Annotated in this window: 37 protein-coding genes and 1 pseudogene; 22 read left to right on the forward strand and 16 right to left on the reverse strand. The window is 31.2% G+C overall.

Features of this window, described 5'->3' with window-relative positions; all coding sequences use genetic code 11:
• Positions 1 to 250: 250 nt before the first annotated feature.
• On the forward strand, positions 251 to 994 hold the full coding sequence (locus IR213_RS12590; RefSeq protein ID WP_194312662.1) for an LOG family protein: 744 nt from the start codon (positions 251 to 253) through the stop codon (positions 992 to 994).
• Positions 995 to 1079: 85 nt separating this feature from the next.
• Positions 1080 to 1652 carry a DNA polymerase ligase N-terminal domain-containing protein gene (locus IR213_RS12595; protein WP_194312663.1) on the forward strand — a complete coding sequence of 191 codons (573 nt, stop codon included), beginning with the start codon at positions 1080 to 1082 and terminating at the stop codon, positions 1650 to 1652.
• Positions 1653 to 1655: 3 nt separating this feature from the next.
• Here IR213_RS12595 and IR213_RS12600 read toward each other — a convergent pair whose 3' ends face one another.
• On the reverse strand, positions 1656 to 2438 hold the full coding sequence (locus tag IR213_RS12600; protein WP_194312664.1) for an RMD1 family protein: 783 nt from the start codon (positions 2436 to 2438) through the stop codon (positions 1656 to 1658).
• 159 nt (positions 2439 to 2597) lie between these two features.
• Between IR213_RS12600 and IR213_RS12605 the strand changes: the two genes are divergently transcribed.
• Positions 2598 to 4574 (forward strand): alpha-ketoacid dehydrogenase subunit alpha/beta, encoded by a 1977-nt coding sequence (locus IR213_RS12605; RefSeq protein WP_194312665.1) that lies wholly within the window; start codon positions 2598 to 2600, stop codon positions 4572 to 4574.
• Between the two features lie 280 nt (positions 4575 to 4854).
• On the opposite strand, the gene IR213_RS12610 is transcribed toward IR213_RS12605, so the two are convergent.
• The 10 genes from IR213_RS12610 to IR213_RS12655 all read right to left on the reverse strand — a co-directional run bounded on the left by IR213_RS12610 (position 4855) and on the right by IR213_RS12655 (position 15590).
• Positions 4855 to 7548, reverse strand: a complete 2694-nt coding sequence (locus IR213_RS12610) for a DEAD/DEAH box helicase (protein WP_194312666.1) — start codon at positions 7546 to 7548, stop codon at positions 4855 to 4857.
• A gap of 38 nt (positions 7549 to 7586) precedes the next feature.
• Complete coding sequence (locus tag IR213_RS12615; protein ID WP_194312667.1) at positions 7587 to 7943, reverse strand: four helix bundle protein; 357 nt, start codon at positions 7941 to 7943, stop codon at positions 7587 to 7589.
• Between the two features lie 23 nt (positions 7944 to 7966).
• Positions 7967 to 8959 carry a virulence RhuM family protein gene (locus IR213_RS12620; RefSeq protein WP_194312668.1) on the reverse strand — a complete coding sequence of 331 codons (993 nt, stop codon included), beginning with the start codon at positions 8957 to 8959 and terminating at the stop codon, positions 7967 to 7969.
• Positions 8960 to 8989: 30 nt separating this feature from the next.
• The gene (locus tag IR213_RS12625; protein WP_194312669.1) at positions 8990 to 9346 is read right to left on the reverse strand and encodes a four helix bundle protein; all 357 of its coding nucleotides are present in this window, start codon (positions 9344 to 9346) and stop codon (positions 8990 to 8992) included.
• 205 nt (positions 9347 to 9551) lie between these two features.
• Entirely contained in the window at positions 9552 to 11258 is a 1707-nt protein-coding gene (locus IR213_RS12630) for a site-specific DNA-methyltransferase (protein ID WP_194312670.1), read from the reverse strand.
• 220 nt (positions 11259 to 11478) lie between these two features.
• Positions 11479 to 12549: an ACR3 family arsenite efflux transporter gene (arsB, locus tag IR213_RS12635; RefSeq protein WP_194312671.1), complete on the reverse strand. Its 1071-nt coding sequence runs from the start codon at positions 12547 to 12549 to the stop codon at positions 11479 to 11481.
• Positions 12550 to 12551: 2 nt separating this feature from the next.
• Entirely contained in the window at positions 12552 to 13184 is a 633-nt protein-coding gene (locus IR213_RS12640; protein ID WP_194312672.1) for an arsenate-mycothiol transferase ArsC, read from the reverse strand.
• Between the two features lie 128 nt (positions 13185 to 13312).
• Positions 13313 to 13783, reverse strand: a complete 471-nt coding sequence (locus tag IR213_RS12645; RefSeq protein WP_194312673.1) for a DUF6428 family protein — start codon at positions 13781 to 13783, stop codon at positions 13313 to 13315.
• A 19-nt stretch (positions 13784 to 13802) separates the two neighbouring features.
• Positions 13803 to 14135, reverse strand: a complete 333-nt coding sequence (locus tag IR213_RS12650; RefSeq protein WP_194312674.1) for an ArsR/SmtB family transcription factor — start codon at positions 14133 to 14135, stop codon at positions 13803 to 13805.
• Positions 14136 to 14765: 630 nt separating this feature from the next.
• Positions 14766 to 15590, reverse strand: a complete 825-nt coding sequence (locus tag IR213_RS12655) for an AraC family transcriptional regulator (RefSeq protein ID WP_194312675.1) — start codon at positions 15588 to 15590, stop codon at positions 14766 to 14768.
• Positions 15591 to 15743: 153 nt separating this feature from the next.
• On the opposite strand from IR213_RS12655, the gene IR213_RS12660 reads away from it, so the two are divergent.
• A complete protein-coding gene (locus IR213_RS12660; RefSeq protein WP_194312676.1) occupies positions 15744 to 16691 on the forward strand; it encodes an NADP-dependent oxidoreductase in 948 nt (315 codons plus the stop codon).
• An 85-nt stretch (positions 16692 to 16776) separates the two neighbouring features.
• On the opposite strand, the gene IR213_RS12665 is transcribed toward IR213_RS12660, so the two are convergent.
• The 4 genes from IR213_RS12665 to IR213_RS12680 all read right to left on the reverse strand — a co-directional run bounded on the left by IR213_RS12665 (position 16777) and on the right by IR213_RS12680 (position 19344).
• Positions 16777 to 17358 (reverse strand): TetR/AcrR family transcriptional regulator, encoded by a 582-nt coding sequence (locus IR213_RS12665; protein ID WP_194312677.1) that lies wholly within the window; start codon positions 17356 to 17358, stop codon positions 16777 to 16779.
• An 11-nt stretch (positions 17359 to 17369) separates the two neighbouring features.
• Entirely contained in the window at positions 17370 to 17927 is a 558-nt protein-coding gene (locus IR213_RS12670; RefSeq protein ID WP_194312698.1) for a thioredoxin family protein, read from the reverse strand.
• A gap of 225 nt (positions 17928 to 18152) precedes the next feature.
• A complete protein-coding gene (locus IR213_RS12675) occupies positions 18153 to 18704 on the reverse strand; it encodes a carboxymuconolactone decarboxylase family protein (RefSeq protein ID WP_194312678.1) in 552 nt (183 codons plus the stop codon).
• A gap of 100 nt (positions 18705 to 18804) precedes the next feature.
• Positions 18805 to 19344, reverse strand: a complete 540-nt coding sequence (locus tag IR213_RS12680; RefSeq protein WP_194312679.1) for a carboxymuconolactone decarboxylase family protein — start codon at positions 19342 to 19344, stop codon at positions 18805 to 18807.
• A 524-nt stretch (positions 19345 to 19868) separates the two neighbouring features.
• Between IR213_RS12680 and IR213_RS12685 the strand changes: the two genes are divergently transcribed.
• The 18 genes from IR213_RS12685 to IR213_RS12775 all read left to right on the forward strand — a co-directional run bounded on the left by IR213_RS12685 (position 19869) and on the right by IR213_RS12775 (position 42012).
• The gene (locus IR213_RS12685; RefSeq protein ID WP_194312680.1) at positions 19869 to 20474 is read left to right on the forward strand and encodes a thioredoxin family protein; all 606 of its coding nucleotides are present in this window, start codon (positions 19869 to 19871) and stop codon (positions 20472 to 20474) included.
• Between the two features lie 65 nt (positions 20475 to 20539).
• Positions 20540 to 21412: a helix-turn-helix domain-containing protein gene (locus IR213_RS12690; RefSeq protein ID WP_194312681.1), complete on the forward strand. Its 873-nt coding sequence runs from the start codon at positions 20540 to 20542 to the stop codon at positions 21410 to 21412.
• Positions 21413 to 21660: 248 nt separating this feature from the next.
• Positions 21661 to 25302 (forward strand): metallophosphoesterase, encoded by a 3642-nt coding sequence (locus IR213_RS12695; RefSeq protein WP_194312682.1) that lies wholly within the window; start codon positions 21661 to 21663, stop codon positions 25300 to 25302.
• A gap of 79 nt (positions 25303 to 25381) precedes the next feature.
• Positions 25382 to 25600: a hypothetical protein gene (locus tag IR213_RS12700; RefSeq protein ID WP_194312683.1), complete on the forward strand. Its 219-nt coding sequence runs from the start codon at positions 25382 to 25384 to the stop codon at positions 25598 to 25600.
• Between the two features lie 4 nt (positions 25601 to 25604).
• Entirely contained in the window at positions 25605 to 27611 is a 2007-nt protein-coding gene (gene ppk1 / locus IR213_RS12705) for a polyphosphate kinase 1 (RefSeq protein WP_194312684.1), read from the forward strand.
• Complete coding sequence (locus tag IR213_RS12710) at positions 27612 to 28448, forward strand: SdiA-regulated domain-containing protein (protein ID WP_194312685.1); 837 nt, start codon at positions 27612 to 27614, stop codon at positions 28446 to 28448.
• On the forward strand, positions 28445 to 29449 hold the full coding sequence (locus IR213_RS12715) for a DUF6268 family outer membrane beta-barrel protein (RefSeq protein WP_194312686.1): 1005 nt from the start codon (positions 28445 to 28447) through the stop codon (positions 29447 to 29449). Before IR213_RS12710 ends, IR213_RS12715 begins: the two co-directional genes overlap by 4 nt.
• Before the next feature lie 3 nt (positions 29450 to 29452).
• Positions 29453 to 30511 (forward strand): DUF2652 domain-containing protein, encoded by a 1059-nt coding sequence (locus tag IR213_RS12720; protein ID WP_194312687.1) that lies wholly within the window; start codon positions 29453 to 29455, stop codon positions 30509 to 30511.
• A 17-nt stretch (positions 30512 to 30528) separates the two neighbouring features.
• The gene (locus IR213_RS12725) at positions 30529 to 31698 is read left to right on the forward strand and encodes a Pycsar system effector family protein (protein WP_194312688.1); all 1170 of its coding nucleotides are present in this window, start codon (positions 30529 to 30531) and stop codon (positions 31696 to 31698) included.
• Positions 31699 to 31704: 6 nt separating this feature from the next.
• A complete protein-coding gene (locus IR213_RS12730; RefSeq protein ID WP_194312689.1) occupies positions 31705 to 32460 on the forward strand; it encodes an alpha/beta hydrolase family protein in 756 nt (251 codons plus the stop codon).
• A gap of 401 nt (positions 32461 to 32861) precedes the next feature.
• The gene (locus tag IR213_RS12735; RefSeq protein ID WP_194312690.1) at positions 32862 to 33698 is read left to right on the forward strand and encodes a helix-turn-helix domain-containing protein; all 837 of its coding nucleotides are present in this window, start codon (positions 32862 to 32864) and stop codon (positions 33696 to 33698) included.
• 711 nt (positions 33699 to 34409) lie between these two features.
• Positions 34410 to 36863, forward strand: coding sequence for an outer membrane beta-barrel family protein (locus IR213_RS12745; protein ID WP_194312691.1), 2454 nt, complete (start codon positions 34410 to 34412; stop codon positions 36861 to 36863).
• A gap of 265 nt (positions 36864 to 37128) precedes the next feature.
• Positions 37129 to 38409: a gliding motility protein GldB-related protein gene (locus tag IR213_RS12750; RefSeq protein ID WP_194312692.1), complete on the forward strand. Its 1281-nt coding sequence runs from the start codon at positions 37129 to 37131 to the stop codon at positions 38407 to 38409.
• Positions 38410 to 39075: 666 nt separating this feature from the next.
• The gene (locus tag IR213_RS12755) at positions 39076 to 40347 is read left to right on the forward strand and encodes a tyrosine-type recombinase/integrase (RefSeq protein WP_194312693.1); all 1272 of its coding nucleotides are present in this window, start codon (positions 39076 to 39078) and stop codon (positions 40345 to 40347) included.
• Positions 40348 to 40463: 116 nt separating this feature from the next.
• Positions 40464 to 40868, forward strand: coding sequence for a hypothetical protein (locus tag IR213_RS12760; RefSeq protein WP_194312694.1), 405 nt, complete (start codon positions 40464 to 40466; stop codon positions 40866 to 40868).
• 7 nt (positions 40869 to 40875) lie between these two features.
• Positions 40876 to 41154, forward strand: a complete 279-nt coding sequence (locus IR213_RS12765) for a hypothetical protein (RefSeq protein WP_194312695.1) — start codon at positions 40876 to 40878, stop codon at positions 41152 to 41154.
• A 61-nt stretch (positions 41155 to 41215) separates the two neighbouring features.
• The gene (locus IR213_RS12770; RefSeq protein ID WP_194312696.1) at positions 41216 to 41566 is read left to right on the forward strand and encodes a hypothetical protein; all 351 of its coding nucleotides are present in this window, start codon (positions 41216 to 41218) and stop codon (positions 41564 to 41566) included.
• Positions 41567 to 41568: 2 nt separating this feature from the next.
• Positions 41569 to 42012 (forward strand): hypothetical protein, encoded by a 444-nt coding sequence (locus IR213_RS12775; RefSeq protein ID WP_194312697.1) that lies wholly within the window; start codon positions 41569 to 41571, stop codon positions 42010 to 42012.
• Here IR213_RS12775 and IR213_RS12780 read toward each other — a convergent pair.
• Positions 42009 to 42108 (reverse strand): annotated as a pseudogene (locus tag IR213_RS12780) (IS982 family transposase); the annotation flags it as partial. The gene IR213_RS12775 and the pseudogene IR213_RS12780 sit on opposite strands and share 4 nt — an antisense overlap.

Genomic DNA, 42108 nt, shown 5'->3' on the forward strand with positions numbered 1-42108 from the left:
TCAATATCTTTGGAACTCATAAATTTTGTTTTTTGTCACTCAAAATATATGAAAAAAAGGGCTTACTTTTAAAAGTAGCCCTTTCTGTTTAAAAATATTAATCGGTTAGTAGTGATTATTTATATCGAAAAATCATGTGTAATCCAGCGTGCCATCATTGATTATTTAAAAAATTTCAAATAAATCTTTTACAATAAATTAAATCTCGATTTATTGACAGAAAAAACAATTTTGTATCTTTATGGTAGATATGAAAAAAACTCCACATTACAGACTTTCTAAAGACGAATCGGCATTCGTTCAAGGCCCTTTGTCGCGTTTTAAGGAATTGGTTTTTACTTTCAAGGTGCAATACAACTTCATCAAAGCTTTTCGTAAAATGCACTTTATCGGGCCTTGTGTGACGGTTTTTGGTTCAGCGCGGTTTGGTCCGGAAATGGATCATTATCAGGATGCAGAGAGAATAGGTGCAGCAATGGCAAAACTGGGTTTCACTATAATGACAGGCGGCGGCCCAGGAATTATGGAAGCTGCCAATAAAGGGGCTTATGAAGCCGGCGGTTATTCCGTTGGTTGTAATATTGTGCTGCCCGTGGAGCAAAAACCAAATCCTTATCTTCACAAATGGATTTATATTCCCTACTTTTTTGTGCGAAAAGTAATTCTTGTGAAATATTCGTTCGCTTTTATTGTTATGCCAGGAGGAATGGGAACTTTGGACGAATTGTTTGAAGCTTTGACTTTAATTCAAACCAAAATGATTGATGGATTTCCCGTTGTTATTTTTGACAAAGAATACCATAAAGATTTATGCGAACACATCGAAATGATGATACAACACGAAACCATTAGTCCTGAAGATATGGAGCTTTTGTTTGTGACTGATTCTGTTCCAGATTTGGTTTCGCATATCAAGAAACACGCTATCAAAAAGTTTGGCTTAAAAAAGAAAGTTTACAAAGCCAAATGGTGGTTTGCAGAAAGCAGGAGATGAGGAAATTATATTTCATAGCATTCTTACAGAAAAATAATTTTAAAATCGTAACTTTAATCTTGTTTAATTGTAATTCCTATTTGCAATGGATTTAAGTAAATACAAACAAAAAAGAGATTTTGATTCTACCACCGAACCCAAAGGTGAAATAGAAAAATCGAAAGACGAACTAATTTTTGTAGTACAAAAACATGCTGCTACCCATTTACATTATGATTTTCGTCTTGAAATGGATGGACTTTTAAAAAGTTGGGCCATCCCAAAAGGGCCTTCAATGAATCCCGAAGAAAAACGACTGGCGATTATGGTTGAAGATCATCCAATTGATTACAAGGATTTTGAAGGAACTATTCCGGAAGGGAATTATGGAGCGGGAACGGTTATTGTTTGGGATACCGGAACCTATACTTTAGTTGACAAACAACATACAGAAACCGTTGAAAACCAATTAAAATCCGGTTTACAAGGCGGGCATCTTAGTTTTATTCTAAACGGAGAGAAGTTGAAAGGAGAATTCGCACTTGTACGTTTAAAAGTCCTGAAAAAAAATGCGTGGCTTTTAATAAAAAAAGACGATCAATATGCGAGTGAAACTGATGTTTTAAAAAAGAATAAATCGGTTTTATCAAATTTGACTTTGGAAGAAATGGAAAAATAATCTTTAATGAAAGAATAAAGCTATTACAATTTCAATAAGAATTAAAATGATAATAATCCATTCTAGGCGATTGCTTTCCCGAACGTTTAATACATCGGTAAAAAGAGTAAGATTATTTTCGACAATTTGCAGACGATAATCCAGATCCTTAAAACGGGGATTGATATCAAAATTAGCCTTAAGATTGCGATTCAGCAGATTGAGTTCTTCATTATCCCAAACTAAATTAGGATCGTCCAGAATATACAAATTGTCAACAATACTGTTTTTAACATTCAAAACTTTGCCTATATATTTAAGCAGGTTAGTTTTTGAAATACTTAGTTTTCCGCGATTTTCCAGCTCCAGAATATAATGTTTTGAAGACGTTATAATATCGTCTGTCAAAACCTCATAATATTCAAGCGCAACAGATTGGCCAATATTTAACATCACGATTCGCAATAAAGAAGAGTCAATTTGGGGAACGGTGACATAATCGTTTTTCACTAAAACTTTAGGTAATTTTTCATCGATAACAATTTGGTATTCCTCGCACAAATCTAAATTAACCAATGTTGTTGCATAATTTTTTACAAATTGTATGAATTCACTTTTGGCTAGGGCATCATAATTGGCAAAAACTACCACACCATAATCAAAAACGTATAAATAGCGGTTGTTTTCTGTAAGTGCATAAAATACTTCGGAAGTGGATCCCGAAAACACTTCGGAACGAAACTCGGAACGAAATTTTTTGATGTTAAAGGATTCGGCTATTTGTAAAGCTTCAATTTGGATTTCCATGAAAGACTGTTTTTACAAATTTAAGGAATAATGTGATTTATTTAATCAAAGTGTGATTTCATTTTTTTTTGTCACTTTATTCGATTAAAAAAATATAACAATTTAAAGCTAAACTGTTATTTTTTCATACTTTTGAAGCACAACAAAAAAGCTACTTCAATGACTTTTGACAGAAAAAATCTTACCAACGAACAATTATTAGATTTATACAAAAGATTGGTAAAACCACGATTAATCGAAGAAAAAATGTTGATTCTTATCCGTCAAGGAAAAGTTACCAAATGGTTTTCCGGAATAGGTCAGGAAGCTATTTCTGTGGGAGTTACGGCTGTTTTGGATAATGATGAATACATTTTACCAATGCACCGAAACTTGGGTGTTTTCACAGGAAGAGATATTCCTTTGTACCGACTTTTTTCGCAATGGCAAGGCAAAGCCAATGGGTTTACCAAAGGACGTGACCGCAGTTTTCATTTTGGAACACAGCAATATAAAATTATTGGAATGATTTCGCATTTGGGTCCGCAATTGGGTGTTGCCGACGGAATTGCTTTGGCGAACAAACTGCAGCATAACGGGAAAATAACTGCCGTTTTCACTGGCGAAGGAGCAACGAGCGAAGGTGATTTTCACGAAGCCTTGAATATTGCCGCCGTTTGGGAATTGCCTGTAATGTTCATCATCGAAAACAATGGTTATGGATTATCTACTCCAACAGACGAACAATTTCGTTGCGAAAACCTAGCCGATAAAGGCATTGGTTACGGAATGGAGAGCCATATTATCGATGGAAATAATATTCTTGAAGTCTATAACAAATTATCGGAATTGAAAACTTCAATGATTTTGAATCCGCGTCCTGTTTTATTGGAATTTAAAACCTTTAGAATGCGCGGACACGAAGAGGCGAGTGGCACCAAATATGTTCCTTCAGCCTTAATGGATACTTGGGCCATTAAAGATCCGGTGGAGAATTACAGGAAATTTTTATCGGATAACGGAATTCTTTCAGATGATTTTGACACAAATTTGCGAAGTGAAATCAAGACAGAAATTGATGAAAGTCTGGCTCTAGCCAATGCTGAACCAGAGATTGAAGCTACTTATGAAGGAGAATTATATGATGTTTATAAACCTTTTGAATATCAAGCAGTTAATCCTTCTGAAGAAATAAAAAATATTCGTTTTATAGATGCTATTTCCAGCAGTTTAAGACAATCAATGGAGCGGTATGAAAACTTGGTAATGATGGGTCAGGACATCGCCGAATATGGAGGCGCTTTTAAGATAACGGATGGATTTGTGGCACAGTTTGGTAAAGAACGTGTTCGCAACACACCAATTTGTGAAAGTGCAGTCGTTTCGGCAGGAATGGGCTTGTCTATCAACGGATATAAAGCAATTGTCGAAATGCAATTTGCTGATTTTGTTTCGACTGGATTCAATCCAATAGTCAATTTATTGGCAAAAAATCATTACCGTTGGCAGGAAAAAGCCGATGTCGTGGTTCGAATGCCTTGCGGTGGCGGAACTCAAGCAGGCCCTTTTCATTCGCAAACCAATGAAGCCTGGTTTACCAAAACTCCAGGGTTGAAAGTGGTTTATCCCGCATTTCCTTATGATGCCAAAGGATTGTTGAATGAATCCATCAATGATCCCAATCCGGTGTTATTTTTTGAACATAAACAATTGTATCGCATTGTTTACCAAGATGTTCCAACTGATTATTACACGATTCCTTTAGGGAAAGCCGCTTTGTTGAAAGAGGGAAATCAGGTTACGATTATTGCCTTTGGCGCTGCGGTGCATTGGGCTTTGGAAACTTTAGCCAAGAATACTGAAATATCGGCTGATTTATTGGATTTAAGAACCTTGCAACCTTTGGATACAGATGCCATTTATGCTTCTGTAAAGAAGACGGGGAGAGCGATTATTTATCAGGAAGATTCTTTGTTTGGTGGTGTTGCCAGTGATATTTCTGCCCTGATTATGGAAAATTGTTTCAAATTTCTCGATGCTCCGGTAAAACGTGTTGCGAGTTTAGACAGCCCGATTCCGTTTACAAAAGCCCTGGAAGATCAGTATTTGCCGAAAGGAAGATTTGAGGCAGCGTTAAAGGATTTGTTGAATCATTAAAGGTTTTATTCAAGAATTATTGTATTATAAATGAGCTATAACCCGTTGGGATGGGTGAAATTAATAAAAATTTCAATAAATCGATTCAATAAGAAATTAAACCACATAGAACAATAGAAAAAAAATATAGATTTATTTGTAAATCAACACAGAATCTATGTGGTTAAAAAATCGAATTACACCCAATGAGTTGATGTATAGCAATATAACTTCTATTCTCATTTTAGCAGCTGTTTAATTAAACTTATTATCTACTTCAAATTATTATTTCAACCATAAATTACAAAGCTCCAATAATATCTAAAAAATTTTTGGCAGTATAGCAACCCTCTACATTTTTACTTTCATAAACCATAAAGTATTTGTAGTTCTCTCCTGATTTTTCAGCCCATTTTTTTCCTAAAACATTCTTTGCTTTACTTTCATCATTATCTAGAAAATCGCCTTTGGTTTCCACTAAAATGATGTTTTGTTTTTGTGTATAAAGAATGAAATCCGGGTAATGATTGTTGCTAAAACCGTTTAAGTAAAATCCTTTGTCTTTGGTTACTGAATTCCTGTGCCAAAACAAAACATTTTCCTGTGCAGCAATATCCATTATTAAACGTTGCTCAAAATTATTCATATCTCCTTCACGTTCGTAAAGTGATTTGTCAATTTTTGCTCCTTCTTTGGTGTGAATTAATGTTTCCTTGAACTTGAAAGTTGGTTTCACAATGATTTTATTGGTATCCAATAATCTACTGAATTCTTCTTTGGCGTGTTGGTTTGACAATTCTAAAATCTTGGATTTTATTTTGTAAACATAATTATATTCATTGTTTACCGCATCAATTATCTCTTCTGTAGAGAATTCACTAAAGATACGCTCGATGTATTTCTTGATTTCTTGTTCGGCAATTGGTGTCATATTGCCAATTTTACCCACCATAATACTAGCGATGTCTTTGACTTGCTTTTCTTTTGGTTTGGCAACAATGGTATCAATTAATATTTTTTTGGCTTGCACACTAAATTTAGAAATTATGGCATCTTTTCGAACTTCATCGTAATCGACTTTTACAATTTCGGCACTAACACTGTTAAAATCAATATCAATATCTTTTGAAGACAATTTAAATGTGCTTAATAACTGATCTCTATTCAAGAAAACTTCGCCTTGACTTAACTCATCAAAAACTAATTCCCGACTTAACACATCGGTTTCTAATTTTTTATAAAATTGTGGTAACTCAATATTTTCTGCTACTTGATGAAAGTGATCTACGATTTTGTAACGCTTTGGTTCTTTTCCCATTTCTCTTAAAAGGTATTCGGTACTATCTCCTGTATCTTGGGTTAATCTTGTCTCAAAAACAGCTCCTTGTTCAATTGCTTTTTGCGTAATTTGATTTATAGTTGAATTTGCTACTGGAACAAATTCTGTTGCCGTAGGATCAAATTCAATTGCGCCAACATTGATATTTGTAATGTCATTATCATCAAATTGTCCGTTGGTTTTGTCTTCTTCTGACGAACCAAATAAATCTCTGTTTAAAGCTTCTTTGTCTGATATTGGTGCAGCAGTATTTTCACTGACAATTTCTTCGGCATAATAATCTTTGTTACTAAAACCTGCATCTTGTAATCCTCTGACAATATTGTCTAATGTTTCGTTAAATTTGGCGGAAGCCGTTAAAACAAAAGATAAATTCAATAATGGTTCTTTGTGCTTTAATACATAAGGCTGACGTAAAACTCTACCTAAAATTTGTTCCACTTCGACTGCCGATGATTTGTCTGCCAATGATGCCAAAATATAGGCAAATGGACAATCCCAACCTTCTTTTAAAGCATTGATGGTTATGATGTATCGAACAGGACATTTTTCGTCCATTAAATCAATTCCTTTTAATTCGTCTAAACCACTTACTTTGATTTTGATTTGTTCTTCGGGAATTTTTAACTCGATCAGTTTTTCTTTAATCTTGATGTAGGTTGTATTGTCGCTTCCTTTGATGTTGGATTGCGCCTGGAATAAAATAATGGGTCTTATTTTTTTTCCACCCTCTAAACTTTCTTGTATTGCCAGTTGTTCTAACTGTCTTTGTAAATGTAATGCACTATTGATTACTTCTTCTTTTCGGCTATGGTTGTAAACAATAACGGGTAGTTTTACCATGTGCTCTTTTTTCAGTTCAATAGCATTGACATAACTTACAATATTGCTATTCTTTTTAGGTGTAGCGGTTAAATCTAACACAAATGACGGATTCAAATTTTGAAGCATTTCTACACTCAAATCACTTTCGGCATTATGGCTTTCATCGACAATAACCAACGGATTTAGGCTTCTTATAATATTGATTAAAGCACTTTCGTCTGTGTCCGGCAGAACCAAATTTTGCTCCACAACGGTATCTCTAAAAGCTTCTAATGAACCGTTTTGTTGGTATATTTTTCGGTCGTCTTTTTTCTTGGAATTTATTCGTAAACTGCTAAAATTGAAAACAAAAATGTTTAATTGTTCTGAAACTGATGTTGGGTTAAAATTAGCTCCTTGCAACAAACTTTCTTTTTCGTACACTTCAACACTATGATTGAATAAGGTGTTTAATTTTTGACGATACGGATGGGATGAATCCGATAGACTAGAGGCGGTTTGTTGTAATAAATTGCTCCAAGGCACTAGCCAAACAACTGCTTTTGGGCGGCTACTGTCATAAGTGCTGAAAATAGAATGTATGGCGTTGCAGGCAATAAATGTTTTTCCTCCGGCTGTTGGTACTTTTATGGCAATGTGCGGGGTGTTGAGAATGTTGTCTTTGTAGGGCACCATTCCGCTGTATGTTCCGTCAAGTTTTAATTCGTAAGGACCAACTTTGTCTTCCCAATAGTGTTTGAAAGCTGTTGCGGGTTTAGAATACTTTTGCAAGTATTCTAAAAATAATTCTAAATCTGTGATTACTTGTTGCTGGTAGGATTTTAACTCCATTTTTTTTTAATTATGAATTATGAATTATGAATTATGAATTATGAATTATTTTGTTTGGTGCTTATTATAATACTTTTTAGAATTTTCAAAAGTTCAGTAGCATCTGAATGTATCGATAAAAATTCAACTTCATTTATATAAAAGGTTTCTTTTAATAATTCTAACCAATATAGTGTTTCATCGCATTCTTTTTGAGAAATAGACAATTTATGAATAAAATCGGCTTTGCTTTGCCCATTTATAGCTTCTCGTACATTAGCACCTATCGAAGTGCCAGATCGCAAGAGTTGTTTACTCAATACATATTCCTTTTTTTCAAGAACAATGTATTGATACAACTTCACAATTCTAATAGCAAACAAAAAGCTTTTGTTTTTAATAATACTTTCACTCATAACTCATAACTAATAATTCATAATTATTCCCCTTTTTCCAATCCCTTGACCACTTTATCAAAATCGGAAATAATCTTCTGTGTTTTGTTAAAGGTGTCGTATTCTTTTATGGCTTTTTTATCAGCCTGTATTTTAGAAATTACGCCTTTTCCTTGTAAAATTTTATAATCGTTAAAAGAAAGGAACTTGTTTACACTTGTCGCCAGTTGCTCCATTGTAAAGGTATTTTGTCTTTCTATCAATCCTTCGATATAATCGAAATAACTTGTTATGCTGCGCTCTAATTGCCGTATCTCTTTTTCCTCCAAATAATTTTTGGCAATAATTACATCTTGTTTTAAAACTCGACCTTCCGGTCCGTTTTTCCAAGAGGTCAATCCCATTTTTTCTTTTTTGCTATTGGCCGTTTTAAATATGATTTCGGCTGCTGTTTTGCCTGTTATTGCGAAATGAAATTTGTTTTGTACAATGGCGTAGAAGTTTTTTGATATTTCAGAATTCTTGTCATAATCTATACAACACTCTGCAAAAATATCGGTTACTTGCTGGTATATTCTTCTTTCGCTGGCACGAATGGAACGTACTCTTTGTAATAACTCCTTGAAATAATCTTTGCCAAAAAGTGTTTGACCTTGTTTTAGTCTATCATCGTCCAGCACAAATCCTTTTACAATATATTCTTTCAAGGCTTGGGTTGCCCATATCCTAAACTGTGTCGCTTTGGTAGAATTTACTCTATATCCCACCGATATAATAGCATCAAGATTGTAATATTTTTGAGTTCTTGATACTAATCTTTCGCCTTCTTTTTGAACTTGTAAAATTTCTTTACAAGTTGCCTCTTGGACTAATTCGCCCGATTCAAAAATGTTTTTTAAATGAACCGTTATATTTTGAGGTGTGCTATCAAATAATAACCCCATCGATTTTTGAGTAACCCAAACCGATTCATTTTCTAACAAAACATCAATCCTAACGGCTCCGCTTGGTGCTGTGTATAATATAAATTCTGTCATAGTTTTGAGTTATGAATTATGAATTATGAATTATGAATTATTTTGTTTGGTGCTTATTATAATACTTTTTAGAATTTTCAAAAGTTCAGTAGCATCTGAATGTATCGATAAAAATTCAACTTCATTTATATAAAAGGTTTCTTTTAATAATTCTAACCAATATAGTGTTTCATCGCATTTCTTCTGCGAAATAGATAATTTATGAATAAAATCGGCTTTGCTTTGTCCATTTATAGCTTCTCGAACATTAGCACCTATCGAAGTGCCAGATCGCAAGAGTTGTTTACTCAATACATATTCCTTTTTTTCAAGAACAATGTATTGATACAACTTCACAATTCGAATAGCAAACAAGAAACTTTTCTTTTTAATAATACTCTCACTCATAACTCATAACTCAAAATTCATAACTCAAACCTCATAACTCATAACTCATAACTCAAACCTCATAACTCATAACTCATAACTCATAACTCATAACTCATAATTCAAAACTCATAACCCATAACTCATAACTCAAACCTCATAACTCATAACTCATAACTCATAACTCATAATTCAAAACTCATAACTCAAACCTCATAACTCAAAACTAAAATCGTGTTATATCTCTTGGTATTTTTTTGAAAATGATGTGATGTTTCAGCATAAAGTCTTTTTCGAGTAAGCAATTGTCTGCATAAATAATATACTGACTTGCTTTGTGTTTTATTTTTGCCATAAAATCATAATCTACCGTAGTTACGGCATCTTTGGTGTAATAAAAATAATAATCGGTTTGGTCTTTTGTGCCTATGTGATAGTTTTCTTCTACAAGTGAGGGCTTTGTTGGACTGTATGATGTTCTTGTTTCGGAATACCAAATGTATTTTAAAATATTTTCTAAACCCACAGCTTCATTAAGAACATCTTCTTCGAGAAACAAAGGTTCTCCAAGTTGGTAATAATTAAAACTTCCTCCAGTACCTTCGGTTTTTAAACCAGTTATTGAAGTTTCTGAATTACCATAACCCATTACAACTCTTTTTACTCTTTCGGCAGTAATCGTATCAGCATAATCCTCCATTTCTATTAGAATGTATTTTCTATTACCACCATCTTGTTTGTTCAAGTTTAAAACTGCGTGAGCTGTTGTACCAGAGCCAGCAAAGCTGTCAAGAATAATTGAGTTTTTATCGGTAGAAACTGTAAATATAAATTTTAAAAGCTCGGATGGTTTTGGAAAATCAAAGGTTTTTGAATAAAAAATTTCCTTCAATTCATTAGTGCCCTGTGTATTTAAATAATCTTCAATTAAAGCTTCTGGATATTTGTTAACTACATCAGATGCTCTTTCTTTCATATACACTCTTCCTTTATCAAAATATACTTGATTATTATTAAAACGTTCTATGAACGTGCCATCTCCCCAACGCCATCTCCCCAACGCCATATCCCTTTTTCTAGGACGATAGCAAATAAATCCTAACGATAAAAGCTCTTTGTTTTCCTCTTCATAAACAATTTCATTTTCAAGATTATAATCAAAAAGTAGTTTTATTTGATTGTCAGCTTTTCTATGATAAATAGAATATCCCATTTTTGAGCGTTGTGGTAATGTATCGCCACCTCCCTGCATTTCTAATGCTCTTATACTATAAAAACCAATTTCATCTTTTAAGTTGAACTTTTTATTATTCTTAATTTGATATGGCAAAAATTCAAAATCGTTTTTTTTATAAGGAAGTATGTAATCTGCTGTTGTAATAACTTTACTGTTACCCATATCATTTTTTGAACCACTACTTTGTTTTCTGCTTATCAGTCCCAAATAATTTCTTGCTCCAAAAATCTCATCACAAATCAACTTCAAATTTGCCTGTTCATTATCGTCGATACTTATAAAAATGACACCATCGTTTGAAAGTAGTTTATGCAATAATTTTAATCTTGGATACATCATACACAACCATTTGTCGTGTCGCGTTAAATCTTCCCCATCTTTACCTACTACTTCGCCCAACCATTTTTTAATTTTTGGATGGTTTACGTTGTCGTTGTATACCCAACTTTCGTTGCCCGTGTTGTACGGTGGATCAATGTAGATGCATTTTATTTTGCCTTCATATTCGGGCAATAAACTTTTTAAGGCTTCGAGGTTGTCGCCGTGAATAATCTTGTTGCCGCTGTTAAGTGTCGCATCCAACTCATAATTCATAACTCCTAATTCATAATTATATAAAGGCTCCAGTATTTTATAAGGTACATCTTGATGATGGTTGATTACTTTTTCTTTTCCGATCCAGTTTAATGTTGGCATTGTACAATAGCATTTTTATTATGTTGGGTAAAAATAGGATATTATTGTCAAATATGCGGTATGAATTTGAAGTTGAAAAATAATAATGCCCGTTAGTTCAAATTAGATCAACAATCCCGATATAATAGTGATAAGTGTCATCTTGCCAAATTGTGAATGCAGAGAAATTATACTTTTGTTTTCTTCTTTTTTAGTTTAAACAGTAATGAATTTATTGTTGTTAGGCTTCTGTAGTAAAGTATTTTTTTCTGAACCAAAAAGCCACATTTACCAAGGCTATTAAAGCCGGGACTTCTACTAATGGCCCAATAACGCCTGCAAACGCCTGTCCGCTATTGATACCAAAAACTCCGATGGCAACGGCAATCGCCAATTCGAAATTGTTTCCCGTTGCCGTGAATGCTATTGCAGTAGATTTTGAATAATCGGCACCAAAATATTTTCCAATAAAGAAACTAATCACAAACATTATCGTAAAATAAATTACTAGCGGAATGGCAATACGCACAACATCCATTGGAATTTGTACAATTAATTCTCCTTTAAGACTGAACATTAAAATAATGGTAAACAGCAATGCTATTAATGTTATTGGTGAAATAAAAGGCACGTATTTGGTTTCAAACCATTTGGCACCTTTGAACGCAATAAGCGCATAACGGCTTATGATTCCGAGTGCAAAAGGAATTCCTAAATAAATACCCACACTTTCGGCAATTTGTCCGATGCTGATGTTGACCTCAAAACCGGTATAGCCAAAATAAGGGGGCAAAATAGTAACGAAAACATAGGCATAAACGCTGTATAACAATACCTGAAAAATACTGTTTAATGCAATTAATCCTGCTGCATATTCGCGGTTTCCGTTGGCTAAATCATTCCAAACAACCACCATTGCGATACAGCGTGCTAACCCAATTAGGATAACACCAATCATATATTCCGGATACCCTTTTAATAATAACAATGCCAAAGCGAACATTAATATTGGTCCCACAATCCAGTTTAGAAATAATGAAGCACCCAATACTTTTGTATTTTTAAACACTTCGCGCATTTGTTCGTATTTTACTTTAGCCAGTGGCGGATACATCATCAAGATTAATCCGATAGCGAGAGGAATATTAGTAGTTCCGCTAGAAAAGGAATTGATAAACCCACTACTGGACGGAATAAAATAGCCCACAGAAACTCCGATTGCCATTGCAAGAAATATCCAAAGGGTCAAGAAGCGATCCAGGAAACCTAATTTTTTTCGTTCTGCTACTGGTGCGCAATTATTTGCTGACATATTTATTTTTTTATTTGTGAGAAAACATAAAACATTTCGGTTGCAATTTGCAAACTTCTTTCTTCGTATTTTTCAGCTTGTTGAGGTGTGTTGTCAAATGCTTTTGGATCTTCAAAAGTAATTGGAATACGTTTTTCTGCACCGGCAATAAAAGGACAACCTTGGTCAGCTGAGGAGCAAGTAAGAATCGCTGCAAACTCGCTTTGCGGATTAAAATCGTCATCGTAGGTTTTTGAGAAACCAATAATAGGATGTTCGTTACTGGCGTATTTTATAGTGTAGATAGGATTACTTCCTTCGGCAATGGTTTTAATTTGAAAGCCTTGTTTTGCCAATGTTTTGGCTGCCATAGGGAACATAGCCGTTGCTTCGGTTCCTCCGGAATAACAGAATACATTTTTTATGCCATAATGAGCTGCGGCAGTTTGTGCCCAAACTTGTGACAAGTGGCTTCTTCTTGAATTGTGGGTACAAATCAAGTTGAGCCTTATTTCTTGTAGACTACTTGCTTTACTTTGAATATATTCAACTAAAGGTTGTAAAACGATTTTACGTTCTTCAGAAATACTTTCGAAGTTTAAAGTAGTAATTACATTTTCAATTTCTGAGAATAGGGTTGATTGTGTTGTTATCATTTTTTATATGTTTTTTTGTGTTGGTGCTAATATCCGTTGGTGTTATTATTTTTGGTTTTACTTGCTAAATCAATGTTAATGACGTGTTTAGAGTTAGTAATGCCGTTTTCTTAAGGCTTTCTTTTTTTTTAGCAACAGCTTCCTCCGGGAGTGCAACAGCTAGGTTCGTTATTCATATCTGACAATCTCACTTTTTGTTTTTCTGCAGGGATGCCACATTGATCCTGTGCCAAACAAGCGGTTTGTTTGTTTAGCAAAACAAAATCATTTCCATTGAAATCCAAATCGTATTTACCAATAGTTTGTGCTTGGTATTCTACTTCAATTTCGAAATCTCCGATGCCTAATACTTTTTCAGACAATTCGATGATGTTGTTTAGTTTTTGAGGTTTAAGGCGGTGTTCAAAATCATTGGCATTCCATAATTGGAAATTTACTACAGTTTCTTTTCGAACCGTTCCACCACAATCGATAAAATTTTTGGTAATTAAACCTACTTCGGTTACGTGAAAATGCTCAGGAACAGCAGTTCCGTCAGGCAAAATGAAGTTTACGGCTTCTACCGTTTTCAGTATGCTTTTTACTTGCGATAGTTTCATATTATTTTTATTTAAAAATTTAACAACAGTCGTTTTTCTTCTTCTCCAAATATTTTGTGATGTCTAGGAAAAAACCTTTTATTTTTTCGAAGCCCGATTCGTTGATGCAATAGCAAATTGTGGCTCCTTCGAAATTTCCCTTGATTAAACCCGCATTCTTCAATTCTTTTAAGTGTTGCGAAACGGTAGGTTGTGCCAATGGCAATTCGTTGACAATATCGCCGCAAATACAGGTGTCAACCTTTAGCAGGAATTCAATAATAGCGATGCGTGCCGGATGTCCGAGTGCTTTGGCTAAAATAGCAAGCTCATTTTGTTGGTCAGTAAAGCTGTCTGTTTTTGATGCTCCCATAGTGTTATGTATATATTGCAATATTACGATTATTTGGATCGCTAAAAAAGCATTATTCTAAAAATTAACAATTATTTAAAATAAATATTCTGGAAATGCAAAGTTAGTAATCACAGAAAGTTTAGAAATAATCTTATTTTAATTTATGAAACAAGTCCGCAAAATTTATGAACTGAAGAAAAGGCTTAAAGATGCCGAGTTAGAACGAGATATATAAAAAAAACAATCGGCATTTTTTCCAAAAGCGATCGATGATTTATGGTTTCATTAAAAACAATGAAAAACTATTCCCCATTAAAAAAATGTGCAAAGTTCTACACGTGAGCAGTGGAAGTTATTACCGATAGAAAAAAAAATAATTGCCGCAAGACAGCAAAGAAAAATTGCCACAAAAGAACAGATAACATTGATTAATTTTGAATCAAGGCAACGATATGGAAGTCCTAGTATAACATTAGGACTTCAGAGTTTTGGTTTTAAAATTTCAAGACCCGAGCGATAGCGAGCAGGCGAAGCAAACTACTCTTCTAGCATTGAAAATGGCAGTTAAAAAACCGAAAAATCGAGAGAAATTTGATTTGCCACTCTGACAGGGGTGTTCAATATATAAGCCAAAAGTTTGCAATAATATTAAGTCGAAAAAATTTTTCCTTTTCTAACATCGGCAAGGCTACGGTAGTGAATTTTTCGCATCATTCTATTGAGATGGCTGCTATCCGTAAAACCTAAATCGTGAGCAATTTCTTTAAAGGATTGGTCTGTGTAAAGTGCTTTAGATTCAGCAATTTTGAGTTTTGATTTTATTACATAGTCCTGAAAAGATTCATTTGCGTTTCGTTTGAAATATTCACTAAAATAAGAGGAAGCTATATTAAATTTATCCGAGAGAAATTTGACTGTTATTTTTTCATCTTCCAAAAGATTGAACTGAATGTAGTTTAATAATTTTCCAAATTTAGAATCAACTGTACCGGAATCATTTGGAAATTCTTTAACAATACTCCGTGCAATAATTTCTAACATTGAAAATAGGGAACTTTGTATTATTGAATTCGAATGTCTATCTTCTTTTTGATGTTCATTATGCACTATTCTCCCCAATAATTGTAATGTTTTAGAATCATTTGAATTTTTTACTATTTCACCTGGAAATCTATTGTAATTTCCTATGATAAAATGCAATCGATTAAACCATAAGCTATAATCGATAGCGCTACTATTACTTTTGGAAAAATAATTTGTCGTAAATCGGATGAATAAAAACTTGGTTTTTTTCTTTATTTCATAGCTATGACAATTAGTGGAAGGTAAAAGAAATATACTGTCTTTCTTATATGGATACTGAAATCCATTAACACATTGTTCCCCCTGCCCATCAATAACAAATACCAATTCGAAAAAGTTATTTTTTCTTCTTCTTTCTTCCCAAACCTCTAGTTCTTGGTAAGATATCATAAATGAGTCTTGTAAATTTTCCATGATACAAAGATAGATATATTTTTTAAAAAACGCTTATTCCTTTTTAAATACTAGTTTTTCCTTTTTTAGTTATAATTTTTAAAATGCCTTTTACCATAATTTTGCATAATTAATTTAATATAAAAATTTATGAAAGCAATAGAAATTAAAAAAGCTGGAGGTGTTGAAAATTTAGTAAACATTCAAATCGAAACTCCTACAGTTTCTGACGGGGAAGTCTTAATTAAAGTTAAAGCGATTAGTATTAATCCTGTAGATTATAAGGCCAGAGAAAGCGATGGTATGCTAAATGCTGTTTTAGGTCCTAAAAAACCATGGATTTTAGGCTGGGATATTTCAGGAACTGTAGAAGCTTTAGGCAAGAATGTAACAGACTATAAAATTGGAGATTCTGTTTTTGGAATGATTAATTTTCCAGGTCACGGAAAAGGGTATGCTGAATATGTTGCAGCTCCCGCGACTCATATTACTAAAAAACCGGATAATGTATCAGATGAAGAAGCTGCTGCTGCTACATTAGCGGCACTTACAGCATGGCAAGCTTTAGTTACCAATGCAAAAATTAAAAAAGGGGATCGTATATTAATCCACGGGGCTGCAGGAGGAGTTGGACATTATGCCGTTCAATTTGCTAAACATTTAGGCGCTTATGTGATCGGTACGGCCTCAGCTAAGAATAAGGATTTTGTATTGGGGTTAGGAGCTGATGAATTTATTGATTATCAGACTCAAAGTTTTGAAAATGAAGTTTCTGATCTTGATTTTGTGTTTGATTTATTTGGGGACGCTATTTTTGATAGATCAGTTCAAACTGTTAAAAATGGTGGGCAAATTATTGCACTATTGGACAACTTAACAGAAGAACAAATTGCCTATTCAAAATCTTTAGGGATAACTAGTTATAGAATTATTGTTCATTCTAATGGAGAGGATATGGAGCAAATTGCTAGTTTGTTAGAAAAAGGGATTGTAAAATCACATGTTTCGGCTACCTTTTCTTTTGATGCACTAAAAGATGCCCATTTGCAACTTGCAACAGGGAGAACTAGGGGAAAAGTTGTGGTAGTAATTGAGTAATACATTACTGCATGTTATTTTAAAAAAGTTGAGCCTACTCATAAAGTAGACTCAACTTTTTTTGATATTATTAATACCATTATTATTAACTAAGAATGGCCAAATTAATTTTAACAATATCGTTTATGGCATCCAGATTTTGATTGTATTTTATGGCAACCCGTATTCCGGAAATACTGTTATAAAGAAAATTAGCCAAATGATTGGCGTTAAAATTGGTAGTAATTTGTCCTAAGTTTTGTCCTTTGAGAATGGCAATTTCAAAAGTGGATACAATATCAGTTTGATTAGCCATAACAATTAGAGCAATCTCCTCATCACAAGCAGATAATTCAATTGCCGAGTTAACCATAAAACAACCTTTAGAAATTTTTGAATGAATATCTTGTTCTATTACAAGCTTAAAAACCTCTTCTATGGTTTTCTTTATATCGGTTGAATGCTCTACTAGGAATAGCATATTATTAACTATTTTACTTCGATACCTTTGTAATGATTTAACAAATAAGGTTCTTTTGTCTCCAAAAGTATCATATAAACTCGATCTACTTAATCCAAGATTTTCTACCAAATCATTTGCTGATGTGGCATTGTATCCATTAATCCAAAAAAGCTCCACGGCTTTATCTAATATTTCTTCTTGATTAAAATTTTTAGTCCTTGCCATAATAAATTATATTAATCTTTCCATTTAATGCTACAACCTATACTTGGTTTTTGTACATCAATATTTTTTTTATTTTCCAATAAATTTGCAATAGCCAATCGTAAATCCTGACCATCAACAGGTATGCCATTTCCAGGTCTTGAATCATCCAATTGTCCATGATAAACTGCCTGCAAATTTTTATCAAAAAGGTAAAAATCTGGAGTACAAGCAGCATTGTATGCTTTTGCAACTTTTTGGCTTTCATCAAATAAATAAGGAAAGGGATATTTCAAATGTAATGCTGCATACTTCATATAAATAGGACTGTCTTGAGGGTAATAATTTACATCATTACTACTAATAGCTATAAAATTTATTCCCTTTGGGATAAAATCATTTGCTAATTTAACTAATTCTTTATTAACATAAATTACAAATGGACAATGATTACAAATGAACATTATGATTGTTCCTTTACTTCCTTTTAATTCTTCTAAATTTTTAAAAGTATTTGTTTTTGTATCTAATAGTGAAAAATCTGGGGCTACCATCCCATTTTCAATTTTGTTTGAACCTACTAAAGCCATAATATTTTTTTTGTTTAACAATGAGTAATTTATTAATCAAGAAACCAATGTTTCTTTTATGTTTTATGAAATGATGCTTGAGGTTAAGAACAATACATTTACATTCTTAAAAATGATGCCTAACTAATTTTTCCTATTTTTTTAATAGATTATTTAGTTAGGCACCCTATATTTTTTAAACAAAAAATCAATGTTTAAATAATTAATTCTTAATCTGTTTTTGGATTATTTTTTCCAAACTCTACCTGCAAAAGCTGCATCTACTTCTGGGTTAGTGATGTGGTTAGAGTAATTACTCATTGTTTTAGCTGCTATTCCAGTAATAATTCCTAAAATATGGGATTCAGTGTATCCAACTTTTAAAAATGTGTCAACTTCTTCTTGAGAAATAAAACCTCTTTTCTCATTTAAAGAGCGAGCTAGTTTTGATAAAGCTTCTAATTTTGCATCAGGAATTTCTATACCATTTCTAATTGCATCTGTTACTTCTGTAGGAACTTTTGTCATCATATCACCTACAAAACTGTGAGCTGCAACGCAATATTCGCAATTATTCTCATATGCTATTGTTAAGAAAACTACTTCTTGTTCTACTGGAGTAAACCCTGAATGAGCTCTAAAAGTATTATACGTATACGTATAAGCATCTATTAGCGCTGGGTTATTTGCCATTTTTGTGTACATGTTAGGTATGAAACCTAAATTTTTCTTTGCTTGATCTAGAATTTCTTGAGATAATGCAGGTACTGAATTTCCCTCTAATTTTAAATGTGCCATTTTATTTATTTTAATTGTTACCCGAGTATTCGGAATGAATGTTCCGCAAAGGTACTATAACGGAACGAATGTTCCAAATAGTTTTTATTTTTTTTTTAAACTAGTAGATAGGTAAAACGGGACCGTCTATATCGGTCTGTGCTACGTTATTAAAATAATCAGTAAAAATATTTAATGCTACGGTACCAACAATTTCCGAAATTTGTGTGTCATCATATCCTGCACTTTTTATTTCATTTATCATTTTGTCTGATACCTTACCTTTGGAAGCAATAACTTCTAACGCAAATTTTAAAGCTGTATTGATTTTAGGATCATGTGATTCGCCATGTATTGCGTGTTCGAGAGTTACTATGTCAAGGCAAATGATTTTTTCACCTTGGTAAAAGTGTGCTACATGACAATAATTACTGCCGTTTTCGTTAGCTACTGTCAAGGCAATGAGTTCATTAAGCTCAGCTCCAATTGAGTTTTCATTAAGTGCTGCACTAAAAGAAAGATACCCTTCTAATACTGCTGGGGAATTTCCCATAATTCGGAGCATATTTGGAACTTTTCCTAATTTGTGTTGTACGGTATTAAACAATCTTTTGGTTTTACCGTCAGCGTTGTCTGGATGTATCGTTCTTAATCGTGCCATGTTTTTAATTATTTATACTTTGTGAGTTTTTATTTATTTGTTATCACAAAGGTATTCTTCTTTCAAAAAGAAGATTTAGACTTGTTTTCCCAAATGTTTGTCAGTTTTTCCTATGTTAAAGTTTTTTAAAATTATAGGTATTAGGAAATTGATTTTATTTAGCTATCAAGCATCATATTAAATTGACCACGTCGTATTTTTTATATAATCTATTTCTTTAATTTTCATGATGGTGACAGCTTCTGTGTCATTATAGGTAATTCAATTGCTGAGTTTGCCATATATTACTTTTGATGATGATTAAACCGAAGCAATTGGTTATTGCAATTATATTTTTTAAAAAGAAAAAAAGTTAACTCATCGGGAAAAATTGCTTCATTATTTGGGAGTATTGGGTTGCACTTTTGTATAATGAATATACATTTTCATTCTGGCCATATATTCATCGCTGAATTAATCAATTATAACAAGAATGGTTAAAGTAGGGATAACACAAATAAATAACAATAGAATAAATTTTTAAAATGGAAAACGTAACTTTACAAAACAGCATTAATCCAAATGACATAAAACAATATTTTAAAAATGGAGTTTCTTACGACCAATATAGGAAAGAAATGGAGTCAGGGCTCGAATCAAACCAGAACGATGATATGCGTAACTATATTGAATTAAATCAACATAGAATGAATCGATTGGATAAAAAGTTAGCTCTCTCCCAAGAAATGATTCAATCGATAAATTCCTTAAAAGAGAAAATATATTGGGTTGTATTGACCGAACATTGGTGTGGCGATGCTGCCCAAATTCTACCTGTATTGGCAAAAATAGCAGAACAGAGTGAGGGCAAAATAGAACTGAAACTATTATATAGGGATGAAAATTTAGGGCTGATGGACAATTTTTTAACTAATGGGGGTAGAGCCATTCCTAAATTAATTCAATTAAATGATAAATTAGAAATAAAAAAGCATTGGGGACCAAGACCCAAAACGGCTCAAGAATTAGTCATTTTTTTAAAATCTAATCCGGAGAGTGCTGTAACTTATTCAGAACAATTGCATAAATGGTATGCCAAAAATAATCAACTAGATATCCAAAAGGAAGTTGCTACTCTGTTGCAATTTTAAACTAATATCAGTTATAAGAGTAATAATATTAATTAGATGATTAAAATAATTAATTAAAATAAATCGTGAAAGAAGGCAATATTTACAGGTTTCTGAATTCAATTAACAGAAAAGTTGACTTTGAAGTTATTCCATCAATACCTAATTCTTTTTTTGAAACTGATCAAAAAGAAAATTATTATACTATTATGGTAATAAGCAAAGGTGATGGTAAAGTAAAGCTAGATTTCTCAGAATTTACATTCGAAGAAAAGTCAATTTTATTTTTTTCAATTTCACAGTCTTTTAGGATTATTAATGCGGGTAATATTGAGGGATTTGCCATACGTTTTCATCCCGATTTTTTTTCTTTTAAAGAAATACAGGGTGAAATTCCTGAGGGGGTTTTACTTTTTAGCAGTTGTTATATGCCTTCAACGCTTAAGCTTAATGATAATCAGGAGTTTAGTCTGTTTTTAATGATTATTGATTATTTGAAGGAAGCGCTGCAATTAAATGGGAACTATATAAAGGAAAATATAATTTCCAATTTGCGTATTTTTATTTTAGAAGCTTCAAAATTAAAATCAATTAAAAATCAGGATGCACTGACAAGTTTTCAAGATATTAAAATACCTTTTAAATCCCAATATTTAGTTGATGCCATAGAAAACAATTTCAGAACAAAACATAATGTTGAATTCTATGCCGATTTTTTTCAAATTCCCCTAAATATTTTAAATCAAATTTGTTTTGAAAAGTTTAAAAAATCTCTAAGTGATTTAATTTATGAGCGAATCATAATAGAATGTAATAGGCAACTATACATTACTACCAAAACATTGAAACAAATATCAACTGATGTGGGGTTTATCGATGAAAATTGTTTTGTAGAAGTTTTTGAATCAAGGACTGGTTTGTCACCAAAACTCTTCAGAGAGACTTTGGGGGGTTTTTAATGTTCATTGCATTTTTGCTAAATGAATGTTTATAAATAAACGTAGTATTTATGTAGCATAGTTCAAATTGTAATATAAGAAGGAAGAAGTTACAGTTTTATTAAAATCATCAGTATTGATTTTTTTATTTTAAGATTGAGGTATAGAAATCTAAGCTAAATGGAATATAAAGTTGTCGTTAGCACTATATAAAAGTAGGTGATGTTGAGCTTTAAAAGCCAAATTTTTAATTATTTATATTATTTAATATGAGATACTTTTTTAGAATACTATTAGTTGGTTTAATGATTTTTTTGTCTCATTCTTGTGCAACGTTTGATAAACAAACAACAAAAAAATCATCAGTTAAAGATGACAATTTAGGTGTAAACATTTATTTAATCGGTGATGCCGGACTTTTAGAAAACGGCAATCAATCAAAGGCCTTGGATGCTCTAAAAGATAAGATAAAAGATTCAAAAAAAGAAGATGTTTTACTTTTTTTGGGAGACAATGTTTATCCAAAAGGAATGCCCAGTGAAATATCTGATGTGAATAGAGAAGAAGCCGAAAATTCCTTGCAAGCACAAACTAATATTGCCCAAAATTTTAAAGGGAAGGTGATTTTTATTCCAGGAAACCACGATTGGTACTCCGGCATCGACGGATTGAAGGAGGAACAAAAAATGGTGGAAAAAGCATTAGGCAAGAATAGTTTTTTACCAAAAAATGGTTGTCCAATAGATAGTTATGAGATTTCAAAAGACATAGTTGTTATTGCAGTCGATAGCGAGTGGTATTTAACCGACTGGGACAAACATCCAAAAATAAACGACAATTGCAATATAAAAACACGATTTAAATTCTTTGAAGAATTTAAATCCTTAGTCAATAAAAATCAAGGAAAAACGATTGTTTTGGCTATGCATCATCCACTAGAAAGTAACGGAAATCATGGTGGTCAATATGCTTTTAACATTTTAAAAACACCTTTAAACATAATTAGAAGAACATCAGGAGCAAGTCCTGAAGATAGTAATTATCCGCTTTACAGAGAACTATCTAACAAAATCACCACCATTTTACAAGAATACAAAGACAATGTTATAGTAGTCTCTGGACACGATCATAATTTACAATATTTAGTTCATAAAAACATTAGCCAAATTATAAGTGGTTCGGGCTCAAAAGTAAATTCGGTTCGTCATTTTAAAAAAGACACCCTTACTTTTGGCTATTCTGGTCTGGGATACTCAATACTGAATATTCAAGCAAATAAACAAGCAGTTTCCTTTTTTGATGCAAATAATAATTTGTTACATTCCAAGGTTATTCGAGAAATCAAGAAAAAAGTCAGCACACAAAATGTTAATTTTCCAATAGAAAAAAATATCAGTGCTTCAATTTACAATCAAAATATAGGAAAGAAATCGAGTGCATTCAATTTCTTTTTCGGCAATCATTATCGTGAATTGTATTCTAAAAAATTCAATTTCCAAGTGGTTAATCTAGACACACTTTATGGAGGTCTGAAACCTGTAAAATTAGGTGGCGGCAATCAATCAGTATCACTGCGATTAGAAGACAAAGACGGAAAAGAATATGTAATGCGTCGTTTGAGAAAGAGTGCAACTCAATTTATTCAGGTCAAGGCATTCCAGCAAGATTATATGAAAGATCGTTTAAACAATACAGTAGCCGAACGTTTCTTGATGGATTTCTACACCACTTCTTATCCATTTTCTGCTTTAGTGACCGGGAATTTATCTGATATTGTTGGGGTTTATCACGCTAATCCACAAATATTTTATATTCCAAAACAGAATGGTCTAGAAAACTTCAATGATGTTTTGGGTAACGATTTATATTTGATTGAAGAGCGTTTGTCTAAAGAATTTAAAGCTGGGAAATCGTTCGGAAAATCAGATGATATTGTTTCTACAGATGAAGTGATGAACAATTTGATGAAAGATGAAAAATACAATATCAATCATCAACAATATATCAAGACACGTTTGTTTGATATGTGGCTTGGCGATTGGGACAGGCACGAGGATCAATACCGCTGGGCCACTTATATAAACCAAGATGGAACAATTAGCTATGCCCCAATTCCGAGAGATAGGGATCAGGCTTTTCCAAAATTTGATGGTTTTTTTACTCAAGCTTCGACCCATCTGGTTCCCGCACTTTGGTTGATGCAGTCTTTTGGCCCAAATCTTAAAAATGTAGAAACCTTCAATCAGATTATCTACAAAACTGATATGATGCTTATCAACCAATCGAGTTTAGATGAATGGCTAACCGAAGCTTCTTTCTTACAAAAAAATCTAACCGATGAGTCTATCGAAAAAGCTTTTGCCAATCTTCCGGAAGAAATTAAAGAAAAAAATATTGAAAACATTAAAGCTAACCTTAAAAGCAGACGTGATCACATTGCAGACTGGGCAAATGAATATTATAAAATTCTAAACAAAAACGCCATTATAATAGGAACTAATAAGGACGATATTTTTGAAATAACACGATTAGAAAATGGGAGTACTCATATCAAAGTAGAACGAAATAAAAGTTCCGAAAATAGTAAGGACATTGTTTATGAAAAAGAGTTTTATCCTAATATAACCAAAGAAATATGGATTTATGGATTAGACGACAAGGATCATTTTATTGTAAATGGCAACGGAAAAGCGGCTATCAAAATCATCATTGTCGGGGGGCAAGACAAAGACATTTATACTATCGAAAATCCTGGTAAAATTCAAATTTATGACTATAAAACCAAAGAAAGCGTTTTTGAAGGAAAGGAAGTTAAACATACATTGACAGATGATTACACTATTAATACATTTGACCATAATAAATTTAAACATAATTTTCGTCAAATACTACCATCAATTTCCTACAATCCAGATGATGGTTTTCTATTGGGTGCCTTGATGCATGTTACTAAATTTAATTTTGAAAATAATCCGTTCTCTCAAAAACACACTTTTGGAGCCCGATATCTCACGGCTACAAACGGTTTTGAAGTAAGCTACAAAACAGAATTGGCCAATAGTATTAAAAAATACAATATTGGTTTTGAAACCAGATACACTACACCAGCATTCAGTCAAAACTTTTTTGGGTTTGGTAACGAAACCAAGAATTTTGAAAACAGTCTTGACATTGAATATTATAGAACAAGACTAGAACAATTTAATGCCAAATTATCACTAATAAGAAGAGGAAAAGCAGGTAGTTTATTGAATGTCAGTATCCCGTTTGACTATGTAAAACCCAACGATAACATGGGTAGAATAATCGAGCAATTATTTGTTCCACAACAATTAGAAGCAAAAAAATTCATTGGATTTGAAACCAATTATAGATTTGAAAACAAGAATAATAAAGCATTTTCAACATTAGGATTCGAATTTAATTTCACTGCGGGATGGAAAACAAATTTGGAGCAAGGAAATCTAAATTACGCTTATTTTAGCCCTGCCTTACAAATTGATTATCCTATAATTAGAAATGAAAAACTAACCCTTTCAACGCTTTGGAAAGGAAACATTATTTCAAATAATAATTTTGAGTTTTATCAGGCAGCAAGTATTGGCGGTAAAAATGGCTTACGCGGTTACCGAAACGAACGCTTTTCTGGTAAAAGTTCCTATTACCAGAATACCGATTTGCGTATGAATTTATTCAATTTCAACGCCGGTATTTTACCAGCTAAGTTCGGAGTTTTTAGTGGTTTTGATTATGGAAAAGTTTGGCTGGACGATGACAATTCAAATAAATGGCACACTTCCTATGGTGGTGGCATTTTTGCCAATGCAGCTGGATTATTTATTTTTCAAACATCTTATTTTGCTTCAGATGATGGAGGAAGATTTGTGTTTGGACTGGATTTTGGATTTTAAATAAAATAATATTGAAGGCAATGATAAATTCTTTCAAACATTCAATGTATCAAAAGCAAATAAGCAATCATAATATCAAATGAAACCAAGAGAAATTTTTACTACAACGGCTGCTCTTATACTTATACTTATATCTGGAATTTCAATCTTTTGGAAGCCAATAGTTTGGAGTTTAATGTTCATTATGCCAATACTATTTGTTGGAATTAGCGACATTATTCAAACCAAACACATTTTACATCGTTTGGGACCAAATAATTTAGTATCCTACAAAGAATTGTATCCTGAAACAATATAAAATAATGAAACTAAATTTAATCCCTTCTGAACTTACCTGGCTATATTTCAATCAATGTATTGTAGATGAGGCAGCTGATGTTACAAATCCTCTTTACGAACGCATCAAATTTATGGCGATTTTTTCTTCAAATTTGGATGAGTTCTTTAGGGTAAAAGTCAATCATTTAGCGAATGATAAAAGCATTCTAAAAAGCGATTTTTTTAATACAATTTTAAAAGAAATAAATCAGCAACAGGAACAATTTGGTGGCATTTGGAGAAATGATATAATTCCTGAATTAAGACAAAATAATATTATCGTTTATGAAGGGCAAAAAATTGAAACTTTTCATCATAAAGAGATAGAGCGTTATTTTAAAAGTAATATTCTTTCATTTGTTCAAGTAGTTTTTATTCAGAAAGGAATTGGTAAAATTTATTTTTTAAACAACAGAAGTTTGTATTTTTTAGTGAAATTAAAAAATAAAGAAGGCGAATTTAATTATGCCTATATCAACATTCCTTCTGACAAATTAAATCGTTATAAACAATTACAAAAAAAAGGCGACAACAACTACATCATATCTTTAGACGAAATAATTAAATCTTGTTTGTACCTAATATTTATGCAAGACGAAATTGTTTCGTGTTTCGCCATCAAAATGAACCGGGACGAAGATTATGAAATTGAAGATGAAAATACAGGAAATTTAATTCACAAAATAAAGGACAAAATTAAAGAGAGAAAGACTGGTTTACCTACTCGATTTTTGTACGATTATTTAATGCCAAAAGAAGAAATTGATTTTTGTAAAGAAACATTTCAACTCAAAAAAAGCGAAATGGTTGCTGGCGGAAAAATGCATAATTTATTCGATTTATTCAAATTTCCAAATCCTGTTAAACCCAATCTTCAAAGCCCAAATTTTCCAGCTTTGGAGCATAAAGCATTTGAAAATTTGAATTCGATTTTTGAAGTAATTGATACAAAGAACCAGCTTTTGCATTTTCCCTATCATTCCTATCATTATGTCTTGCAGTTTTTTAATCAGGCGGCGATTGATAATCGTGTAACAGAAATTAAAGTTACGTTGTACCGAATTTCGACTCAATCCTTAATTGCAAATGCCCTTATTAGTGCGGCCAAAAACGGAAAAAAAGTAACTGTTTTTGTGGAAGTAAAGGCTCGTTTTGATGAGGATAACAATTTACATTGGGCAAACGAAATGAAAAAAGCAGGCATAAAAATCATTTACAGTATGCCCAATTTGAAAGTTCACGCCAAAATTGCTTTGGTAACAATGCAAACTGCAAAGAAAACAACGCAGCAATATGCCTATTTAGCCACAGGAAATTTTAACGAAAATACAGCTGCGATCTATGCTGATCACGGATTTTTTACATCAGAAAAAAAATATACTGATGATATTTCCAAAGTTTTTCGGTTTCTGAAAAGCAAAGAAAAAAGTGTTGAAATGGATACCCTTTTGGTAGCAGGATTTAATATGAAACAGCAAATATTAAACCTAATTGATACTGAAATACAAAACCATAAAGCAGGAAAGTCCTCGGGAGTTTTATTAAAAGTAAACGGAATTGATGAAAAAGATATTATTAACAAACTCTATGAAGCAAGTCAAGTCGGAGTAAAAATTACGTTACTTGTTAGGGGTATTTGCTCACTTTTACCCGAAATTAAAGGAATTAGCGAAAACATAAAAGCCTACCGGATTGTAGATATGTTTCTGGAACACGCTAGAATTTATAAATTCAATAATGCTGGTGAGGAAAAAATGTATTTGTCATCGGCTGATATGATGGGTCGAAATTTAAATAGTAGAATTGAAGTTGGCTTCCCTATCGAAGATGAAGATTTGAAAACCGAAATTAATCAAATTATTCAATTTCAATTAGAAGATAACACCAAAAAAAGGATTATTAATTCTAATGGAAAATGTGCAATAATTCAAAATGTAAAAAATACAAAAAGAGCTCAAGTTGATATATATAATTGGCTAAAAAATAAATAAATGAATAAGTTGCTTAGTGTTTTTCTAGTGATTTTTCTCTTGATTTCCTGTAATAAAAAGCAAAAATCAAATTTTAATGTTTGTAGCTATTACCAATTGCAAAAGCCTGATGAAATATGGGAAATGCCTATTGAACTCAAAGAAATTTCGGGTATTGTAAAGCTTGACAATCAAAAAATTATTGGCGAAAATGATGAAGAAGGGAAATTATTTATTTATGATTTAAAAAATAAATTGATTGAAAAAACAATTTTATTCGCAAAAAAGGGTGACTATGAGGATATTGCTATAAATGAAGAAACTGCTTACATATTGCGATCTGACGGAATTATTTTTGAAATAAAGGATTATAAAACGGAACCTAAAACGACAAAACACCATACTTTTTTGAGTAAAGATGATGATACTGAAGGAATGTTTTTTGATGAGGAAAACAATAGATTATTAATTGCATGCAAAGGAAATTCTGGAGTTGTGAACGAAAAAAAGGTAGTTTTGGTTTATGAATTTGTATTAGATAATAATAGTCTTAATCCAAAACCAATTATATCCATATCTCAAAAAGATATTAGAACAAAATACAAAAACACAAATAATTTTGCTCCAAGTGGCATTGCCATTCATCCCATTACAAAAAACATTTTTGTAATAACGTCCGTTGGAAAAATGATGGCTGAGTATTCTCCTCAAGGAAAATTACTCCATGTTTTTGATTTAGATTACCCCTATTTTCAACAGCCGGAAGGCATTAGTTTCTCGCAAAATGGTGATTTATACATTTCAAATGAAGCAAAAGGCAGTAAAGCCAATATTTTAAGATTTAAATATTTATTATGAAAAAAATACAAATCATATCTATTATGTTGTTAATTTGCTTTTTTCAAGCTCATGCACAAATGGACAGTTTACAAAATGTTAAAAGCAAATATTGTGTTCCTGCTATAAAGGGCATTCCAATTGGTAAAGGATTTTCTTTTGAATACCAAACATTACCAAATGTTGCTATTGAGACTAAAGACAAAACAGGAATTTTTAGTGACTCAAAAAGTACAATAAAAAGCAACAGTAATATTGAAGCCAAATTAAAGATTCCAATATTCGATAAGCCTTATTTGACCGTTTTGGGAGGTTTAAAATATACTTTTGAAGAGTATCACTTTGAAAACCCTGTTATTAATCCACTTTATAAAAATTTAGAAGACAGAGGCTTAAAAAGTATTGGCGCAAATGTTACTGTTATTAAGCCAACAAAATCTAATAAATTTTGGATTTTTAAAGCGAGTGCAGATTTAAATGGGGATTATGATCAAAATAACGGCAACTTAACTGATTATTTAAAATTTTCAATTTCACCCGCCTTAGGATGGAAAGTAAATGACAATTTTTCTTATGCTTTAGGACTAAGTTATAATTATCGTTTTGGAAGTCCATTAATTCTTCCTGTTATTGCGTTCAACAAAAACTTAAATGAAAAGTGGAGTATTGAGGCCATCTTGCCATTATTTATAAAATCGCGTTTTAAATTTGATGAAGGTATATCTTGGTTAAACACAATTGAAGTGGAAGGCGCCTCTTATAAATTAAATAATTTTAGTTCCGAATTTCCCCAGTTTGATAATCTGCATTTACACCGTTCAGACATTCAGTTTACGACACGGATAGAAAAAAAATTAGTTGGATGGCTTTGGGCAGCAACTGAAGTAGGTTTCAGAAAAAATTTAACTTATGATTTAACTAATTCCAACAAAGCCAACAACAATATTATTTTTGATAACACTATAAAAAGTGCTTTATTATTTAATGTGTCATTATTTATTTCTCCTAGAAAAAAACTATAAATTATGCAAAAAGCACTTTATTTTATGCCTGATATTAGTGGGTTTACCAATTTTGTAAACGACACAGAAGTTGAACACAGCATTCATGTAATTGCTGAATTGTTGGAACTTTTGCTTGACAATTCGAGTATTGACATGCAATTAGCCGAAATTGAAGGTGATGCATTGTTTATGTTTTCGACTGAAATACCTGATTATTCGCAACTTTTGCAACAAACAACAACGATGTTAGAGCAATTTCATAGACACACGAAAGGTTATGAGACACAGCGAATTTGTAATTGTGGTTCGTGTAGGTCGGCAATCAATTTAGAACTCAAATTCATCATTCATTACGGAGATCTTGCTTTTATTAAAGTAAAAAAAATAGTAAAACCTTACGGGATGGATGTAATCAAGATTCATCGATTATTAAAAAATGAGGTACCCGTTAATGAGTATATTCTGTTTACTGATAGTGCTTATAATTTATATAAAAATGATACTGATGAAACTTGGATAAAAAAAACGGAACCTTTTGATTTAAATATCATGGACTATTTTTATAAAAATTTAGAGAATATAAAAGATTCGATTGTATTGGAATCAATTGATAATTCGACTAATACTATTGAAAACTCAATACCTGACCTTATCATTGAAGAAATATTTGATATTAATATTGATGTCCTTTTTTCCTATATTAGTCAATTAAAATACCGTCATCTTTGGGAAAAAGGTGTAAGAAGAATTGATTATGATAGTGACAAAATTAATCAGGTGGGAACAGAACATACTTGCGTTTTAAACGTTGGGAGTTTAAAGTTTGAAACTATTACCGAAACAACATCTGATAATTTAATTTATGGGGAAAAAACTAAAGATTTAATGTTTGCCAAAAATTATCATTATTTCATTAGATTTCACAAAATAGATGAAAATACCACAAAAATTGACATAAACATCTATTTCGAGTTTACATCATTAGGCACCTTAGTAAAATCAAGAATATTAAAAAGAATGTCTAAAATATGGGAAAATAAATTGGTACATCTTCACCGGATATCAACAAATATAATTTAATCATAAATTTTTTAACTATGGATTCAATTCTAAAAAAAGCAGAAACCTTTGTTCTCAATAGTTTCAATGATAATTTAAATCCTAATTATGTTTATCATAATTTTTGTCATACACAATTTGTGGTGTCTAAAATAAAAGAAATCATTCAAGATGAAAATCTTACTGAAACCGAAGAGGAAATTTTGCTGCTCGCAGGCTGGTTTCACGACATTGGATATACTATCAATAGTAAAAAACACGAAGATCATAGCATTACAATTGCTAAAGAATTTTTAACCCAGAATGAGTATAGCAAGAAAAACACGGAAACCGTTATGGCTTGCATCGCAACTACAAAATTAAATGAAAAGCCCACTTCTCTTCTTGAAAAAATCATACAGGATGCCGATTATTCACATTTAGCTTCGGTTAACTATTTAAAAATTTCCAATCAGTTAAGAACTGAATTTGAAAACACTGGTTGTCGTATTTACAGTGACCAAGAATGGCTTGAGGAAAACATTTCGGTATTTAATAGGCATAAATATTATTCAAAATATGCTAATTTAAACTGGAATTCAGCCAAAAACGAGAATTTGATACTTCTTAAAAAAGACTTAAAAAGACTATCTAAAAAGGACAAAGAATCTTCAAAAAATATTTTAAAGGACAATAAATCAGAAAAAAGTATAGAAACTCTTTTTAAATTAACATCTGCCAATCATTTAAAATTAAGCTATATCGCTGATAGAAAGGCTAATATTTTGTTATCTGTAAACGCAATTATACTTTCTATTACTTTATCACGATTAATATCAAAATTTGACAATCCTTCGAATTATTTTTTAGTTTACCCTGTAATAATTTTTGTGGTTTTTACTGTTATTTCAATTATATTATCAGTGATCGTTACAAGACCAAATATTACTTCGGGAAAATTCACTAAAGAAGATGTGGCAAATAAGGAAGTAAATCTCTTGTTTTTTGGAAATTTCCACCAAATGGAACTTAATGAATTTAAAGATGGGCTAAAAGAGATGATTAACGATAAGGAGTATATGTTTACTTCGATGACTCGGGACTTGTATTTTTTGGGTAAAGTTTTGGATAGGAAATATAAAATTCTCCGCTGGAATTACAATATTTTTATGTTTGGAATAATAATTTCATTAGTTGCATTTGCTATTTCTTATAAATTTTTAAGATAACCGGCAATGATTTCAGAAAAAATAACTTTCAAAAATAGTAAAGGCGATGAGTTATCGGCCAGATTGCAGCTTCCTGATAGCGAACCTTTGGCCTATAGTATATTTGCACATTGTTTTACTTGCAATAAAAACCTATCGGCAGTAAGAATCATTTGTAAAACCTTGACGGAGAAAAAAATTGCCGTATTGAGTTTTGATTTTACTGGTTTAGGGGATAGCGAGGGCGATTTTGAGCAAACTAATTTTTCTTCAAATATGGAAGATTTATATAGTGCTGCCCAATTTTTAATTAAAAACTACAAAGCTCCATCACTCTTGATTGGGCATTCACTAGGTGGTGCTGCAGTTTTGTTTGCTTCGGCTCAAATGCCGTCCGTAAAAGCAATTGCAACCATAGGAGCTCCTTCAAATCCTAAACACGTTGCCCATTTATTTCATGATGACATTGATGAAATCAATCAATCAGGCAAAGCAATAGTTTCTATTGGGGGGAGAGAATTCACCATCAATAAACAGTTTATTGAAGATATTCAGGGCAGAAATATCCGACATATTTTAGGGGATTATCAAAACTCTATTTTAATACTGCATTCACCACAAGACAACACCGTAGGCATTGAAAACGCTGCTGAAATATACAAATTTGCAAGACACCCTAAAAGTTTCGTCTCCCTAAATGGAGCGGATCATTTGTTAAGTAATAAACGAGATTCTGAATACGTTGGGAATATCATTGCCACATGGGCTGAAAGGTATTTGTAGAAAAATAAATAAAAAAAATGCAAGCTCAACCTTAAATTAAAGAAAGTGTCTTGCGAGGTATTTAGACAACGATGATTGGGTTGTGGATGGAAATTATTTACGGTTTTGTTTTTATATAAAAAATTATGTTGGTAGGGGTGACGCTAACTTTATTTATAGACTTAATAAAAATTTATTTACCCTGCACAGTCAACACTCTTTGCGAACCGTAAAAACTACTTTTAATAGTGCTATTTTTTTATTTTATGTCTTTATTAAATTCAATGTTTTTTAATTGTTTATATATGCCAAAAGATAAAAAGCTAAATATTTCCGGGGGGGGGGTCAACCGAGTTTAATGCAGTTTGCATTATGCCATTATTAAATAAATTTATATATGTTTGTTTAAAAATTAATTCTTAATGAAGTACACCGGTAAAGCAAATGAGTTTTTAAGATTGACAGATCTTAATGAAGATAATAAAAATTTGATTTTTGAAGTAAATGAAAGTGATTTAACAATTATTTGGAATACAGACAGTCCCTTAAGTATTGTTATTGATAATATTGAATATCAATTATTAAAAAATGAAATGATTTTTTTAACAGAGTTTCATAAAATTGATTCCATTAATTTTCAGAGTGCAAGATTAGTCCGATTTAACAGACCGTTTTATTGTATAATTGATCACGACACTGAAGTTAGCTGCAAAGGATTGTTGTTTTTTGGTGCATCAAATGTTCCTATAGTTTCAATTTCGGATGAAGAATTTGAAAAATTTGATGTTTTATGGAAAATGTTTCGACTAGAGATGACTTCAAAAGACAATTTACAAGTTGATATGTTACAAATTATGTTACAAAGATTACTAATTTTAAGTGTCCGAAGCTATAAGAATACAATTCAATTTGACAAATTGGATAAAAGTCAGTTGGATATCGTCAGAGAGTTTAATTTTTTGGTAGAAAGTAACTTTTTAAAGCATCACGATGTCGCTTATTACGCATCACTTCTAAATAAATCTCCAAAAACATTGTCAAATCTATTTTCGATAGTTTCAAAAAAAACCCCGTTGAATATTATTCATGACAGAATTATGCTAGACGCAAGAAAACGAATTCTTTATACGGATAAATCCATAAAAGAAATTGCGTATGATTTGGGGTATGAAGATATTCAAACATTTAGTAGATTTTTTAAAAACAAAGAAGGAATTTCTCCTATAGAATACCGTGTAAAATTTAAAAACAGTAAATAAGAGTAGCAATTGTTTATTAATCGGGAAAAGGTTTCTATTTAGATACCTTTTTTTATGCCTAATTTTGTACTGTCAATAATGACAAAAGATTTAAAATAATAACCATGGAAAGTTTTAATGTTCCCGCCATAGATGAAGTCTCAGAATACAATCAACTAATTTTTGATAAACTTCAATAAGGATCAGAATTTAACGCAAGAAATACTTTTTTTGTAGATGAGAGGTAATTCATTCACCTCTTTTTTTTGAAAAAATAATTACGGTTGTTGTAAAGGTAAAAATGATGATTCATCGGGAAAAAAGGTCAATAACTAGCCTTGTTATCTTTCTCAAATTTGTTTTGTCAATAGTGACACAAAATTTAAAAAAAAATAGAAACTATATTAACAAAAGCGGCCTTGTTTTTTTTGCACTAAATTTTGCATGTACACATTTTATTATGAGGTTGTTTGTGAATTTGCACTAACAGGTTTGTCAGGTATTTCTTCGCAAATAAAAAAATTAGTATCAGAAACATCAGCCTGTATTTTTTTCTTCTTCCAAAAGTTATATGCCAATAAAAGAAGAGACTCTTAATAAAAAATATTCGAAGCTTGACTTCGGACTTATCCAATAATAACTTCATAAAATAGACAATTTCAATCAATCAATCAATCAATCAATCAATCAATCAATCAATCAATCAATCAATCAATCAATCAATCAATCACTATGAAAATTTCTTTACAATTATTAATATGCGTTTTATTTTTCTCGTTTGGAATTACAAAGGCACAAAACTTAGGTCAAATTTCGGGTAAAGCAATTGCTCCAAACGAACAAACTAAAAAAGGCATTCTAGTCAAACTTCTCTTAGCCAAAGACCGTTCGCTAGTAAAAACGCAATCTACGGATTCCAATGGAAGCTTTGTTTTCGAAAATCTAATTATGGATAATTATTTTGTAGTCATTGATAATTTAAGTTTCAACAAATTCCAAAGTAAATTAATCACAATTGATAAACAGCAATCAGAAATTATCTTGCCAACAATTGTATTGGAGGCGATTGGTATCAAACAACTTAATGAGGTGGTTATCCAAAAGAAAAAGCCTCTCGTGACACAAAAAATTGACAGGACTGTAGTAAATGTAGATGCTTTGATATCGACGGCAGGTGGCAATGCGATGGAGGTTTTAGAAAAATCTCCAGGAATAAGTGTCAATTCAGACGGAACAATAACTTTTAAAGGAAAGTCAGGGGTAACTGTATTTGTAGACGACAAACCTACTTATTTATCCGGCTCAGATTTGGAGGCATATCTTAAATCATTACCCGCAAGCACATTAGATAAAATAGAATTGATTTCAAATCCTCCTGCAAAGTACGATGCGGCTGGAGGCGCAGGTATAATCAACATTTTAACTCGAAAATCTAAAATTAAAGGCTTTAACGGAAACTTGACTACCAGAGTTGCTCAAGGAAAAAGAGGTCAAACCAGAGAAGGCTTGAATTTGAATTATTTGAACAATAAAGTTCGATTATATGGCAACATTGGGTATGCTACCCAAGATCACATTACAGATTTGTACATATTTAGAAAATTTAAAAAGGAAGACTTAACCACTAAAAATATATTTGATCAATACAGTCAGTTAGATGGGGTTTCCCAAACGACTAACTCAAAATTAGGATTGGATTACTATATTACTCCAAAAAGCACGTTTGGAATCGGATTAACTGGGATCTACAGATCAAATAACAACACTAGCAAGGTAAGAAGTGCTTTTTCTGATGCAGGTTTTGTATTAGACTCTACAATAATTGCAAAAAATTTGGAAAGAAGCAAATTCAAAAATGCCGGTATAAATCTTAATTATCGTCATGATTTGGACACCATTGGTCAAAAAATCACAGTCGATTTAGACTACTTAAACTATGATAAAAACACAAATCAAAGATTTAATAATTTTATTTATCAGCCTGATAATTCTTTGAGTAGCCAAGATGAATTGAAAGGGGCATTACCGGTTAAAATTTCTATTTATTCACTAAAAGCAGATTATTCACTGCCTTTAAAACATTCCGGGTTACTTGAAACGGGTTACAAATCAAGTTATACCAAAACCAATAACACTGCCGATTATCGTGATGTAATTAACGAAAATGAAATTCCAAATTATAACACCAGCAATCATTTTAAATACGATGAGGTCATCAATGCTGTCTATTTGAATTTTAATACTGACTACAGAAGATTCACTTTTCAAACTGGATTGAGATTAGAAAACACGGAGTCTAAAGGGAATCAGCTAGGAAATATTTTAAAACCAGCTTCGGAATTTAAGAAAAATTACACAAATCTTTTTCCAACACTGTTTGTTCAATATAAATTAGATTCTGTTGGTGACAATCAATTAGTTGCTAATTATGGCAAACGTATCAATAGACCCAATTATCAGGATCTTAATCCTTTTATAAGTCCATTAGATAAATACACTTACTATGCTGGAAATCCATACCTAAACCCATCTTTTTCTGATAATTACGAATTATCTTACCGCTTTAAAGGCTTGTTTTCAACTACACTAACATATGCAAACCAAAAGAATGAAATTGAAGAAACAATTGAAATTAATGACGGTATTTATTATAGTAGGCCAGGAAATATTGGAAAAAATCAAATTTATAGCATTAATTTAAACGCTGATATTCCTTTTAATAAATGGTGGTCTTCAAATGTATATACAGAACTTACTACTTTGAATTCTCAAAGTAAATTATATTCAGAAGATTTAAATTCGTCAGGAACTTTTTGGCTTTTTACAACGATTAATAGTTTAAAATTAAAAAAGAACTGGTCAGCTGAAATTAGTGCCGGGTATCAAACTAAAATTACACAAAACCAATTTGAAATTGCTGGCAAATCATACGTGAATTTTGCAATACAAAAAAAGATACTGAAGGAAAAAGGCAATCTTAAGTTAGCAGTTAATGATATTTTTTATGGAAGTTCAACTTACGGGCAAATCAATAATTTAAAACTTACTGATGCAAAATGGACTAATATACCTGACTCTCGTTTTGTTGCTTTAACATTCACATATGGTTTTGGAAAAACTTTCAAAAATAAATCAGAACATAATCCAACTGGAGCCGATAGCGAGAAAAATAGGGCTATACTATAATAATTCTTAATTACAAAAAATTTGATTTATCAAAAAATGTCTTTAATCTATGATTAATGTTTCCTAAGATAATAATTGAATCAATAAACTGTGTAGACTTTTTAAAAATTTATTATTTGTATGACTTTTTACTTAACCTTCTAATTTGAATTTACAATCCATAATCCATAATCATGCGCTTTACATGCCATTTTAAAACAGGAATAGGTAATTTTATGCGCATATAAAGTATTGTGAGCTATTTAATCCAAAAAGAAGTGAAAAAATGAAAAAATTAGGTTTTATTACATTGATTGTATTTTCAATAAATACAATTATTTATTGTCAAACCAAATCTGTAGTACAGAATATTGATAAAATAGCAGATAGTTTATACTCAGCAAATAATTATAATTTAGCAATAAAATATTATTTAAAATTAGCGGATAATTCGGATTTTAATAACAAGAAATCAAGTGCTTATTATAACGCTTCTTGTTGTTTAAGTCTTGAATCAAAAAAAGATAGTGCAATAATTATTCTTAAAAAAGCAATAAAAAACGGTTATAATGATAAAGAAAATCTATTAAAAGATACAGACTTGATGAACCTTCACTCAGAAATAGAATGGAAAAAAATAGTTGCAACCTTGAAAGAAAGCGATAAAAAATTAAATAGTAATCCAAAAAAAGTTAAATTCTTTAGCTCGGATGTTAAAAATTTTTGGACAGCATACAAGGCAGCATCAAAAGATACAATAAATAAAAAGAAAATATTCGGAAAATTATATTTTGAAAAAGCCTCTTTAGGTATGATAGATTATATGGGTTTAAAAGTTAGCAGTATTGATAAATTTATAGCAACAACAAATTCATATCCAAAATTTTATGCTACAATTGAAAATAAGACTAAAAAAATAAAAAGCCGTGAACAAGAATTTTTAAATTCTTTTATTAAACTAAAAGAGATTTATAATCAAGCAAAATTTCCAGACGTGTATTTTGTTATCGGTGCATTCACTTCTGGTGGTACAGTCTCAAATAATGGCTTGTTAATTGGAATTAATCAATATTGTGTAAGTAAAGAAGTAGAATTAACCGAGTTTAATTTTCAAATAAAATCCAGAATGAGTGAATGGTCAGCTTTACCTAACGTAATCGCACATGAACTTATTCATTATCAACAAGATGGACTAGAGAAAGAAAAAATAACTTTATGTTATGTAGTAAGAGAAGGAATGGCTGATTTTATAGGTGAATTAATTTCTGGACAAAATGCAAATCCGAGTTTACATGAATGGGCAAAAGGTAGAGAAAAATCAATTTGGGCAAAATTCAAAAACGATATGTATTTAGATAAATATGATAATTGGATAGCAAATTCACAACAATCAACACCAGAAAATTTTCCAGATCAAGGATATTGGATCGGATATCAAATATGCAAATCATATTATGAAAATGCAACTGATAAAAAGAAAGCAATAGACGAAATGTTAAACATTAAAGATTATAAAATTTTTTTAGAAAAAAGTAAATGGGAAAGTAAAATTGAAACATACAAATAAACAACGCACAACCGCCGTTAGGCAATATGGCAAGTTTAGGCTTAATTTAAATTTGGTTTTGTACTTGAAAAATTAGTCTTTAATCGAAAGTTTTATACTTTCTTAATCGCCACTTAGGTATGCAGAATCGAATCTATTATATCCAGTTTTCATAATTCAATTAATAATGTTTTTTTCAACTTTATTTTTGTTAATTTTATTCATAAAAGTCAATAAAACAAGTAGCTAACTTAAAAAAAACATTCGTCAACAGCACTGAATAGATTTGCGTAATGGCTTGTTTGAAAGTTGGTTTTGTATTTGAATGATACTATTTAATGCGTTCTATTAATATTCGCAATATTGTCTATAAGATGCTACTTTGTGCTTTTAGTATTTGTCATAATGAATGGGAATCTAAAAATAGACAGGTGGCTTTCGCACATAAACACTAATAGTATCATCGTACAAATTAAAAAAAAACCTAACTACTTATGGATTAAGTAACTAGGGTTTAATTTTTACTTTAATAGTGGAGTCGGGGAGTATTGTTACTTTTATAACTCATTATTATGTTAATAAGTGTTTATTGATGCTTAAGCCATATTAATAAAGAAGTCTTATATTTGTTATCATTATGTTTTTATAATGAATTATAACATTTTTGGCAACTAAAATGGCAACGCAATGAAATACACTTTCAAACTCAAAGAACCAAATTTACAAAAAGAAACATTGATTTTGTTTTCTTGCTTCTTCAAAGATGAAAACAAGAAATTCATATTTTCTACTGGCGAAAAAATCAATCCTATTCATTGGGATGCAGTGAGCAAATTTCCATACATAAACGGGAAAAATAAATCAAAGTTTGCCGAAAGTATCAAAATGCAATTAAATAGGTATTCCGATTTGATGCTGGAAACTGAAAGTTTGTATAAAAGGATAAATGAAGACTTCACTTCAAAAACCTTAAGAAAAGTATTTGATGAAGAGTTTAAAATTACGCCTTCCGGAAAAAATATTTTCTTTGATGCTTATGATGAATTTACAGCAGAAAGAACAAAAGCAAAGGTATGGTCAGATGCTACAGTTTTAAGGTATGCAAATATTAAGAACATCCTTAAAAAGTTTGAGATTGCAAAAAATTATCCTTTGACATTTAGTAAAATTGATGAATCCTTTCATCGTGAATTTACTTGTTATTGTATGGATGAATTGAAGCACATAAACAACACGTATTCCAGAAATTTAGGCCTTTTCAAAACTTTTATGTTTTGGGCCAAGAAAAAGAAATTTACTTACAATGATGCTTTTGTAGATTTTAAGAAAGTAGATCGTGTTATTACCAATCAAATAGCGTTAACCATTGAAGACCTTAACAAATTAATGAAACACGAATTTAAAAGCAAAAGACACGAAAAAGTAAGGGATGTTTTTGTTTTTGCTTGTGTTACCGGAATGAGGTTTGGCGAACTTTCTCTTATAACTAGAAGTAATGTAACCGATAATTATATTATTCTTAAGGAGCAAAAAGACGAAACCAAAGAAGCTAGAGAAATTCCATTAACAAGCCTTTCAAGATATATTTTACTAAAATATGACTATAACCTTCCATTGATAGCAAACCAGAAACAAAACACTTATATCAAAGAAGTATTTGCTGAATTAGAATATACTGGCAAAGTGCAAAAAGTTACTACCAAAGGCAAAGAAAACATTAAAGAAGAAATGATTTTTAAGGACAGAATAAGTACACATACTGCCAGAAGAACATTTATCACTATGATGAAAAGACAAGGCAAAAGCGACAAGCTTATTGCTTCTATAACAGGTCATTCAGATATGAAAACTCTAAATCAATATTACCAAATAAGCGAACCAGAAAAGAAAGAAGCAATGGATGAGGTATTTAAAATTGACATCCCATTGAAAGTTGTAAAATCCGGCACAAATGAGTAAAAAACTGTTTTATAGACAGTTTAAAAAAAAGTAATGAAAGTAATAAAATATATTAGTAAGTAATAAAATATATTACTATTCATTACAAATTTAAACAACCCTTTAAAACAGAAATTATGAGAAATTTAAAATTAAAAGAAGTAGCCGAAAACACAGAGTCAATCCGTGAATTCTTAGAAACAAAACCAAAGATGAAAATTGTAAAAAACATACTTAGCGATGCTATAATATTTTCAAGATTGAGTGGTAAAATGTCTGATATTCTAAATTTGTTTAATCCTAATAATCCAGAACAGGATTTTAATCTTGAGAGTAAATATTATGGAATTTCTAATGCAGGTGATATTTTGAAAGTCAAAGATCAAGAGCTGGACGAGGCTCTAACTAAGATTTATTGTGATTTAGTTTATGTGAGTGATAAAAAAGATTGTGAAGTAAATGATTTAGCCCAATTGGTTTTATTCCAATGGTTAAAAACAATCAAAAAATATAATTCATCTTATAATTCATCTCTAATTTAATCTTATTATGGAAAATAATAGCACAGAAGTAAAACAACAAATTGAAAAGCTTCAACAAACAATAGTACATAGGGCCGAAGAGTTCGCTGGGGATATTTCAGCTTTTCAATTCTTTATAAGAACCGCAATAGAAAGACAACTACATGCCTTTACATCAAATGAATTTCCGTACGAAAAACCCAATTTAGAAGAGTTCGAAAACATTATGAATAATAATCTACTGTTAAATGATATGTTTGAATGTATGGCGAAAATTAAAATTTTAGAGGCGGAACTTGAAAAATAAATATTAACATTCAGTTGAACCTAGCCTTACCAAAAGTTAGGCTAGGTTAATTATTAAGGGTATGAAAAAAGTAATAATTTTCAATTATAAACAGTATGTAGATCTATATCCGGAGTTACTCAATGAATTTTTATTAATTGATATTGATTATGAGGAAATTGATTTTTTAGAAATTGAACTAAGAAATTATAAAACATTTTACGCAAATACAATCACTGATTACAAGAATGATAGAGAGTATTTTGATGTTGAAAACAACGTTTTTATAGTTGATAATTGTAGTTATCCCATAGTTTTAGATATTTCAGAATATGCAAATAAATTCAAAGGCAGTTATGACAATGAAGGATATGATTTGTTGGCGTTTAAATTCAAAAAAATAATAGAATTTTTGGAGCAAAAAAACATATAATTGTGTCAAACTCACCTTCAAAAATAAGTGATTTTTTGGATTATAATGATGAGTTTGAAAATGTTAAATTAAATCAAAGCAGCCAATATGCTGCGAAAGAAAAAATACAATTTCTAATTAATAGTTTAATTGATTTTTCCACAAAAAATGAATATAATTTTGAATTATATCAATCATTTGCTTTGGATTGTGGAAAATCTTTCGATTATTACCTCTCTCAAATAGACAATGAAACTGACAAAGAGAAAATAATTTCAGATCTAAAAGCAAACTTTCATTTTTCGACTAGAGACATTGTTACTGATTTAATGGCAAAAAATAATACAATAGGAGATAATTTTGAACCTGGAGTATCTTATTACATTGCACCACCTATTCCAGACGCCAGAATTAGAGATTATGAGAATAATTACAAACACTTAATTGAACCCGTTGGGTGTAATTAAACTATTTGTGTTTTAATATTGTTTATTGGTCTTTCAAAAATAAATCTATTGATGAATTGAACCAAAGTTAAAGCTGTTATTTTAGCTAAAATTCTT

The organism is Flavobacterium soyangense (assembly GCF_015277675.1).
In the GTDB taxonomy this organism is placed as follows: domain Bacteria; phylum Bacteroidota; class Bacteroidia; order Flavobacteriales; family Flavobacteriaceae; genus Flavobacterium; species Flavobacterium soyangense.

What these genes read in the sequence shown, in the direction of transcription:
- IR213_RS12590 (WP_194312662.1), top strand. Translation starts at nt 251, where the DNA reads ATGAAAAAAACTCCACATTACAGACTTTCTAAAGACGAATCGGCATTC.
- IR213_RS12595 (WP_194312663.1), top strand. Translation starts at nt 1,080, where the DNA reads ATGGATTTAAGTAAATACAAACAAAAAAGAGATTTTGATTCTACCACC.
- IR213_RS12600 (WP_194312664.1), bottom strand. Translation starts at nt 2,438, where the DNA reads ATGGAAATCCAAATTGAAGCTTTACAAATAGCCGAATCCTTTAACATC.
- IR213_RS12605 (WP_194312665.1), top strand. Translation starts at nt 2,598, where the DNA reads ATGACTTTTGACAGAAAAAATCTTACCAACGAACAATTATTAGATTTA.
- IR213_RS12610 (WP_194312666.1), bottom strand. Translation starts at nt 7,548, where the DNA reads ATGGAGTTAAAATCCTACCAGCAACAAGTAATCACAGATTTAGAATTA.
- IR213_RS12615 (WP_194312667.1), bottom strand. Translation starts at nt 7,943, where the DNA reads ATGAGTGAAAGTATTATTAAAAACAAAAGCTTTTTGTTTGCTATTAGA.
- IR213_RS12620 (WP_194312668.1), bottom strand. Translation starts at nt 8,959, where the DNA reads ATGACAGAATTTATATTATACACAGCACCAAGCGGAGCCGTTAGGATT.
- IR213_RS12625 (WP_194312669.1), bottom strand. Translation starts at nt 9,346, where the DNA reads ATGAGTGAGAGTATTATTAAAAAGAAAAGTTTCTTGTTTGCTATTCGA.
- IR213_RS12630 (WP_194312670.1), bottom strand. Translation starts at nt 11,258, where the DNA reads ATGCCAACATTAAACTGGATCGGAAAAGAAAAAGTAATCAACCATCAT.
- arsB (WP_194312671.1), bottom strand. Translation starts at nt 12,549, where the DNA reads ATGTCAGCAAATAATTGCGCACCAGTAGCAGAACGAAAAAAATTAGGT.
- IR213_RS12640 (WP_194312672.1), bottom strand. Translation starts at nt 13,184, where the DNA reads ATGATAACAACACAATCAACCCTATTCTCAGAAATTGAAAATGTAATT.
- IR213_RS12645 (WP_194312673.1), bottom strand. Translation starts at nt 13,783, where the DNA reads ATGAAACTATCGCAAGTAAAAAGCATACTGAAAACGGTAGAAGCCGTA.
- IR213_RS12650 (WP_194312674.1), bottom strand. Translation starts at nt 14,135, where the DNA reads ATGGGAGCATCAAAAACAGACAGCTTTACTGACCAACAAAATGAGCTT.
- IR213_RS12655 (WP_194312675.1), bottom strand. Translation starts at nt 15,590, where the DNA reads ATGATATCTTACCAAGAACTAGAGGTTTGGGAAGAAAGAAGAAGAAAA.
- IR213_RS12660 (WP_194312676.1), top strand. Translation starts at nt 15,744, where the DNA reads ATGAAAGCAATAGAAATTAAAAAAGCTGGAGGTGTTGAAAATTTAGTA.
- IR213_RS12665 (WP_194312677.1), bottom strand. Translation starts at nt 17,358, where the DNA reads ATGGCAAGGACTAAAAATTTTAATCAAGAAGAAATATTAGATAAAGCC.
- IR213_RS12670 (WP_194312698.1), bottom strand. Translation starts at nt 17,927, where the DNA reads ATGGCTTTAGTAGGTTCAAACAAAATTGAAAATGGGATGGTAGCCCCA.
- IR213_RS12675 (WP_194312678.1), bottom strand. Translation starts at nt 18,704, where the DNA reads ATGGCACATTTAAAATTAGAGGGAAATTCAGTACCTGCATTATCTCAA.
- IR213_RS12680 (WP_194312679.1), bottom strand. Translation starts at nt 19,344, where the DNA reads ATGGCACGATTAAGAACGATACATCCAGACAACGCTGACGGTAAAACC.
- IR213_RS12685 (WP_194312680.1), top strand. Translation starts at nt 19,869, where the DNA reads ATGGAAAACGTAACTTTACAAAACAGCATTAATCCAAATGACATAAAA.
- IR213_RS12695 (WP_194312682.1), top strand. Translation starts at nt 21,661, where the DNA reads ATGAGATACTTTTTTAGAATACTATTAGTTGGTTTAATGATTTTTTTG.
- IR213_RS12700 (WP_194312683.1), top strand. Translation starts at nt 25,382, where the DNA reads ATGAAACCAAGAGAAATTTTTACTACAACGGCTGCTCTTATACTTATA.
- ppk1 (WP_194312684.1), top strand. Translation starts at nt 25,605, where the DNA reads ATGAAACTAAATTTAATCCCTTCTGAACTTACCTGGCTATATTTCAAT.
- IR213_RS12710 (WP_194312685.1), top strand. Translation starts at nt 27,612, where the DNA reads ATGAATAAGTTGCTTAGTGTTTTTCTAGTGATTTTTCTCTTGATTTCC.
- IR213_RS12715 (WP_194312686.1), top strand. Translation starts at nt 28,445, where the DNA reads ATGAAAAAAATACAAATCATATCTATTATGTTGTTAATTTGCTTTTTT.
- IR213_RS12720 (WP_194312687.1), top strand. Translation starts at nt 29,453, where the DNA reads ATGCAAAAAGCACTTTATTTTATGCCTGATATTAGTGGGTTTACCAAT.
- IR213_RS12725 (WP_194312688.1), top strand. Translation starts at nt 30,529, where the DNA reads ATGGATTCAATTCTAAAAAAAGCAGAAACCTTTGTTCTCAATAGTTTC.
- IR213_RS12730 (WP_194312689.1), top strand. Translation starts at nt 31,705, where the DNA reads ATGATTTCAGAAAAAATAACTTTCAAAAATAGTAAAGGCGATGAGTTA.
- IR213_RS12735 (WP_194312690.1), top strand. Translation starts at nt 32,862, where the DNA reads ATGAAGTACACCGGTAAAGCAAATGAGTTTTTAAGATTGACAGATCTT.
- IR213_RS12745 (WP_194312691.1), top strand. Translation starts at nt 34,410, where the DNA reads ATGAAAATTTCTTTACAATTATTAATATGCGTTTTATTTTTCTCGTTT.
- IR213_RS12750 (WP_194312692.1), top strand. Translation starts at nt 37,129, where the DNA reads ATGAAAAAATTAGGTTTTATTACATTGATTGTATTTTCAATAAATACA.
- IR213_RS12755 (WP_194312693.1), top strand. Translation starts at nt 39,076, where the DNA reads ATGAAATACACTTTCAAACTCAAAGAACCAAATTTACAAAAAGAAACA.
- IR213_RS12760 (WP_194312694.1), top strand. Translation starts at nt 40,464, where the DNA reads ATGAGAAATTTAAAATTAAAAGAAGTAGCCGAAAACACAGAGTCAATC.
- IR213_RS12765 (WP_194312695.1), top strand. Translation starts at nt 40,876, where the DNA reads ATGGAAAATAATAGCACAGAAGTAAAACAACAAATTGAAAAGCTTCAA.
- IR213_RS12770 (WP_194312696.1), top strand. Translation starts at nt 41,216, where the DNA reads ATGAAAAAAGTAATAATTTTCAATTATAAACAGTATGTAGATCTATAT.